We start from the raw sequence: 57,671 nt of genomic DNA on the forward strand, positions 1-57,671 counted from the left end.
AACCTATATTGTTACAGCTAAGAATAAAAAAGGAAGTTAAATGTCAGATGCTCATACAGATTCGTTAGAGTCAAATACTGCTCAACAATCATTACCAGAAAAATTCGCACCCATTACTGTAGCTGAACGTATCGATGCCATGGACATTCTTCGAGGCTTAGCCCTCGTGGGCATTCTTTTAATGAATATTGAGTGGTTCAGCCGTGCATTGACTAATTTAGGCTCTCAAGACACTAGTTTAACCGGGTTAGATCATGCAATAGGTTGGTTGATAAGATGCTTTGTCGAAGGTAAGTTTTATAAATTATTTGCTTTACTCTTTGGTATGGGCTTTGCGGTAATGCTGATCAGAGCAAAAGCCGCTGAACGACCTTTTGGTGCTTGGTTTTCTCGCCGAATGCTGGTACTCATTGCCTTAGGTATATTTCATATGGTGTTTTTATGGGGTGGTGACATTCTTCATGATTATGGCGTTGCAGGCCTATTACTTTTAGGCTGGGTTACTTTATTGCAAAAGCCACGCTTTAAAAAATATGACAACCCTAATTCATTCTTTAAACTATCCATAGTTTGGTTGTCAGTTCCCATATTGCTCACAGTAATGGGCGGTATAAGCTTTGGCTTATTCAACGATAATAATGACTTAACAACCCAGTGGCAGGAGCAAATTCAAGTAACTGAACGAGTTAATGCCATAAAATTAGAACATGAGACCTTACTACAGCAAAAGACTGAAGCACTCGCTGAGGTCACGGCAACAGAGCGACTAGTTGAATCTTCAACCATGCCTGAAACCAATATCACGAATACCATGCAAGAAAACATTGCTGTTACCGACAGTGTAAATATTAATGATGAGCTCGCGACAACTTCTGACACAAATAAAGACAATAGCACCGAGCTTACGGCGGAAGATTTAATTGACCTTCAAGCACAAACCATCGTAGATCAACAACTAGTCATGCAACAGGAAGTGGACAAAGAAATTACCGCTTTTACAACAGGTAGCTACTGGCAAGCAACAGAGTTTCGCCTAAACTTTACGTTGTTTATGTTGATGTTTACTTTGCCCTTTGCTTTTACCATGCTACTCCCCATATTTATTTTAGGTTATTGGCTAGTATCTAGTGGCATTATGCAAAACTATCATCAACATGCTAACGCATTCAAAATCATGGCTTATGTCGGTGTTGGCTTAGGGGCGATACTTGAAGTATCAGGGCTTTTAGTGGCTCAACACCCCGCCGCAATAGAAATAATGGTATTACAAGGAGTTGGAGAAGCTTTATTTTTTATTGGCCAATTTGTCATGACAGTAGGATATTTTGGTTTGGTCATGCGTTTGCTTACCCATGAGAAATGGCAGAAACGTTTAGCTGTATTTGCCCCAATGGGCAGAATGGCCTTAACCAATTACATTATGCACTCTATCGTTTTAACCAGCATTTTTTATGGTTATGCCGGCGGCTATTTTGGAGAGATATCTCGAGCACCACAAATGCTGCTAGTGCTCGCCATTATTATTTTCCAACTGTTGTTTTCACGTTGGTGGCTAAGTAGCTACGCTTTTGGGCCATTAGAGTGGTTATGGCGCTGTTTATCCTATAAAAAACTACAACCTATGCGTATTAAATAACTGTTGTAGAATAAGGCCTTTTATTTAAGGCCTTATTCCTGATGCTATTGTGCGTTTATCTTGGCTTCTAATTCAGCCACTTTCGCTTCAAGATCAGTTAACTTTGCACGGGTTTTGATTAACACCTGTGTTTGTACATCGAACTCTTCACGAGTAACCACGTCAAGTTGTGACAATTTTCGCTGTAAAACAACTTTAGTTTTATCTTCCATTTCATGAGCAAAGTCTTTTAAGCCCATAGGAATTGAGTCAGTTACCTGCTTTGCTATCTCTTCTATTTTTTTAGCGTTTATCATATGTCACTTTGTATTGGTCAACTATAGCGCTATTGTATGCGGTTTTAATAAAAATATCTTCTTTAGAGCGACAAGAAATTACCTAAGTAAATTTAAAGTTTATGTTGTCTTGCTATAAAAACAGGTAAAATCTACGCCCGATTATTTTATCCATTATTTGAGTTACAACGTAGCAATGAAATTAAACCCTGGTCAAAATGAAGCAAAAAAATATGTTGATGGTCCGTGCCTTGTATTGGCAGGGGCAGGCAGTGGAAAAACTGGGGTTATTTGTCAGAAAATTGCATACCTAATTCAAAATTGTGGCTATAAAGCAAAAAATATTGCCGCCGTAACCTTTACCAATAAAGCCGCACGTGAAATGAAAGAGCGTGTGGTAAAAATGATGGATAAATCGCAAACAAGGGGGTTAACCGTTTGTACGTTTCACTCTTTGGGCTTAGACATTATTCGCAAAGAATTGAAAACATTAGGCTACAAGCCTGGCTTTACTCTATTCGATGATCAAGACAGCTTAGCTTTACTGAAAGAGCTTACCCAAGAACAACTTGATGGCGATAAGGACTTAATCAGTAAACTCCAAATGATGATTTCAAATTGGAAAAATGATTTGCTCTTACCTGATGCGGCCATTAAGCATGCTAGTGATGCAGACTCCCTGCAATACGCAGAGTTTTATGCCATGTATCAAAAACACATGAAAGCTTATAACGCGCTTGATTTTGATGACTTGATTTTAATTCCAACACTATTAATGCGTAATTACCCTGAAGTGCGTGAACGTTGGCAGAAAAAAATTCAATACATGCTAGTAGATGAATATCAAGATACCAATGCCAGCCAATATGAATTAGTTAAGCAAATAACAGGCGAGCAAGGTTTATTAACCGTGGTAGGCGACGATGACCAGTCAATATACTCATGGCGTGGTGCTAAACCACAAAATTTAGTGTTATTAGGTGAAGATTACCCAAACCTTAAGCTGATAAAACTTGAACAAAACTACCGCTCTAGTGGTCGTATTTTAAAGTGCGCGAACACACTGATTGCCAATAATCCTCATGTTTATGATAAAGCATTATTTAGTGAACTAAATTACGGTGTTGAACTGCGGGTACTACAAACTAAAAATGAAGACCATGAAGTCGAGCGTGTTGTAGGCGAATTAATTGGACATCGATTTTTAAATAAAAGTAAATTTAAAGATTATGCCATTCTTTATCGCGGTAATCATCAGTCACGCTTACTTGAAAAAGCATTAATGACGAACAGAATACCTTATAAAATCAATGGTGGTACCTCATTTTTTTCGCGTTCTGAAATAAAAGATATGATGGCTTTTTTAAGGGTGTTAGTGAATCCCGATGACGATAATGCTTTTTTGCGTATTGTGAATGTTCCGCGCCGAGAAATTGGACCTACCACATTAGAAAAATTGGGTAGCTACGCTAATATGCGACAAATTAGCATGTTTGCTGCTAGTTTCGAGTTAGGTTTAGAGCAGCACTTAACCGGTAGAGGCTTGATCAGTGTGCAACGATTTAGCCGTTGGTTAGTGGAAACAGCGGATCATGCGGAGCGTGGTGAAACATCAGCGGTATTGCGCTCAATGGTGCGTGAAATTAATTACGAAGATTGGCTATACGATACCTCACCTAGTGCAAAAGCGGCAGAAATGCGCATGAAAAACGTCACACAATTATTTAGCTGGGTAACACTAATGCTTGAAGGTGAAGACGATGAAGAGCCAATGACCTTAGCGCAAGTTGTTACCCGCCTGACCTTGCGCGACATGATGGAACGAAATGAAGACGAAGAAGATACCGACCAAGTACAATTAATGACATTACATGCTTCTAAAGGATTAGAGTTTCCTTATGTTTTTCTCATTGGCATGGAAGAAGGTTTATTACCGCATCAAACCAGTATGGATGAAGGTAACGTTGAGGAAGAACGTCGTTTAGCTTATGTAGGCATTACCCGTGCTCAGCGCGAGTTGATATTTACTTATGCAAGAGAGCGCAGACAGTTTGGTGAAGTATCTCGCACAGAAGCCAGTCGATTTTTACATGAACTACCCCAAGATGATTTAAGCTGGGAACTAACACAAACGAAACAAAGCATAGAAAAAAAGCAAGAAACGGCTAAGATGGGTGTAGCAAATTTACGCGAGATGCTAAAACAAAAGAAATAACATAAACTATGGTCGTATTACATTATCTATTTGAATTATAAAATAGATTTTTCTATATTTAAGCATGATAGTAATTCAGATTTTTGTTAGAAAGTTTCAGCTTATTAGGAATATTTAATGACACAGCGTTCAACAGCAGAAAAAATGCTACTGATATTAAGTGCATTTGCCTTTATCACCATTTCACCATTCGTATATTTTCGGTGGATTGAAGGTGATATGGTCATGGCCGCGATTGATGCAATACTGGTAGTCGTCACGGCTATCTTTTTTGTTTTTGTTTTCAAAACACGAAAAGTTAATACCGCTAACCTGATTTTATCGAGTGTTTTTTCTATCTCTATTGTAACAATCGTTGCAATTCGAGGGCAGTCTCACCTGTTTTGGTTGTATCCATGTATGATCGCATTCTATTATATTTTACCCGCGAGACCTGCAGGTATCATTTGCTTTATCGCTATATTGCTCATTGCGGCAATAATATTCCCAATGACGACTACATTAGAGTTCTTAACTATCATTAGTACTTTGTTTCTAACCGCGTTATTTTCTTATGTCATTTTTAGTAATTACAACAAAACAAACAAAAAGTTAGCATTATTGGCCAGTATTGACCCGTTAACATCATCGGGAAATCGACGAGCCTTAGATTTAAAACTTGAAAAAATTCTTGAAGATCAAAAACGAGAATCTTCTAAGGTCTCATTATTATTATTAGACTTAGACCACTTTAAAAAAATTAATGATAATTACGGTCATGCTAACGGCGATATAGTATTAGTTGAATTAGTAGAATTGATTCAAAAACATACCCGCTCTCTTGATGACTTATATCGCTATGGCGGAGAAGAGTTTATTATTCTTCCGTTAAAGGTTGATTTACTAGAGGCAAAACAAATTGCTGAAAAACTAAGAGCCATTATTGAACAATCAACTTTTGCTGAAAAAATTTCTGCAACCGTTTCAATCGGTGTTGCCCAATATCGAGCGGGTGAAACAGCAGAAACTTGGATCAGCAGAGCAGATACTGCACTTTATGTTGCTAAAGATAGTGGACGTAATCGTGTGGTTGCTGAGACAGAAGTGACAGATGAAGCTATTGCAGCAAAGTCTGTTGAAAAAACACGTAGCTAGGGTAAATAGCCGAGCTACATGCGTTTATTCTTATTCTTTTATGACTAAAATCGCTTGTCGATTTTGTAAATGTAAGCCATTAAAAAATTTCAACAACGTATCATCATTACACGTTCTAAAGTGCTTATGTTCTGCTTTTCTAAAAAATGCACTTAGCTCATGTTTGCTTAAAGTTAATTCCCCAGCATCAAGTAAAGCGATAATATCTTCAGCCTTTAATTCGAGAGCAATTTTCACTTTATTAAAGACAATATTATTATTTATCGACTGATCCAACTGCGCTACTGTTCCTTCTTTTGCTCCACGATACTCAATAATTAAACCATCAAGAAAACTGGCTAGATTATTATCTGCGATACGAGCAAAAGCTGTTTCACCATTTTTTCGGAAAAAGTTGTCTATTTCTTCATCTGTTTTTGGACATTGTGCCTGTTGAAAAATAGCGGCTATTTTTTCATTACTTAAAGTAAATATATAACGAATATGGTGTAAAACTTCGTTGTTAGTCATAATTATTCCTGTTTAGATATTCTATTTTCTACTTAACAGCAGCGCTAAGTACTGAACTCAGCGTTGCAATAACGAATGCTTACGTTATCAAGTAAAGCTAATGGTCAAGCAAATAGCGAGTGTGGCTATAACAACCAGTTTTGTCATTTGCTTGCTGTGTTTTTGTTGCTGCGACTGAATCTGTTTAAGTGACATTAATTGCAGACGTTGTGCTTCTCGATTAGTTTTTAAGTAATCGTAGACTAGATCAGGTATTTCCGGCAGTTTCTCATTCCAAAATGGTAAGTTGTCTTTTACCTTTTTATATACGGCTTTAATGCCCATTTGCTCTTTAACCCAGTTTTCTAAAAACGGTTTAGCCGTTTGCCAAAGATCTAGCGCTGGATAGAGTTGACGACCTAAGCCTTCAATATAAAGCAGTGTTTTTTGTAATAACACTAACTGAGGTTGTACTTCCATATTAAAGCGGCGTGCGGTATTGAAGAGATTAACTAACACCTGACCAAATGAGATTTCGGATAACGGTTTATTAAATATAGGTTCGCAAACCGTGCGGATAGCAAACTCAAATTCATCGACACTGGTGTCACTAGGTACCCAGCCAGAATCAACATGTAGTTGCGCCACTTTACGATAGTCACGATTAAAAAAGGCGACAAAATTTTCGGCTAAATACCGTTTATCTTCACGATTTAACGTGCCAACAATGCCATAATCAATGGCAATCCAAGTAGGATCCGCTGGGTTTGTTGCATTAACAAAAACATTGCCAGGGTGCATGTCGGCATGAAAAAAACTGTCACGAAACACTTGTGTAAAAAAGACTTCAACACCACGCTCAGCCAGCAATTTCATATCAACATTATTTGCTTGTAAGGTGTCAACTTCGCCAACACCAATGCCGTATATTCGCTCCATAACCATGACGTTTTTCGAACAATATTCGCTATAAACTTCAGGTACGTAAAGTACTTTATCGCTGTCTCGACCTTGACTAAAATTGCGCTTTAATTGGATAGCGTTACCCGCTTCACGGTTTAAATCTAATTCTTCTAAAATTGTTTTTTCGTATTCTGCGACCACTTCAACGGGTCTTAAACGCTTGCCGTCAGGTAACCAGCGAGCAACAATCTTTGCAAAAACAGACATAACATTAATGTCAGCTAAAATTGTTTGGGCAATATTGGGTCTTAAAACTTTCAATACGACTTCTTGTTCATCGTCTGCATTTATCATGGTAGCCGTATGAACTTGAGCAATCGAAGCTGACGCGAGCGGGGTTAGATCAAAATCTTTAAAATAAGCCTCAAAAATTTCAGCTCCCATGGCAGCAATAATAATTTTTTCAGCTTCTTCGCCAGCGAAAGCGGGTACTTTGTCTTGCAGTAAAGTCAGCTCATTAGCGAAATCTTCAGGTAGTAAATCACGACGAGTAGAAAGCATTTGGCCAAACTTAACAAATACCGGCCCTAATGACTCTATCGCTAATCTAAAACGCTGAGCTTTAGGCTTATCCCGATGTTTGTTACGAAGCCAAAACAATGAGCTACGTGCTATTTTTATATACCACGGCAAATATTTTTCCGGTAAAAGCTCATCAAGGCCATACTCAAGAAATGTTTTTACTATCTTGTATAAACGTTTGCTACTCACCACAGGCCCTTATGAAGTTTTGTCTATGTGATTAATTAAGCCGTCAATACGTTGGCTTAAATTTGAAACTTGTTGCTCAACAGCATCCACATCACGACTAAAATAACTTAATTCTGCAGATGTAATCATTAAGCGCTTTTCATGAACCAGCCACTCGCTAGCATCGGCTTGAATTTGTTGAGATGCGAAACTTAACTTGTTGCGTAATTGACGTCCAAATTGACCAATTTTATAAGCTGGAATATCACCAATACGCTTGGCTAATTCACTTTGCCAATCAATATCAAGTGTTTGAGCAATATCAGCAAAACGTTGGGCAACTTTTAAATCACCCTGAATGTCGAGTTTTTCATTTCTAATTAACTGCGTAAGTTGCTGCTCTTTTTGTAACTCAATCAAGGTACTAACACTAGTAACTATGCAACAGTCATAGTGCGATTCGCTAGCGGTAACGTGAACTTTTTCATGATTTACAGTAAAGCTTAAAGGAAATGGTAATTCTGCTAGCTTCACAACCAGTGTTTTTTCAGATAACGGCTTTAATGCTCGTGTACCGTGTAAGTTGTAGTGCAAAAACTGGTTGATCAGCTTTTCCAATAACGCACTTAAGGTTTGAGCAAACATCAGTTGCTGACTAATAGTCTGAGGCATAAGGTTAAAATTTATAACCTTTGTGCAGTGCCACAACACCACCAGTTAAATTTTTAAAACTGGTTTGTTCAAATCCGGCGGAATCCATCATTGTTTTCAGTGTTTCTTGATCCGGATGCATACGAATAGATTCGGCTAAATATTGATAGCTGTCGCCGTCTTTTGCTACTAACTCACCCATTTTAGGCAAGATATTAAAAGAATAAAAATCGTAAGCTTTATTCACCAGTTCATGCTCAGGTTTAGAAAACTCTAATACCAACAATCGACCACCTGGTTTAAGTACACGGTACATAGAACGCAGCGCCATGTCTTTGTCGGTAACGTTACGTAAACCAAATGCGATAGTAATTACGTCAAAGGTATTGTCTTCAAATGGCAAATACTGGGCATTGGCTTGTACGTATTCAATATTTTGTACTAAACCGCGATCGCGTAATTTGTCGCGACCTACATTTAGCATTGAGCTATTAATATCAGCCAGTATAACTTTACCTTCACGGCCAACAAGTTGAGAAAACTTTGCGGTTAAATCACCTGTACCACCGGCGAGATCTAATACTTTATTACCTGGGCGAACGCCACTAGCGTCAATGGTAAAGCGTTTCCATAAGCGATGAATACCAAATGACATTAAGTCATTCATGACATCATATTGCTGTGCAACAGAATGAAATACGCTGGCCACTTTCGACTCTTTTTCATTTTTTTCGACGGTTTGAAAACCAAAGTGAGTGGTGTCTTCTTCACTATTGTCGTTATTAACTGGATGATTTTGATCGTGTGCAGACATCATGGTTTCGCTATAAACTAAAATTACCCTTAGTTTACCGCATTTTATTAGAATAATTAACACTTCAGATCAAGGCGGCAGATATTAATACTAAATGTATTACATTAGTCCGTTTTAACACTTGTTAACCGTGCGATATAAAAGCGAACTTATTACTATTTTTATCAGCAATTGTGAGCAAAATATCATGTCAATTTACTGTGCTAATTGATATCAAGCGTTTGAGTATTTCTCACGATTTGCTAACCAACGATTGATCAGTGCGTTAGCCTTTTCAGGGTACTGCCGCCATATGAGGTGGGCTTGTTGTTGTACTTCAGGTATTAGGTGCGCGTCACGTTGTAAATCGGCAATTCTTAGATCCGCTAAACCTGTTTGTTTAGTGCCAAGTAATTCACCAGGTCCACGAATTTCGAGATCTTTTTGCGCGATAACAAAGCCGTCGTTGCTTTCTCTCAACACATTTAAACGTTTGGTGGCTGTTTTAGTCAGTGGTGCTTTGTACATTAATACACAGTGCGATGCTACAGAGCCACGACCAACACGGCCACGTAATTGATGAAGTTGCGCCAGCCCCAATCGTTCTGGGTTTTCAATAACCATTAAGCTTGAGTTTGGCACATCAACACCCACTTCGATTACGGTGGTCGCCACTAGCACATCAAGTTCACCCAACTTAAAACGTTCCATCACCGCTTGTTTTTCGTCAGCTTTCATTCGCCCATGTACTAAACCAATTTTTAATTCTGATAACTGCGCTTGCAAATGTACCGCAGTATCTTCAGCAGCTTGGCATTGCAACACCTCAGACTCTTCAATTAGAGTACAAACCCAATAGGCTTGACGATTGTCGTTTGTACAACCTTGTCGTATTCGCTCAATAACATCATCGCGTCGACTATCTGGCAACGCTACCGTAGTTATTGGCGTTCGACCCGGAGGTAATTCATCAATGACTGAGGTGTCTAAATCGGCATAAGCTGTCATCGCTAAAGTTCGAGGAATAGGTGTTGCGGTCATAATTAACTGGTGAGGGTAGTTGCCTTGCCACGCGCCTTTTTCACGCAATGATAAGCGCTGATGCACACCAAACTTATGTTGTTCATCAATAATAATCAGCGCTAATTTATTAAATACCACTTGCTCTTGAAACAAAGCATGAGTACCAATAACCATTTGCATATTGCCATTTTCAATATGCTCTAATGCATTACGCCGCGCTTTTGCTTTGGTTTTCCCGGCTAGCCACCCCACTGAAATACTGAGCGGTTCAAACCATTGTTGAAAGTTAATCGCATGTTGCTCAGCCAGTATTTCAGTTGGTGCCATTAAAGCTACTTGGAAACCCTGACCTATGGCAGTTAATGCAGCTAGTGCAGCAACTAAAGTTTTGCCTGAGCCAACGTCACCTTGCACCAAACGCATCATGGGCAAAGGCTTGAGTAAGTCAGTACGTATTTCTGCCGTTACACGCGCCTGTGCGCCTGTTGGTGAAAAAGGTAATGACGCTAAAAAGTTTTTTTCTAGTGGTATGTCGATTGCTAAAACAACCGCAGGGTGGTGATCATTAGCAGCCCTTAGCTTTAACATACTCAAGTTATGCGCTAATAACTCTTCTTTAATTAACCTAAGCTGTGCTGGATGTTTGCCTTCTTCCATTAACACCACGGGAGTATCTGGTGGTGGACGGTGAATTAAAGCTAAGGCTTGTTCTAAAGTGTATTGCTGATGGCTAATTTCTGCTGGCAATAACTCTTCAACATGACCACGTTTTAAGCGGATTAAGGCTTGCTCGGTTAAGTTTCGTAACGATATTTGCCGTAAGCCATCAGTGGTTGAATAAACAGGTGTTAGAGTTTCTTCTGCGGGAGTTAAGGGTTGATCTTGATCTAGAGCTTTATATTCTGGATGCACCATTTCAAAGCCACGCATGCCGCGATTTACTTCACCATAACAGCGAATATTAAGTCCAATAGCGAGGCTATTTTTTTGACTGGCAGAGAAGTGAAAAAAACGCAGATTAATACTACCTGTACCATCGTTTATGGTAACTAGCATCATTCTACGTTTGCCTTGCACGATTTCGTTCTGTGTTACCTCACCAATAATATTGGTAAATAAACCCGGAATGAGATCACGCACAGCAGTTACACGTGTGCGATCTTCGTAGCGAAGTGGTAAGTGAAATAGTAAGTCTTGTAACGACACTAACCCGACTTTTTCTAGTTTAGCCGCCATGCCTGGACCAACACCTTTTAAACTGGTGACTGGAATTTGGGCTAAGTTAGATAATGCTTCGATTTGGCGAGACACCGCAGACTCCCTTGCTGTAAGTTATTCGTCGTCGATTTTTTTCCAAGCATCTTGGGTCATTTGCATTTGCTGCCACCATTGCTCTGAAGCAACAATTTGTCCATCTTGGTCGATTTCTGGATACGCTAAGCCTTTGCGCTGACAGGCGGTTGCAAAAATAGGATGGCCACCTTCAAATAAAATTCGCTGACGGCGCTCATGGCTTATTCTTGGTTTTTGATACAAACCTGCCGCTTGACGCTGGCGTTGAGCTTCATACAAGACAACAGAACAAGCAACCGAGACATTTAACGACTGAACCATACCCACCATAGGAATAACGATATCTTGGTCAGCCATTTCAAGCGCTTTTGCAGATGCGCCGAATTTTTCTTGTCCCAAGATAATAGCGGTTGGTTTGGTGTAGTCAATTTCACGAAAGTCGACAGCCGTATCTGATAAATTTGTTACCAATACCTGCATACCTTGCTTTTTTAGTTCGATGATTGCATCTTCAGTATTACTGTAATCATGCACGTCGATCCAATTTTGACTACCTGCAGCACTACCGCCCGAAAGGCGCATGGTTTCATTTTTCCATACTGCGTGCACATCACTAATGCCTATAGCATCTGCTGTACGTACGACAGCAGCTAAGTTATGAGTTTTGTGAACCCCTTCCATACAAACCGTTAAGTCTGGCTGGCGTTGGTCTAACATGCTGTTAATTCTTTGTAGTCTATCCGGTGTCATATACTTGTTCTAAAGTTGTGTTATATCTTGGCAAGCGCTTTGTCTAACTTGCCGCAAGTGTGCAATAGTCAGTATTAGCTGAAATTAGGTAATTCCATAATACCGTCAATTTCGATCGCAACATCTTTTGGCAATCTAGCAACTTGTACCGCTGCTCTTGCAGGATAAGGTTGTTGAAAGTACTGGCTCATAATTTCATTTACTGTCGCGAAATTAGCAAGGTCTTGTAAAAATATATTCACTTTTACCATGTCATTAATATTGCCACCTGCTGCTTCACACACCGCAACAATATTCTTAAAAACTTGTTGTGTCTGCTCGGCAAAATCTTCAGATACAATTTCCATTGTTTCTGGAACTAATGGTATTTGGCCTGAAAGATAGACAGTGTTATTAACTTTTACCGCTTGGCTATATGTGCCAATTGCGCTTGGTGCTTGGTCTGTATTAATAATTGTTTTCATAATTTTCCTAAGCTATTTATTACGTACAACGCGTTGAACGTCGCCCATAACTTTAATTTTTCTGATGATGTCGGCAAGGTGAACCCTATTTCGACAAGTAATTTCCATATCAATGAGATACAAGCCAGACTCTTTCTCGCCAGAATTTAGCGAGTGTACATTTGAGCCACAACGAGCAACCACATTGGTCAAAGCTGCTAATGCACCTTTATGATTAAGAATTTCAATACGTAGTTTGGCGATAAAGTCTCGGTCAATATCGGTATCCCATCTAACAGGGAATAAACTGCCTTGCTCATGACCTTTATTATTTCTACAACCATGTTGATGTACCATTAAACCTTTTCCAGGGCTTAAGTAGGCTAATATTGAATCGCCAGGAATAGGACGACAACATTTACCGTAGCTAACCATCATACCTTCAGTGCCTTTAATCGGCATTTTATTTTTAGTTACGGTAGGTTTGAGTAGGTCTGACTCTTCTGTAAATTCGTCTTTCAAGCGTTTAGCTATACCTATGCTGAGTGCATTACCCAAACCAATATTAATCAGTAACTCTTCAATATTGGTATTACCGGTATCTTTAACCACTTGGGTCAATTTCTCTACAGCGATATCTTCTAGTTTTGTAGCACCTAACGCGTGGCTAAGTAAACGGCGGCCTAAAGCAAGTGATTCAGTTTTTTCTTGTGAGCGTAAGTAGGTGCGTATTTGCAAACGTGCTTTTGAGGTAACAACAAAGTTAAGCCAAGTTGCGTTAGGTCTAGCAGCAGTAGACGTAACCACTTCAATCGTTTGGCCAGAATCTAACGGCTTGCTGAGTGGGAAAGGTTTACGTTCAACCTTAACGCCTACGCAAGAATTACCTACATCGGTATGTACAGCATAAGCAAAATCGACTGCGGTTGCGCCCATTGGTAATTCAACAATGCGACCATCAGGGGTGAAAACATAAATTTCTTCTGGAAATAAATCCGACTTTACATTTTCAATAAATTCAAACGAGCTGCCCGCACTTTGCTGTAGCTCTAATAAGCTTTGCATCCAACGGCGTGCTTTCATCTGCGCCGTGGTGCCGGTATCTTCACCGTCTTGTTTATATAACCAGTGAGCGGCAACACCTTTGTCTGCCATTTGGTCCATATCATTGGTACGGATTTGTATTTCAACGGGAATACCATGCGGACCAATTAAAGAGGTATGCAATGACTGATAACCGTTGGTTTTTGGAATGGCAATATAATCTTTAAATCGTGATTCAATAGGCTTGAATAAGTTGTGAGCAGCACCTAACGCGCGGTAACAGTCATCTATTTTGTCGCCAACAATAATTCTAAAGGCATAGATATCCATGACTTCATTAAACATTAACTCTTTATTGCGCATTTTTCGATAGATTGAATACAGGTGTTTTTCACGGCCAATAACTTGCGCTTTAATACCGTTTTCAGCTAAACGGCTAGTCACTTCTTGTTGAATATTGTTGATAATTTCTTTGCGGTTGCCACGTGCTTGCTTAATCGCCGATTTTAAGGCCCTTGCTCGCATAGGGTAAAGCGCTTCAAAACCTAATACTTCTAGCTCATTTTTAACATCGTGAATACCAAGACGATTAGCAATAGGTGCATAAATATCTAATGTTTCGCGGGCAATTCGACGACGTTTATCTGGTCGTAAAGAGCCTAATGTACGCATATTGTGCGTGCGATCTGCCAATTTAATGAGAATAACGCGTATATCTTGCACCATGGCTAAGATCATTTTGCGAAAGTTTTCCGCCTGCATCTCTTCTTTATTATCAAACTTTAGCTTGTCTAGCTTACTAACACCTTCAACTAACTCAGCTACGGTATGACCAAAGAGCTCAGATAACTGATCTTTAGTTACAGGAGTATCTTCAATCACGTCATGCAGTAATGCTGCCATTAAGGTTTCGTGATCTAAATGCATTTTTGCAAGATTAAGCGCCACAGCTACCGGATGGGTAATGTATGGCTCACCACTAGAACGCATTTGACCATCATGGGCCTCACGCGCAACAATATAGGCCTGTTTTAAAAGGTCTATTTGTACTTTTGATAAGTAACTTGATACATGTTCTTTTAGTGGTTCAAAAAGGTACACCCAATAATTCCCTGATGATTGCTTACGCTTTGATAAGTTAGAATACGATTATTTTATCGCTATGCCAATATTTATACCAATTTGATTCATTAAGTGATCTACTTTTTCATCAGTAAAAATGGCGAATACAAGGCATAAAATTTAGTACGTAGTTATTCTACATATAAATTTTGTAACGCCGTAGTTATTCATTTTAACCATTCAAAATGAGCAGCTAATTAATCAACTTGGTATTAAGCACGCTTACTTGAGTTTTTCTCATGAATCATGAGCAGATAATAAAAAACGCGTAAATCACAGTGATGTAATTTACGCGTTTTGAATGTTGCGACTAACGTTAAACGTTAGCAATAATTATTGGTTACCACCAACAATTGCTGCAACAGCATCTAATTCAGCAGCGTCTTGTTGTACTTGCTCATGTTTATCTGAACGGTCCATTACTTCAGTAGTAATTAGGCCAGCTTCGATTTCACGTAAAGCAATTACTGTTGGTTTGTCATTTTCAACGTCAACCAATGGATCTTTACCGCCCGTAGCAATTTGACGAGCACGACGAGATGCAATTAACACCAAGTCAAAACGATTACCGACTTTTTCTACGGCATCTTCAACAGTTACGCGAGCCATTTGGTCACTCCAACAATTAAATTCATAAAATAGTCGCGTAGTTTACTTGATCTACAGGCATGTAAGCAAGCACTCTAAGCTAATAATTCACTAAATAAAGCTTGATGCTCGCAGGCTTGTTGGCTGCGTTTTAAACGTTGGTTGTTAACAACCGTAGTTAAATCGACCAAGGCCTGTTCGAAATCATCATTAATAATAATATAATCAAATTCTTGATAGTGTGAACATTGTGCTTGCGCTTCAGCCATTCTCGATTGAATAACGTCTTCACTGTCTTGGCCTCTACCGCGTAAACGGTTTTCTAATTCTTGCTTTGAAGGCGGACTTATAAAGATAGTCGTTACGTCTGGCTTTTTCATTCTTACCTGTTGAGCACCTTGCCAATCAATATCAAGAAATACGTCAATACCTTGTGCTAGCTGCTGATCTATAGCTATTTCACTGGTACCGTAAAAATTACCAAAGACTTCTGCGTACTCATAAAATTGCTTTTCAGTAATCGATTTCTTGAATTGGTCTTTACTGACAAAGTGATAGTGTTGGCCATCAACTTCACCGGGACGCGCATTACGTGTCGTGTGAGAAACAGATACTTGCATAGGCCGAGTTGAAGTTTGTTTGAGTAAGGCGGAAATTAAACTCGACTTCCCTGCGCCACTGGGTGCAGATAAAATGAAGAGATTGCCTTTAGTTGTCACAATAGTTGTCACAATTTATCCTTTGTAGCTGAGTTAATCACAGCTGATAGTAATACCAATAACTATAGTGAATTGAACACAATATAAATTGGTATAGTCAGTATTAATGCCGCGCACTATACCTAAAGTTAAGTATATTTCCCATTATTTTGTCCGCTCAATAACAGCTGGCTTTTAGCTAAACTAGAAATTTTTTATCGCTATTTACTGATTTTTTTGCAAAAACTATAGTAATTAAAAGGCATTTTAAACGTTTTTTATTAGCGAATAATTAACCATAGATGTGACGTGTATATCAGGTAAATCGCGCCGATAATATTTAATTATTTATTGTTAAGTAATGTATCGAACAAGCATGAGGATGTCTAAAAGAAGAAGTACTTTGGATATAAAAATTGCCGATAAGTCAGACGTTTTACATTAACGTTAGCAAGTTTACTCAAATATTTTGAACATATTAAAGCCCAAGAAGGTCATTTTATCGTGTGAAACATATCAACTCAGCAGAGCAAAACTCAAATGATTAGTTAAGCTCTAGTGATTTTTCAACTTCTAAAAGCATCCATTGTTTTGCCTCAGTAAGGCTGTAAAACACTTCAATATTACTCTTAAAAATACCTTTAACTATATGTTCTTGTATATTGTTACTTAAAACAACGGCTTCTAAAATACAGCCATGGTTTTTACACCATTCATATAATTCTTTACCTATCACCAAGGTGTCAGGTGAAGCAATTGATTCATCATCCCAAACTTCAATTCTTCGCCATTGTTTGAAGCCTTTTGAAATGACAGATTTTTTTATCTCAGAAGAGTGGTAAGCCAAGCCAAGCTCGTTAAAAGGGCCTTCAACTGTAGAGATAAAAAGATCATTCTCCCAGATAAAAGTAACTTTGCCGTGTCTATTCATATGAACCTCTCAGATAATAATAACCTCATAAAAATATTTCGTATTTTACATTTATTCAGTAGTTATCTACGATATTTTCAAACGATAAAACCATTATTTAAAGTAATTCGCATGACTTAAATTTAAATTTTCTGCCCTGCGTTACCCACTTTAATAAATTTTTATCATTATTAATTATTAGCACAAAGATTTATATTATTTCAAGTTTAGAAGAAAATCAAACCTGCATTGGCCAAGTTTAATTCCGCTTTTTAGTGATTTAAATTGTGGCTCGCAATTCGATATTATTACCGGCTATATCTTTTAAATAAAGTGAACGCCCCATTCCTTGTGCACCATATCTTTCTTCAAAGTCGCCAACCGCAACCCCTTTACTTTGAAGGTATTCTTTCAATGCAGACTCATCAAAGGCTGCTATTTGCAGACAAAAGTGGTCAACGTTATTGCCGGTAGGTTTAGGCGCATCGCCGCCAGCTTTACCTAACGCTGAATTAACATCAACGATATCGATTAGCGAAGCGCCTGCTCGCAGCTGAGTTAAACCAATATCATCGGGTAATTTACGTTCTACTGCACAACCTAAAACATCGCAGTAAAAATTAATCAGTTCTTGATAAAGTACTGTACGTAAAACGATATGATCGATTGCAATGGGCTTAATCATAAAAACTCCCGAGTTAACATGTATGTTTGAAGTAGATAACGTGTCAGACAATTTTAAAGTATAGAATACACAAAGATAACATCAACATGACATACGTTAACTATTAAGCGTAAGCGAAAATAATACCGGTTGTTATACAAGCACTTCTAAATATAAGCTCAGTGTGACCTTAGTATAATCATTCTATTGGTATAAATTTTAAGACATGTGTTGATTTACATTAGGAAGGGAGTATCTCCATGCACTAAGAACAATGCATGGAGATAGAGTAAAGCGTTATAACACTTTAGCAATTGATTGCGCTAAGTAATCAACATTACTATTAGCAATACCTGCAATACTCATTCGGCTTGAACCTACCATATAAATACTGTATTCATCTTGCAATTGCTGCACTTGCTCAGGTGTTATACCTAAGAAAGAGAACATGCCTTTTTGACGAGGGATAAAGCTAAAATCTCGTGTTACGCCACTCTCAATAAGCTTATCAACTAATAGCTGACGGTTGCCGTTGATGCGATTGCGCATTTCTGCAAGTTCACTATGCCATTGGGCACGTAATTCATCTGAATGCAGGATGGTTTCTACTAGGGCCGCACCATGTGCTGGTGGCATTGAATAAATACAACGAACAACACTGAGTAAAACAGAGTTTGCAATGTCAGCACTGTGTGAAGTTTCGCCAATGATAGAACAAGCGCCAATACGCTCACGATACAAGCCAAAGTTTTTAGAACATGAACTACAAACGATCATTTCTTTTACGCTATCAGCCATTAATCTAAGACCGTAAGCATCTTCGTCTAAACCTTCACCAAAACCTTGATAAGCCATATCAATTAACGGTAAAAAGCCAATGTCTTTTGCAACTTCAGCAATTTGTTGCCATTGTTCGTTGTTTAAATCCATACCACTTGGATTATGACAACAAGCATGAAGCAAGACAGTATCGTCAGCTTTAACTTCTTTTAAAGCAGCCAACATACCATCAAAATCAAGGGTTTTGTTTTCATAGTCATAATAAGGATAAGTTTTAACGTTTAAGCCTGCCGCTTGAAACACACCAGTATGGTTTGCCCAAGTTGGGTTACTCACCCAAATAGTTGCACCCGCTTTACATGAGTTAATAAACTCAGCCGCCACGCGTAATGCACCAGTGCCGCCAGGAGTAGAAACCGTGCGGGCACGATTTTCAATCAACACTTTATGATGACCAAAGACTAATTTAGCCATTTCTTCGTTAAAAAGTGATGAACCTGTTGGGCCAATATAAACTTTGGTATCTTCGGTATCGAGTCGATGCTTTTCAGCGGCTTTTACACATTGTAAAACAGCAGTATGACCTGCTTCATTTTTGTAGACACCTACACCTAAGTCGATTTTTTTAGGGTTTGAATCTTCACGATATTTAGCCAACAAGCCTAAAATAGGATCGGCAGGCAACGCCGTTAAGCTACCAAACATTTTTGGGTTTACCTTTTACGAAGAGAGGGTGTTGAGCGATTATACTCCGGGCTTGGAGCCGCTAAATTAAACCCTGTGATTAAAGGCCAAGCATAACGGCTATCCGGCTAAAATTAAAGCATAAAAATTAAAAAATCTCATGCTAAATAGCCTAAAAAGAACTAGCTGATAACGCATAGTTATAGCAAACGAATTAACGCTAGAATATTGAATCTGTAGTAATTACTGGCAAACGACAAGTATTGAATACAGTCTATATCGGTAAGCTGTTGATGAGGTTAAATTTCACATCCTGAAAATTCTTTACAATCGTGGCTGATAATTAAAGTAAATGAACCAGATTGAATTAAAAATAAATATCACTCATTGTGCATTTAATGCTGTAGGGCAAGCCAGTTAATCGATGGCATGGCTAACTGGAGATCATCAAATAAATACACAAAAGTTAAAGCTGAGTCGTAAGCGCCGCGATAAGGCCGATTATACCGCCAAAAACACCACCCCAAACCACCAACCAACCTAAGTGTTCGCGGATCATTCTTTGCACTATTTCTTTAACCAGTTGTGGGGTTAATTCATTAAGTCGCTTTTCAATTATATCGCTTACTTTTTCGCGCATACCCGCCATTATGTTCGGTTGCTCTAACTCTTCACGCAAAATGGCATTAAATTCATCACTTTGGCTTATTTCGATAACCGAGGCACGCATTTTTTCAATAAAAGGTTCTCGCATAGGTTGTAAGGCTTCTGTGCCTCCGACCATCGCTAACATGCCGCCAAAGGAAGATTGTTCAACTACACTCACTAAGTTATCAAAAGCAGGCGATAAATCGACTTTATTTATAACGGGAGCAAGATCAATTGTCATAGCAGGGTTATCGCCGCCAGCTAAAAAACGGTCGATGTTTTCTTCGGTAAAAAACTGCTCCATCATTAACGCTCGAATCGCTACTTTAAAATCTTCAAAACGCGCAGGAATAACACCAGAACCATATAAAAAAGGCACTCGCTCAAATAACATGTGTATGGCAAGCCAATTGGTTATTGCACCAGATAAAGCAAATAAACCGACAGTAAAAATAATATTATTTGCGACTGCATAGCCAATAATAATGGCTATAAGGGCTAGAAAGTTGGTGATAAAACTCTTATTCACAAAAGCTCCGTTACTTTGAGGGTGGTGATTCTGGTTATGGTATCAATTGCTTGCGGTTGCGCCAATAATTCATTTATCAGTTGCCAACATTAGCAGTATTACAACATGCTAATTTGCTATTTTAGTTGCAATATTAAGCAATCATTGAAATAGTAAAATAAAATAATAAAAAGGGATTTTATGAATATTCGCACAACCTTCCCAACGTTAGTCACAATATGTAGTACTTTATGCTTGTTATTAAGCGCCAACATCTATGCTGAACAAAACATTAAAAAGCCAATAGCCAAAATTATTACCGCCCAAGATACAAACAGCAATCAAAGTGAATGGCGAACCGTTAAGATTGAAAACATGGTGTTGCTAACACTCCCTCATGGCAAAGTTGTTATCGAGTTAGCTCCACAGTTTTCCCCAAAACATGTTGAACAATTCACCCAGCTTACAAAAGCAGGGCATTACAATGACAACAAATTTTATCGCGTTATTGACGGTTTTGTTGCACAAGCCGGCCCGGTTGAAGGCAGTAAGGCCGACAATTCTGTTGCTTTATTATCGCTTGAAGGTGATTGGCCAACAGATGACACTTTTTCGTTTACATTGGTGCAAAATAAAGACTTATTTGCCGAACAAACCGGTTTTAAAGATGGCTTCGCACTTGCCCATAACCCCAGTGAGAATAGAGCTTGGTTAGCACATTGCCCAGGTATTATTGCCATGGCGCGAGGTAACGAAGCAGACTCAGGTTCAAGCCATTTTTATATCACTAATGGTCAAGCACCCAGGTATTTAGATCGCATAATGAGTATCTTTGGTCGAGTTATTTATGGCATGAACCATGTGCAGTCAATAACGCGCACGGCTGTTATCGAGGGTGATACTGAAGTATCCGCTGCTGCTCATACGCCAATTCTTTCAATGCAAATGATGGCTGATGTGCCCAAAACTGAGCAAATACACCTTCAAGTAACTAATACCGAAAGTCATTTGTTTGCGACTAAGCTTGCTGATCGTGTTAAGCGTGAAAACGCTTTCTTCTTTAAGAAACCACCACCTGTACTTGATGTCTGCCAAACCCCTGTATTGTCTCGCTTAATAAACAATAAAAACATCTAGTATTAATGACTAATATCCCCATAGGCGAGTTATCTCAAGTTCCCAGAAACCTTAAGCATAATTAGTAGTATTTTCAATTAATTAGGCTTAAGGTTTCTGGGAATGTTATAGTCAAAACAATCGCTACACATAACAAATAAATTATAATATCTGCGCGTTAGGCAACCCAGTGTATTTCAACAATATCGATTGATGTTACTTGAATTTAATTCAGTTTTGCTTTTATAGTAGCCATTCGAATAGCTGATTGTTTAACTTTTACAATAATTTGTCGCTAAATGTTAGTGCTTTAAATTCTAAAATTTAACCAACATCAACCATTGAGTCATTGGAACTAATCATGAGTAGTAATTCAACAAATACCCGCCGAGCTTTTTTAGAAAAAGCATTCAACACCGGTGTATGGGCAACCGTAGCAACCAGTGGTTTGCTTAGTTCACTAGTAAAAGCGATGGCAGATGTCCCCACAGAATTACCGCTGGGTCAGTCAATTTATAACTTTGCTGGCGATGTAAAAGTAGATGGTAAAATAATTACAAAAGATAATATGGCAAAAACGGTTATCAGAGCCAATTCATTGGTTGTTACTGGTGAAGATGGCTGGATAATATTTGCTGTTGGAAAAGATGCACACCACCTTAGAGAAAACTCTCGTCTGGCCTTAGAAAGTTCAGGGGTCTTTGAGGAGGCTATGCGCTTACTTGCTGGATCTGTTTTATCAGTATTTGCCACGCGTAAGCCAAACGAAAAACAATACAAAATGCACACATCGACTGCCACAGTAGGTATTCGTGGTACAGCTGTTTACGCAGAATCTGATACGGCGCTCAACCGCAGCTATATTTGTACTTGTTATGGTAACGTGAAAATAAGTGCTCGCGCTAACCCGAGTATTTCTGAAAACATTCAAAGCGCTCATCATGACAGTCCACGCTATATTTATGCTGATGCAAGCCAAGGTGATATTATTCAGCCAGCGCCGATGAAAAACCATAATGATGCAGAATTACAGTTAATTGAGGCTATTGTTGGCCGTACCACACCATTTTCGTCGGTTTAAAAACCGAATCAAAATGCACTAAAACCAAGAAAAAGCTTTTAATTATTGCAGCAACTCATGGTTGGTAAACATTAAAATGATATTTCAGCGCTCAAAAAAAAACATCCTAAATTTTTGTATTATTTTATATATTTTTATTAGTACAACACCATTAATAGAAGTACCTATTTTAAACACTGTAGAGATGTTCATTTCTGACGTGCGCTTAAAAATGACGATGCCCGAAGGAGTAGATAATAGAGTTGTTATTGCCGATATCGATGAAGCCAGTATTCGAGAATTAGGACGTTGGCCTTGGAATAGAGCCATTTTAGCTGAATTTGTTGACACTATGTTCGACCATTATCAAATTAAAGTACTTGGCTTTGATGTTGTGTTTTCTGAACCTGATGATGTCAGTGGTTTTATGGTTTTAGAACAGCTTGATTCGCTTCAGATTGACGATGAACAATATCTTGCTACAAGCGAAAAATTAAAACAACAACTGGCGTATGACAAAATATTTTCAGCGTCTATAAAGGGTCGTAACATAGTATTAGGTATGGTTTTTGACCAAGCCAATCCTGATGAAGTTAATGATTTAAAACAACCAATCACCACAATCGAAGCCACACTTGCAGAAAAAACTTTTGTTGCAAAACCTATTGGCTACACGGGTAACATCGACATTTTACATCAAGCAACCGACAGTGTTGGTTTTTTTGACAACCCTAATATTTCTGAAGACGGTTTATATCGTAAAGTGCCACTCTTTCAGCTTTATCAAAATGGCTTTCATCCTTCTTTAGCGTTAGCGATTACACGAAAAGCTATTGGTGACCAAGATTACTACTTTAACATTCAAAAAACTGGTCAGTATGTTGCAATCGAGCAAGTGCAACTGGGTAGTTTAATTATTCCAGTAGATAAAACTGGCTCGGTTATTGTGCCTTATCGGGGTGGTGAAGGGAGTTTTCCTTACATTTCTGTCAAAGATATTATGAACAAACGTGTCGCTAAAGATGCACTTAAAGATCGTATTGTTATTTTAGGCACTTCAGCGCCAGGACTACAAGATATAAGGGCAACGCCGGTAGATAGTGCGCTGCCTGGTGTTGAAGTTCATGCCAATATTATTACCGGCATACTGGATCAGCGTATTCCTTATCAACCGAGTTATGCTCTGGGTGTTGAGCTCACTATTATTATAATTTTGGGCTTACTGATGATGGTGGTATGCAATTACTTATCGCCCATCATGACCATGCTTTTTACCTCAACACTTATCACTGTTTATCTTATTTTAAACTTGTTTTTATGGCAACAAGGCATAGTTATTTTCCTCGCCTCACCATTATTATTGATACTCATGATCTTTGTTGTGCATATGTCATGGGGCTTTGTTGCTGAAAATAATACTAAAAATACAGTCAAAAAATTGTTTGGCCAGTATGTTCCCCCTGGGTTAGTTGATGAAATGGTTAATAAGCCAGAATGGATCACTCAAGAAGGCCAATCACGTGAGTTAACCGTATTATTTGCAGATATACGAGGCTTTACATCAATTTCTGAACGCCTATCCCCCCAAGAGCTCAGTGAGTTATTAAACTTATTTTTAACCCCATTAACCAAAGTGATATACGACGAACGAGGCACTATTGATAAATATATAGGCGATTGCATCATGTCTTTTTGGGGAGCCCCTTTACCCGATAGTAGGCACGCAGAACAAGGCGTTGCAGCCGCGTTAAAAATGCTAGAAAAAGTAAAACATCTGCAATCAAGTTTTTCTGCTCGTGGTTGGCCAGAAGTTAATATTGGTATTGGTTTAAATACTGGCATGATGAGCGTTGGCAATATGGGTTCTGAATACCGTATGGCTTACACCGTTTTAGGCGATGCCGTCAACTTAGGTGCTCGTGTAGAAGGATTAACCAAGCAATATGGCGTTGCTTTGATCGTGACTGAATATACTAAGCAGGCCGCACCAAATTTCATTTACCGAAAATTAGATCGCGTAAAAGTAAAAGGCAAAGTTGAAGCCGTTAACATATATGAAGTGGTTAATTTTATTGACTTAGTGACTGATGAATTAAAACAAGAAATCGATCAGTTTCATTTAGCTTATGAATTATATTGTCAACAAAAGTGGGATGAAGCAGCTGTAATTCTTAATAACTTAATGAGCCAACCTAACGATAAAAGCAACATTGTTTTATATCAAATATATTTGCAACGCATTGATGACTATAAGGCATCTCCCCCTGTTAAAAACTGGGATGGTGTATATAGTCATCAAACTAAATAAGCGTCTTTATGAAGACTTAGTATTATGTTGTTTATATTGCTCTTTCATTTTTCGACCTTTGCGATAAAGTGCAGGGCGTAAAGCTCGACGCAGTTTTGGAAATAAATATGATACGGTTGTTAGCCAGCCACTGACTATGGGTAACGATATTTCAGTTTTTTCACCACGTGCCACACTAACTATAGCATCGGCAACTTGTTGAGCACTGCTCATAGGCTGTGAAAAGACAATGTCTTCTACTTGATCAATTTCTGACATGATAAAGCCGGTATCAATAGGCCCAGGCGAAACCAACCCAACATAAATACCCGTATTTTGTAGTTCATCAGCCAAAGAGTAAGTAAATGCACGTAAACCTGCTTTTGTTGCCGCGTAAGTTGCTGCACCTTGTAAAGGAGTTCTACCCGCGAGCGAGCCAACATTGACTATTGCGCCGCCTCCGGCTTTTTGTAAATACGGTAACATTAAACACGACAGTTGGATCGGCGCGCGTAAGTTAATATCTACCATTTTGGTAAGGTCATTTGCTTGGTTTAATGCCACCTCACCACGCTGATGAAAGCCAGCATTATTGATTAACACATCAACAGTCCCAAATGCCTGCTCAGCTTTAATCAATAAAGACTCATTCGCTGATGCATCATTAATATCCATAGCAATATTGATGACCGATGTGATTGACGCGAGCTCTTCAGTGATTTTATCTAACGCTACTTGTCCACGTGCCACTAAAACTAAATTAGCTCCTAAATTAGCAAAAGTTCGTGCGGTTGCTGCACCAACGCCAGCTGAGGCGCCAGTAATAATGACCGTTTTGTTATTAAAATCAGAATTCATCGTAGTGTTCTCTTTTATTTATGCAGATAATTCGTTTGTTATAACGGATAACGTATGTATTTTGTTACAGTATATTGTGTAAATAAGTTGTTAAAGTGGTGAAAAAACACCAACAATTTCATAAGATAGCAGCATAACAACAAAGGGCTCGATAATGAAAACAAAATATTTAGCGGCAGTCATTGTCGCCAGCTTTACTCTCTCTGCTTGTATAGCAACACAAACTAACCAAAACTCAACAGCGCAAAGTGCCGCTGTTGAAAGTAATAACCATAAAGTATTCAGTCAAAACTATGTTTTTAAAGAGCTAGATAATGGCTTACGTGTCTTAATTGTTAAAACTGATTACCCAGATTTAGTTTCTGTACAAATTCCTGTATCAGTAGGCGCTCGTGACGAAGACGAAGTAGGACGAACAGGATTTGCTCACTTTTTTGAACACATGATGTTCAAAGGTTCAGAGAAATATCCCCAAACAGTGTATGCAGATTTATTCAAAAATGCGGGTGTAGATAATGGTGCCTATACCACTAACGATTACACTAACTATCATTTAGATTTTTCTAAAGATCATCTTGATAAAGTACTAGAAATTCAAGCCGATCATTTTAAAAACCTCAGCTACACTGAAGCACAATTTAAAACAGAAGCGTTAACCGTTAAGGGCGAATATTTAAAGAACAATGCCAGCCCTACCCGAAAATTGCTTGCTGCAGTGCGAAAAGAAGCCTTCGATACTCATACTTATAAACACACCACTATGGGATTTTTTGAAGATGTAGAAGCAATGCCTGAACAATCTGCTTATGGTGAAAAATTCTTCAAACAGTTTTATAAGCCCGAATATGTTTCATTGGTTATTGTCGGTGATGTCGACCCAAATGCAACCATGGCAATGGTTGAAAAGCATTGGGGCAACTGGCAAAAGGGAGACTTTGTAAATAATATTACGCCAGAGCCTAAGCAACTAGCACCTAAATACGTGCATGAAAAATTTGACGGTTTACCTGGTCACTGGTTATTAGTATCTTATAAAGGTGCTGACTGGCAACCGAAGCAAAAAGATCGCGCAGCATTAGATTTAATATCAGAATTGTATTTTTCAAATAACTCAGCGCTGTATCAAGAGTTAGTGGTAGACAAACAATTAGCCAGCCAGATGTTTAACTATAATCCAGAGACTAAAGATGCTGGTTTACGACACGTCTTTATAAAAGTGAACGAAGAAAAAGATTTAGCCACTGTCCGTGATGCTATTAATCAAACATACGCAAAAGCGCGCACCGAATTAGTCTCAGCTGAAAAGCTTGATAATTTAAAGTCGAACCTAAAATATAGCTTTGTGAATAGCTTAGACTCTTCAGAGTCAATTGCATCAACTTTAGCAAGCTATATGCATTTTGACCGCGATCCTGAAACTATTAATCATCTTTATAATAGCTTCGATAATATTTCTGCTGATGATATTAAACGCATTGCTAACAAATACTTTATTGATGAAAACCGCACAACGGTGACTTTATCTGCTTTAGATAAGGTGGCGGGCTTTGAAAAAGAAGTCACGTTAAACACCGCTGTTGCAAACCTTAAAATGAAAAAGTCTCAACCGACTAAAGCGCAATTTACCGTATTAGACAAAACGAATGACTCACCGTTAATCGATGTTAACTTTTTGTTTTACACTGGCGCAGCAGCAGATCCTGTTGATAAAAAAGGCACAGCGGCATTAATGGCACGTATGTTAACTCAAGGGGGTTCACAAACGCGTAGTTACAAAGAAATTCAACAAAATTTATATCCTATCGCTGGACAGTTTACCTCGCAACTTGATAAAGAAATGATGTCGTTTACTGGCCGTGTCCATAAAGACAATGCTGATTTATGGTACTCACTCATCAGTGACCAATTATTAAATCCAGGATGGCGCGAAGATGACTTTAAACGTCTGAAAAAAGAATTAATTGATGGCATTAAATCAGGACTCAAAGCCTCTAATGATGAAGAACTAGGCAAAGAGGTTTTATACAGCGAGTTATATCAAGGCCATGCTTACGCGCATTTTAACAGCGGCGACCTGTCTGATTTAGACACTATTTCACTTGACGATGTTAAAGCATTTTATAAAACGCAACTAACTCAAGCTAAATTACATCTAGGTATTACTGGTGCGCTTTCAAATACTTTAAAAACGCAAATGTTTAGTGATTTAGCACGCTTACCTGTTGGTGATGAAAAACGATTAAACATTGCAAAAGCGCCAATGCTAAAAGGTCATCATGCCACTATTGTAGAAAAGAATGCGCAATCAACGGCGGTTTCTTTTGGTTTCCCAATCAAGACTATTCGTAACGATAACGATTGGGCAGCACTATGGCTTGTTCGTTCTTATTTTGGAGAGCACAGAAGCTCGAACAGCTACCTTTATCAACAAATACGCCAAGAACGTGGCATGAACTACGGTGATTATGCTTATATTGAGTACTTCCCACGCGGTATGCATCAAACAAAACCTGATGCAAACTTGGGGCGCTCAAGTCAGATTTTCCAAGTATGGTTGCGCCCGTTACGTTCAAATAATGACGCACACTTCGCTACGCGTGCTGCTTTATATGAATTAGATAAATTAATTAAAAATGGTATGAGCGAAAAGGACTTTCAAGCTACACGTAATTATTTAACTAATTATGCCCCGCAGCTGGTAGCGAGCCAAGATCAGCAATTAGGGTATGCACTTGATAGTGAGTTTTATCAAACTGATGAGTTTGTTAAATATGTGCGCGAGCAATTTGCAAAACTCTCATTAGCAGATGTAAACCGAGTGATTAAAGCAAACTTACAAACCGATAACATTCATTATGTATTTATTTCAGGTGACGGCGAAGACATGAAAAATCGTTTATTGTCAGAGCAAACTTCACCATTAAAATACAATTCTGAAAAACCAGCAGAGTTATTAGCGACTGATAAAATTATTGAAAGCTATAAACTGGCTCTACCAAGTAAAAACGTCAAAGTATTAGCGGTTGATGCAGTATTTAAATAGTCTTTACCGAGCAGAATAACGTAACGATTAACTTGCTTCAAAACACCACGCTTGTCGTGGTGTTTTTATATCGGTTTTACGATATATCGCAGACTGACTAACGAGCACTAAGAAGTTAATTTTTTCGCATGGGACTGCGTTCTAATTTTAGGCGTTAAGGCAAAAGTACCCTGAAGATACACATTGATGATCTTTAAAGGTTAACTGCTCGTATTTAATTGCTACAATCAGGCACTCTCGTTCATTAACCATTCATTTTTCTTTGGTATAATGAAAACAAGTTATTCAAATAGTTAATTTTCTTTAAGGTCGTATTTATGCAGTGTAAAAAATCCATTATCAGTTTAATTGTTGTATCGTTGGCATTCACCGGTTGTGCGAGTACTAATAAAGAAAAAGGTGCTGCGATTGGCGCTATTACTGGCGCAGTAATTGGAAAATCGACCAGTAATCATAAAAATAAACGTGCTGTTTGGGGTGCTGCTATTGGTGCTATTGCGGGTGTTGCAATTGGTGATTACATGGATAAACAAGAGCAAGAGTTTCGTGACGAATTGTCAGGCTCAGGTATTGAAGTAGTAAGAGAAGGTGATAATTTACGCTTAATCATGCCAGCCAACATTACTTTTGCTACAGGCCAAGCTTATATTACGTCAGGGTTTTACAGTACCTTGGACGATATAGCACGTGTATTAAATAAATATGAAAAAACCTTATTAAGTATTGAAGGTCATACCGATAGCCAAGGTGGTGCAGAGTTTAATCAAAACTTATCTGAGCAACGTGCGGGTAGTGTTAAACAGTATTTAACGAACCAAGATATTATGGCTAGTCGATTACAAACAGTTGGTTACGGTGAGACACGTGCTGTTGCTGATAACACTACTGCCAATGGTCGTGCATTAAATCGTCGAGTAGAAATTCAAATTATTCCAAACCAAGCGTAACGCACTTTAAAATAGTTTACTCAGCGAAAATCAATATAAATACCACTGACATCAGTGGTATTTTTTTGGACTATTTTCAGTAAGTAAGTAATATAAAGTATAAAAATCAAACATTATTAATACTCATACAAACTAAAACTCGTTACTTAACCTGAAAGTAAAAGGTTTCTTCAACTTAAAGGACAAAAGGACTTATGGATTTATTTAGCCTCAATATTAATCTAGATGAAGTCGTGAAAAATATAATGCAGCTATTTATCGCATTAGTATTGCCAATTATGACCGCATGGGAAAGAGAAACAAGTAGTAGGTCAGCAGGCTTAAGAACCTTCCCTTTAGTATCAATGGCAGCTTGTACCTTCACTATTCTTGCCATGTCTATTTTTAACGACCAAGACGCTCAATCTAAAGTTATTGCGGGTATTGTCACCGGTATCGGTTTTATCGGTGGTGGTGCAATTTTAAAAGACTCATCGCAAGTTAGCGGAACATCAACAGCGGCGGCAATTTGGTCTACAGGAGCTATAGGGATTGCGGTGGGTTTAGAACGTATAGAAATTGCAATTGCGCTAAGTATTATGACTTTTGCAACGCTTAAAATTATAGGTAGAGTGAAAAAAGAAGTCCCTAAGGATTAATAGAAGTCTTTAAAGGGCTAAGGTTTGAGTTTTATCTTCACTGACGATGTATTTATTCACTCTAGTTAAACTCATTTAATACTGCTGCTTTTAAAATGAGTTTCTAGCCGTGTTATCGCACCATCTTTTGTTAAAAATTACACAATCTAAATATACTTACTTTAATGTTAGTTAGTTACGCTGATTTTCTACTGTAATATGTATATCGTAAAAATATCAGCGTTTAAACTAACAGCACTATTTGCCGCTATTGGATTGAAAATATTGAGTGTTTTCCTGATTGTACCAGCAATAATATTGACCAGGCTGCACATAGGGGTTTTTCGGTCTCTGTTTCAGGCTTTTTTTAAATATCTGAACAATGGCATTCCAGTAATTTTGCAAAATTCTTCCCCTTAAATAGCTCATTAACTAACTACAAACTTGGTTACGACCGTATGTTTTTGCTTTATATAAACTGACGTCTGCTTGATTCATAAACTCTTTAATCCCAATACTTGTTTCATCTTTAAAAGTGGGCGAATAGCTCGTTACCCCTGCACTGATAGTAATGTTATGGTATTTTGCATTGGCGGCATGCGGGATACTTAGCCCGTTAACCGACTTAACCAAATCGTTGGCTATTTTTGTAGCACCTACTAAGTCGGTAAATGGCAGTAAAATAACAAACTCCTCTCCACCAAATCTGGCAACAAGATCTGTAGTGCGCTTTCTAGTTGCCACTAAACACTGAGCGACTAGGGTTAAGCATTCATCGCCTTTCACATGGCCAAATTCATCGTTGTAATGTTTAAAGTGGTCAATATCGACCATAATAAGTGATATATCTCCTGCCCCTCGTATTACAGCTTGCCAGTCATGAACTAACTGGTTATCAAAACAGAACCGATTAGCAATACCGGTTAAAGCATCGGTTTTTGAAACCAGTTCCAGCTCTTTAGTGTGCTTCACTAATTTAATATGATTTTTTACACGACTGAATAGGATTTTAGGCAAAGTATCTGAGGCAATATAATCAATAGCCCCTAAATCTAGCATTTGCTCCTCTTCTATTTCACTGTAATGATCACTAATAAAAATCATTTGAATGTGCTCTGTCGACTTATGCTGTTTCACAAATTTACACACATCCGCGCTAGTCATTTGAGCTAATTGTGTTGATGAAAGTACTATGTCAATGTTGCCATTTAAAATAGCTTTTAACGCCATTAAACCATCACTTGCTGTTTGTATTTGAAAGTGAGTGCCAAATATATTGCGCCAATCTGTCAATTGATTTTCGAACTCATTAACCAGTAATAGGGTTAGCTTGGAGTTACTTTTTGGTGTTAACTTACTATTATGTAAAGTAGAAGCTATTGCGTACACATTATCTTGAGAGGTTGGTGCTGAAGCCATCTAATCCTCCAAATTAGCTTTCGAGAGAAAGCAATGTTGAAATAATATAAAATCAAAACTCAGCAACACCAAATCAGAACAACGATAGATTATGATGAACACATGTTCAAATTTTGAAAAGTGCGAAAGTTAAACGCACGCCTAGAGCGTGCGTTTAGTTGAACTATTGCGAAATACTAATGCTTAACCATTTCCAATTTATCAACCACCGATTTAACGTCGGTTGTATTTTTGGCAATAGCAACAGCTAGTTGTTTTGCTGCATCTGAGTCAACTTGACCTGATAATGTAACCACGCCTTTTATGACTTCTACTTCGATAGCGGTTCCGCTTACTTCTGATTCAAATAAAAGCTTTGTTTTTACAACTGTTTCAATTTTGGAATCTGTTAATGCGATAAGCATTTTACTGTCTTTGGTAGATTTATTATCTATTACTGTCAAACGGTTATCGACTGAATTCACACCTTCTAGGCTAGCAACTAACTCTTCAGCCAACGCTTTATCAACGTCGCTTTCAACTTTACCCGTTAGAATGACTACACCGTTTTTCACATCAGTATTGATGTCGAAAGAATTCAGATTCGTATTAAATAATAAAGTGCTTTCGGCTTTACCATCTAACCAAGCGTCTTTTGAGGTATCTTTCCATGTGTTCTCTGCATATGCTGCTGACGAGCCAACTGTTAATAATGTTAACGCAATAATTGAACGAATTGAGTTTTTCATATTATTCTCCTTTTAGTTAAGACAACAATACTAATGCCACATCTATGCCAGTAAAATAAAGCACTGATTAATAAAGATATAATTTATTTTTCCCATTTATTTTTTGTGTTATTGAATCATCATCGCGATTTATTTACCGATTGGATTGTAAAAAGTACATAGGTGGGTAAAGTGAAAGTATCACAATGTGTATTACACAAACGTGTGATATTTATAAGCTACGTCAAAGTTGATGTTCGTAACGCCATGTTGAACATTAGCTTTTAAATGAATTACGTGATTTACGCCTGAACAAATACTCTCTAGCATAACAATATATTTCATTATATTATTACCTACAGCTTAATGAGGGTTTTATTTTTCTTATTATTTGCAAAATATCACTGCTATTTCCTCCAATTATCGAACTCACAAAACAACATATGAAAACCAAATTAATTACTCGACCAGGCTATGTATTACTTCAGCAAGAGTTAAATAAACTCTGGCGAGAAGACCGTCCAGAAACAACCCGAAAAGTTTCGTGGGCGGCAAGTTTAGGGGATCGAAGTGAGAACGCTGATTACCAATATAATAAAAAGCGTTTGCGAGAGATTGATCGCCGCGTGCGTTATCTGCGAAAAATACTCGAAGAGTTAAAAGTTGTCGATTACGGCCCTCAACAAGAAGGCAAAGTATTTTTCGGTGCTTGGGTCAGTTTAGAAAATGACGACAATGAAACGCTAAAGTTTCGCATTGTTGGTCCAGAAGAAATCTATGGTCGCAACGACTACTCTTCAATTGACTCACCGATTTCACGCGCATGTTTAAAAAAAGAAGTTGATGACGAAGTAGTGGTTAAAACGCCTACGGGTGAAAAAATTTGGTACGTTAACGCCATTCAATATGAAAAATAATCAATGAAAATAATGCAATAGTCTAACAATCGATACTTTTTGAAATTTCATATTAAATTTAACACTCGATATATCTACTTACCTCGATAATTACCGACAACTAAAAGGAGTTTTGATGTCCGTACAAAATAAGATTAAACAAAAAACGCGTGAATTTATAGATTCTAGACATATGCTTAGAGGTATTACCATTGCTTCTTTTCTAGAATCTACCATAGTCCCCATTCCTTTAGAGGCCGTATTAATTCCTCTTATGCAGGCACGCCGCGAAAAACTTTGGCTTATTGCATTCATGGCAACATTAGGCTGTATAGCTGGCGCTTTACTTGGTTATACACTGGGGTATTATCTATTTGATATTGCTGGCGAGTGGGTTATCAACACATTTTCAAACCCCGAACAATTTGAAAGTGTGAAACAAAAAATGCATGACCAAGGTTTTTGGTTTGTTATCACCTTAGGCATAGTGCCAATTCCGTTTCAAATAGCCATGCTGGCAGCTGGTGCAACTAAATATTCACTCACTTTATTTATAATAGCCTCGGCTATTGCAAGATCTATTCGATATTTTGGTCTAGCGATTGTCGTGTATTACGCCGGTAATCAAGCTGAGCGTATTATAAGTAAACATAAAACAAAAACCATGATCGCTTTAACGCTTTTAATATTAACTGCTTGGGCATTAAGTCGTATGCTTTAAAGATTGATGAATAGCACGCTCTATTTATTGATAATAGAAGTAATAAACTGCATTTTACACATAAATTAGATAACCATTAGACTGTGTAGTCACTAGTGATTGTTGAAGACTTGCGTTATTAATAGCTTGCATAAAAAGGTCACTAGGATTGTCGTTTAGCTGATCAGCCACAACTAAAATTAATCAGTAAACTAACGATATTATAAAAATATTAACAACACTTAACATCTTGTTTTAAGCCTTAATAATTCATATAGTGTAAGGAGTTTAGTGGGAAATCAAAATTTATAGCCACTGTCGATTCGTACTATAAATGAATAGTGCTATTACAGGGTTAATACTTTAATGCTATGGCGTGCAGTACTCTATACTTATTAGTCAAACAAGCGACAAAAATTTCAACCTAACAGAGGTGATAATTTCATACCTTCTGCGCTAGTAAATAGGTTTTTTATTTTTAAAGTAACACTTAAAACAATCGCTAAACCTCTCATTAAAAAGTCAAAACTTGACACCATTGGCGGTTATAAATAGTATTATTTAATATACGCTGCACATTTTTATTGTATGGATAAATATATGGACAGACAATTTATCGACCACATTTTTGATCCGAATGAAGAAACTAACGTTGGCGCTAAATTATTAAACCTACTCGCACTTGTTCGCAAACATTTAGATATGGAAGTCGCTTTCATTTCAGAGTTTGTTGGTAATGACCGCGTATTCAAATTAGTCGATAAGCAAACTTCAAGCTCAACAGTCTGCGTTGGAAATTCAGACGTGATTAAAGAAACTTATTGCCAAAAAATTGCTGATAATCAACTAGACCCCATAATCACTGATACTAAAGCTAACCCAATAACGAATGTCATGCCGATAACAAAGGAATTGAACATTGGTTGTTATATTGGCGTTCCTATCGTTCTTTCTGATGGAGGGATGTACGGGACATTTTGTTGCTATAAGTCGCATCCCGATGACAGTTTAAATGGCAGAGATTTAACTTTTTTAACACTGATCTCCGAAGTTGCCGCTGAGCTTATTGAAAAAAATGTTCAATTCGAAATGTTAAACAAAGATGCCAAGCTAGCTATTGAAAATGTTATTAAAACCAAGGGTATCGATATTTATTTTCAACCAATCTTTAGCTTAAACACTAATAAAATTTCAGGTTTTGAAGCCCTTTCACGCTTTACTTCGATACCTTATAGAACACCAGATATTTGGTTTAACGAGGCGGCTCAACTAGGCCTGGGTGAACCACTGGAAATGCTTGCAATACAAAATACGCTCGATTATATAGACAAGTTTGATAAAGCGACTTATATATCAATTAATACAGCTCCTGAACATATCTTATCAGGTGCCATAGCAAGGGTTTTTGAACAAGTTGATTGTAATCAAATAGTGTTAGAATTAACTGAGCATACTCAGGTATTAGATTACCCCGCAATGCGCGAGGCTCTGAAACCACTACGTATTAAAGGCATGCGTTTAGCTATTGATGATGCCGGTGCTGGCTTTTCATCATTTCAACATATATTAGAGCTTGAAGCGGATATTATTAAACTTGATATTAGCCTAACGCAAAATATAAATAAGGAGAGGAGTAAATACCTTTTGGCTAAGGCTTTATGTGGTTTTGCTAAAGCGATTAACTGTATTATTCTTGCTGAGGGTGTTGAAACACAAGATGAACTCGATACACTGAGGGTGCTAGGTGTTGATAAAGTGCAAGGCTACCTGCTGGGTCGCCCAGCTCCATTTGAAGACGTTGTAAAGTATCAAACCACAACACTTTTAAATAAGCTTTCTGAGTAATTATCAACGTTTAAATAAATTTTGCTGCTTGCTACTGCTTATTGTACAACCCGCTTCAGCTAAATTTTTGTGGAAATATATAATAGCTCGTTTAGCCATATATATTATTCGACATTATCAATGTCTCTGTTATGTAACTAAAGGGTATTAATGTAAATACTTTAATACCCGAAAGTTTAAACTAACCAATAAGTAATGGTTTGTCGCTTAGATAAAAGCAAAAGCATCGGCATACATATGCTCTATTAATGCACCTTGCTCAACAAAATCGCCACGTACAACCGCAACCATTTCAAAGCGGCCAGCTAAATAGATATCATAATCAACTAAGTTATTAACATCATCCATTACCGCTTTATGTACCATGCCTGAACGACCTTGCCAATCAGCACTGGGCGCTTCTATCACTGGAATAAATTTACCATTAGCGAGTTTATTAATCATAGCGGCTGTTTGCTCTAACTCATAACACGCACTCGTGTCACGTAAGCCCCAATAAACAATAACCTCTCGTTGAGAGTTCTGCAAAGCTAGATGCTCAAACATAGACTTCACATAAGAAAACCCGGTTCCACCTGCAATAAGCAATAGTGGGCGCTCACTATTTTCTCGCAACTGTGCATTACCAAAAGGCATTTCTACCGTAACTTCTGTATTAGCTTTTATGTGTTCTATCACTTGCATTGGATAACTGTCCGAGCCAAAAGCACCAATTTGCAATTCTATCAGTTCAGCGCCAGGAGCACTGGCAATTGAAAAAGGACGTTTATCTTCGTCACTCATTACAAAGTTTAAATACTGTCCGGCAGAGAAATCAACAGGCATGTTAGGCTTTAGAAGCGCCTTATAAACATGCTCCGTCAATGGTGTTAACGACGCTACCTGACATGTGATCACTTTCATTTATTCTTTACCTTATTACTGCATGCTGACTATATTAGCCGCATTTTTAATGTGAATTTTTGGTCTCGTTTGAGATATTAAGTTCATCCCAAATCTCGTCAACTTGGTCTTTAATTTCTTGCGTCATCTCTATGGGTTCACCCCACTCGCGATTCGTTTCGCCAGGCCACTTATTCGTTGCGTCTAAGCCCATTTTTGAACCTAAGCCTGAAACAGGTGACGCAAAATCTAAATAATCTATCGGTGTGTTCTCAATTAACACAGTATCGCGACTTGGATCCATGCGCGTTGTCATTGCCCAAATAACATCTTGCCAGTCTCGTGCATTAATATCATCGTCACATACAATAACAAACTTGGTGTACATAAATTGACGTAAAAACGACCAAACACCCATCATCACACGCTTAGCATGACCTGCATATTGCTTTTTAATGGTCACTACCGCTAGACGATATGAACACCCTTCTGGTGGCAAGTAAAAGTCTTGGATTTCAGGAAACTGTTTTTGCAAAATAGGGACAAACACTTCATTTAGCGCTACACCTAAAATCGCCGGTTCATCAGGCGGACGACCCGTGTAAGTGCTATGATAAATAGGATCTTTTCTATGCGTAATATGCGTTACGGTAAATACCGGAAAATCGTCAACTTCATTGTAGTAGCCGGTATGATCGCCATAGGGTCCCTCGGGTGCTACTTCATCCGGGTCAATATAGCCTTCAAGTACTATTTCAGCGCTCGCAGGAACCTCTAAGTCACTACTTATGCACTTAGCAACTTCTGTTTTACTACCACGCAATAAGCCCGCGAAAGCATACTCTGACAAAGTATCTGGAACAGGCGTAACAGCTCCTAAAATGGTTGCCGGATCAGCACCAAGCGCAACAGCAACTGGATATTTTTCACCTGGAAAAGCTTTTTTAAACTCTTGAAAATCTAATGCTCCGCCGCGATGCGATAACCAACGCATAATCACTTTATTGCGACCTAACAATTGATTACGATAAATACCTAAATTTTGTCGTGATTTATGCGGCCCTTTAGTTACGGTTAATCCCCATGTGATCAAAGGAGCAACATCACCAGGCCAACATTTTTGTATTGGCAATTGAGTTAAATCAACTGCATCACCTTCAAGTACCACTTGCTGACATAGTGGTTTTTTAATCACCTTAACCGGCATGTTAAGCACTTGCTTGTATAAAGGTATTTTACTTAAAGCATCACGGAAACCTTTCGGTGGCTCTGGCTCTTTTAATGCTGCCAACAATGTGCCTACATCACGTAAGGCTTTTACATTTTCTTGCCCCATAGCCAAAGCAACACGATCAGGCGTACCAAATAAATTGGTTAATACTGGCATTTTGTGTGGCTTACCATTTTCGTCGATTGGGTTTTCAAATAACAATGCTGGACCGCCTTGTCTTAAGGTACGATCACTGATTTCTGTCATGGTTAAATCAGTAGAAATAGGCTGGCTAATCCGCTTGAGTTGACCTAATTTCTCTAGTTGAGAGATAAAATCTCTTAAATCACTGTATTTCATATTAGAATTTGATGAAAAATTTGTCGTACATTATAACGGTAATAAACCTAAAACCCCTAATCGATAGCAGCATCAAGTTAATAATTCTGCTTTTATCGTATCCCATTTCAATTTATCGCCGATTAATTTTATATTACCCATAAAAAATGCCAGCTAATTGCTGGCATTTTTTAAAAGTTAATAACTAGCTTATTGACGTTTCATCGAATCAAAAAATTCGTCATTAGTTTTCGTCATAGCCAATTTATCAATCATGAATTCCATCGCGTCAATCTCACCCATTTCATGAACGATTTTACGCAGTATCCACATTTTCTGTAGTTCATCAGGCTTAGTTAAAAGTTCTTCGCGACGCGTGCCACTGCGGTTAAAGTGGATAGCAGGGAAAACACGTTTTTCAGCAATTTTGCGTGAAAGGTGTAATTCCATATTACCTGTACCTTTAAACTCTTCGTAGATAACTTCATCCATTTTAGAGCCAGTATCAACAAGCGCTGTTGCGATGATAGTTAAGCTACCACCTTCTTCGATATTACGAGCAGCACCGAAAAATCGCTTTGGACGATGTAATGCGTTCGCATCAACACCACCGGTTAATATTTTACCTGACGATGGAATAACAGTGTTGTATGCACGTGCAAGTCGAGTGATTGAATCTAATAAAATCACAACATCTTTTTTATGCTCAACTAAGCGCTTTGCTTTTTCGATAACCATTTCGGCAACTTGAACATGACGATTGGCTGGTTCGTCAAAAGTTGAAGCAATTACTTCACCCTTAACTAAGCGCTGCATTTCAGTTACTTCTTCTGGACGCTCATCAATCAGTAATACCATTAACTCCGCATCAGGGTGGTTATGCGCAATACTTTGAGCGATGTTTTGTAACAATAAGGTCTTACCCGCTTTTGGCGGAGCAACAATCAAACCACGTTGCCCTTTACCAATTGGAGATGCTAAATCTAAAACACGTGCGGTAATATCTTCGGTAGAACCATTTCCACGTTCCATTGTTAAACGGTCAGTAGGATGAATAGGCGTTAAGTTTTCAAAAAGGATTTTATTGCGAGAGTTTTCTGGACGGTCAAAGTTTACTTCATTAACTTTTAAAAGAGCGAAGTAACGTTCGCCATCTTTTGGTGGGCGAATTTTACCGGTAATGGTATCGCCTGTTCGCATACTAAATCGACGTATCTGGCTTGGTGATACATAAATATCATCTGGGCCTGCTAAATAGGAAGAATCCGCTGAGCGTAAAAATCCAAAGCCGTCTTGTAGAATTTCTAAAACACCGCTACCAAAAATATCCTCACCACTTTTAGCGTGGGCTTTTAATATGGCAAAAATAATGTCTTGTTTGCGGTTACGAGCTAAATGCTCCAATTTCATTGATTCTGCGAGTTTAACCAGTTCGCTGATCGACTTTTCTTTAAGTTCGTTAAGATTCATATTGGGGGTTCTTAAACTATTTAGGTTGTTATGCTGTGCCGTTTGGCAATTTAGGATGTTTAAATATGGTTTTTTTTGAAATGTTCTTTCTTTAGAAAACTAAATTTAGCATTAAAAAGTAAACCAGTAAAGGATCACTTAATTGATCTTATGATAAATAATAAAAAGGTCCGATAATTCGGACCTTTTTTTATAAATTGTTATCAATAAACTCTTTTAATTGAGTTTTTGATAAAGCGCCAACTTTCGTATCGGCTACAGCACCATCTTTAAACAGTAACAAGGTAGGAATACCACGAATACCGTATTTAGGTGGGGTGTTAGAATTTTGATCAATGTTTAATTTACCGATAGTTAATTTACCAGCATATTCTTCAGCTACATCGTTTAACAATGGCGCGATCATTTTACATGGTCCACACCATTCAGCCCAAAAATCAACAAGGATTAGACCTGATGCATTGATTACATCTGTGTCAAAACTATCATCAGTTAACTGAACAATTTTATCGCTCATTTATATCTCCATTAAAGGTGGCCTATAGCCAATTGGTTAAGATTATACCTTCATCACAACTAATTACCAACTATCGTATATAACAGTTATGTGTATTAAATTTAAATCATATATAACAGTTATGTGTATTAAATTTAAATCATATATAACAGTTATGTGTATTAAATTTAAAAAATCAACTAGAGCCATCATTTTATTGTCGCTTTTATGTGAATCTAATTTTTATTAATTGCGTAACCTGTTAAGCTAGCGGTATGAAAAAAACACACTTAACAGAAATAAAGTTCTCGGAACTTAAGCTCGAGCCTACCGTTGTTAGCGGCCTCGAATCTATGGGCTTTGAATATTGCACTGCAATTCAAGCAAAGTCTTTACCTATACTGATGACAGGCAAAGATATTGCCGGTCAAGCACAAACTGGCGAAGGTAAAACAATTGCCTTTTTAGCGGCAACATTTCATCACTTATTACAGAAAAAAGATGTAACCCATAATCAACCACGTGCGTTAATTATGGCGCCTACACGTGAGCTTGCTATTCAAATTCATCGCGATGCGCTCGAAATGGCGAAAAGCACGGGTTTACGCCTCGGCTGTGTTTATGGCGGTGAAGGTTATGAAAGTCAGCGTTTAGAACTTGAACAAGGTGTAGATATTTTAATCGGCACTTGTGGTCGCTTACTTGATTACTTGAAACAAGGTATTTATAACCTTAGTAATATTGAAGTCGTTGTATTAGATGAAGCTGATCGTATGTTCGATCTAGGCTTTATTAAAGACATTCGCTATATGTTCAATAAAATGCCTGCTGCTACTGAACGTTTGAGCATGTTGTATTCTGCAACCTTATCATTTCGTGTTAAAGAGTTAGCTTTTGAACACATGAATGATCCTGAAAGTGTTGAAGTAGAACCTGATCAAAAAACTAATATTCGTATCAGTGAAGAATTATTTTACCCTTCTAATGAAGATAAAATGTGCTTACTACAAACACTGATTGAAGAAGACTGGCCTGACAAAGCTATTATTTTTGCCAACACTAAACATGTTTGTGAAAAAATTCATGCGCACCTAGAAGCAGATAAAATTCGCGTTGGCATGCTTACGGGCGATGTTATTCAAAAGAAACGTTTGAAAATTTTAGAGCAATTTACGGCCGGTGAATTAGACGTGCTAGTTGCTACCGATGTTGCAGCTCGTGGTTTACATATTCCTGCTGTTACGCATGTATTTAACTACGACTTGCCAGACGATTGCGAAGATTATGTTCATCGTATTGGAAGAACAGGCCGAGCCGGTGCTTCTGGTCATGCTATTAGTTTAGCTTGTGAGCAATATGTTTTTAATTTGCCAGCGATTGAAACTTATATCGACCATGCATTACCGGTCAGTAAATATGATCACGAAGCATTGTTAACCGACTTACCTAGACCTAAGCCACGTCCACGTCGCCATAAACCTCACAATGGTGGCCAAAACCGTAGCCGTAGTTCAAGTAATAGGCCTCAAAGGAACAGTTAGTTAATGACGACCACTTCCATGGAGACTTTATCACCTCTATATGCTGTGGTCGATTTAGGCTCTAATAGCTTCCATATGTTAATTACGCGACAACTTGCCGATAGCGTGCAAGTTGTTGACAAAGTTAAGCGTAAAGTTCGCCTTGCCGCTGGCTTGAATGAACAAAACATATTGTCTGAGCAAGCCATGGCAAAAGGCTTAGAATGTTTACGCTTTTTTGCCGAACGCTTGCAAGATATTCCTGTTCAAAACATCCGCATAGTTGCTACCGCAACGTTAAGACTAGCGAATAATCGCGCTGATTTTATTACCAAAGCCGAAGCGATATTAAACCTTCCTGTGACACTATTAAGCGGTATTGCTGAAGCGGAACATATATACCTTGGCGTAGCCCACACAAGTTCAAGTGCTAATAAACGTTTAGTGTTAGATATTGGTGGTGCCAGTACTGAGCTCATTGTTGGTCGAGGTTTTACCGTTAAAAAAGCCCATAGTCTTGATATAGGCTGCGTTACTTTTAATCAACAATACTTTCCAAATGGAACGCTTTCAGAAGAAAACTTCAAGCAAGCCATATCTGCCGCTGAACTCGCTATTTCATCTATAAAACAAGACTTTGTCGACATTGGTTGGCAATGTGTACTCGGTGGTTCAGGTACCATGCAAGCATTAGCAGAAATGCTAATTTATCAACATAAACCGAGTATTATTTCATTAGAATATCTCTATCAAGTTAAAACACAAATACTTGATTTTGATCTTATTAACAACATTAACATTGCAGGACTATCGATAGAAAGAAGTCCTGTTATTGCTAGTGGGTTAGCTATTTTAATTGCTTTGTTTCAGCAATTGTCGATCAAAGAGTTAACACTTTCTAGCGGAGCATTACGTGAAGGCTTGTTATATGAAATGCTACCTAACAGCCATAAAACCAATATTCGCCAACGCACTATCAGTTCTTTAAGCCAGCGTTTTCATATTGATCAGCTACATGCTAATAATGTAAAACGACAAATAAAAACTATATTTTCACAACTTAAATCTATTTGGTCATTACCTGACGAAAATGCATTAGCACTATTATTGGCCAGCGCTGATTTGCATGAAATAGGCTTGTTATTGGCATATAAATATCATCAGCAACATAGTGCTTATATTTTAAATCATGCTGATTTAGCTGGCTTTAGTCAATCAGATAGACAATTACTGGTTAGCTTTGTCTCGCTTTATAAAGGGGACATAAAACTCGCAATCATTGAGCAACAATCGGCGATTGACCTTGAAACGGCTAAGAAATTATTAATTATTCTGCGTTTAGCTATAAAGTTGTGTCATCGCCGTAAAGACGATGACTGGCCAAACTATCGTGTATCGCTAAACGATCATGTATTACAGTTACATTTACCGCGAGCTTGGCTGATTGAGCACACACTGATCCATGACGAATTAAAGCAAGAGAATCACCATATTGCTAAACTCGGTTATGGTTTGAATATAATGTGCGATAAGTAAGTCGTAGATTAGGCATCACGGAATGCTAAGACAAAAAACTCTTTCCAGTTAAGTTATACGCTGTTCAAGTAATAGATACTTTACGAAAACAGCAATAATTATGAAAATTTTGAGATAAAAAAGCCGTAATATTTTTATCACGGCATTTATATATCAGTTACTCATAAAGCATCAAATACTGTCGTACTTTATGTTTTTTGCTCTTCTTTTAACCAACGCGCAACTTGCTTAGCAAAGTAAGTTAAAATTCCGTCAGCACCCGCGCGTTTAAAGGCCAATAAACCTTCCATTACGCAAGGCTTTTCTGCCAACCAACCATTTTGAATAGCAGCCATATGCATGGCATATTCGCCACTGACTTGATACGCATAAGTTGGCACTTGAAAGGTGTCTTTTACTCGGCGAACCACGTCTAAATAAGGCATACCTGGCTTAATCATCACCATATCTGCGCCTTCATGAATATCTTGTGCGACTTCATGAAGTGCTTCATTACTGTTCGCTGGGTCCATTTGATAAGAAAACTTATTACCACCTTTAATATTACCCGCAGAACCCACCGCATCACGAAATGGACCATAATAACTCGACGCATATTTAGCTGAATAAGCCAGTATTTTAGTATTGACATAATGATGCGTTTCTAACATTTTTCGAATAGCGCTTATACGGCCATCCATCATATCGGAAGGAGCAACAATATCGGCACCTGCTTGTGCATGAGATAACGCTTGTTTAACTAATATATCTTTAGTTATATCGTTAAGCACATAGCCGTGCTCATCAATAATGCCATCTTGGCCATGAGTAGTGAAAGGGTCTAAGGCAACGTCTGTGATCACCCCTAAACTTGGAAATTTTTCTTTTACCGCGCGAACAGTTCGCTGAGCTAAACCGTCAGGATTATAGGCTTCTTCTGCCAACAGTGACTTTTTATCTGCGGGTGTGACAGGAAAAATAGCAATGGCGGGTACGCCTAAGTCGGTTAATTCTTGACACTCTGCCAATAGTAAATCAATACTTTTGCGCTCTACTCCCGGCATTGACTCAATAATTTCACACTGGTTTTCACCCTCTAAAACAAATACTGGATAGATTAAATCATTAACCGTAAGCTGATGCTCAGACATTAAACGTCGTGAAAAGTCATCAGAGCGCATACGGCGCATTCGACGGGCAGGATATTGACCAAAGACGTTGTTCATACTTATTTCCTATAACAATGTAAATTTTATTCATACCAACAGAATTAATGAATCGCGCAAAATATAGAACGATACGGCACACTAGATTTTTTTAAGATGCGCTAACTCGACAGGTTTATTTTTTCAATTGGCATAACTTGTACTTGATCTCGACCAGCGGCTTTTGCTTTATAGAGTGCTTTATCGACATACTCAAAAATAATTTCTGGTGTAATTTCTTTCTCTTGCTGATAAGTGGTAACACCACAGCTTACGGTTAATTTAATAACGTTTTCATTATTATAAACCTGTTGCTGTCGTACATTTTCACATATCTCTTGAGCTAGTGCTAAAGCGCCTTTATCATCGGTTTCGGGCAGAATTAAGCAAAACTCTTCGCCACCATATCGGCAGCCGACATCAGAGCTTCTCCGTAATAGTGATTTAATCATGCTAGCTACTTCTACAATGCATTTATCACCGGCTAAATGACCAAAGCTATCGTTTACATTCTTAAAGTGATCAATATCGACTAAGATAATACTTAATGGCGTTAAGTTACGGCGGCTACGTCTAAATTCAGCCACTATTTTTTGATCGTAATAACGACGATTATAAAGTCCTGATAAATCATCAAGAGTGTTCTTTTCTTTTAGCTCTTGATTAACCGCTTCTAATTCTTGTAAAGCTATATTTAACTCTAACGTTCTTTCTTGAACTCGACTCTCTAATTGCTCTTGGCTTTCATCCTGCAAAATTTGTAGCTCTTTCTGTGCTAATTCAGAGGTTTTTACGCTCGACATAACCTGTTGCTGAGCTAACTTTTCATCACGTAATTGACAGAAGTATGTATGTCCCATCAAATACGTAACCATGATGGCCATAACCCAAAAAGCGCTCATATCTACACAGTTAATAATATGGGCAGAAAAACTAAGATAATAGAGTAAATAAGCCAAAACATTAAAGCTTAATTGTACAATGAGGATTAATGAGAATATTTTCAGTAGGTCAACGTTTACTGTCTTTTCACATTTGGTGACATACAGTAATGCAAGTAAACTAATACTGGTAGAAATTTGCGTTAATAGCCAAGTATGATTAGGGCTAAACAGAAAACTTAAGGGCACTATCAGTGCGATAATAATTGATAAGCGCAGCAATAATTGATAACTATTATGCTCATCTTTTTTGAGTGCAAATAACTTAATCGTAAAAATAAAAAATATAATGTTAGATAAGTTAGCGAGTAAAATACTCTCAACATTGAAGAAATATAGGTTATTGGTCAATAATGCGAGTAATGAAATCCCCCCAGCAACTAAAATACTCAATGATTTTACAGTAAAGAATAACGCTAATGTCGCCACACTGTAACTGCGTGAAGCTTTAGCCCATGTAAAGCACATCAAGAGTAAAATTAGGCTACTACCAATAAAAATATGTTGTATATGCAATTGCAACAGCACACTCGTTTTTGCCACTAAATGAGTACCATGAGCCATTACCCCAAAACTGGTAAATAGTGTAATAAGACAAAAAATTAGGCTGTTAATTACATTACGCATTGTTAGTACTTAAACTAAAAAAGGTGTCAGAGTTAAGCTTAGTTTGTTTAATTATTTCCTGCTCACTGTAATTCATTAATTCGGCTAAAACCGTCACAATATAAGGTAAATAACTGGGTTCATTTCGGCTACTTTTAGGCTTGGGACGAATATTTCTTGGCGTTAAATAAGGTGCATCAGTTTCTATCATTAGTCTATCTAATGGAATTAAAGAAACAATATCGCGTAACTGCTGTCCTCTTCGCTCATCACAAAGCCAACCCGTAATTCCAATATACATATTAGCCGATAAACATTGTTCTAATTCTCGTTGATTACCAGTAAAACAATGAGAAACCATGGCTGGAATTCGAGAAAAATAAGGTCTTAATATTTCAAACCAAGGTTCAAAGGCATCTCTTTGATGCAAGAATAAAGGCAATTGCAGTTCTGATGCTAAGATCACTTGCTGAGTAAAAACATTTTTTTGGTTTGCTGCAGTTGAAAAGTTGCGATTAAAATCTAATCCACATTCACCAATGGCTTTAACACAGGAGTTTGCAGCTAAAACACCCAATTTGTCTTGAAAGTTTAATGCAGCGTTATCAGCATCGTGCGGGTGAATACCAACAGTACTATATAAATAATCAGGATGTTGTTGGCAAAGTTTTATAGCCTGCTGACTTTCTTCAAGATTGGTCCCCGTAATAACCATGGCACTTACATTTGCCTGTTTAGCACGCATAAGCACTTCTTCACGGTCCTTATCAAAACGCGCGTTGGTTAAGTTAACTCCAATATCAATCAAAAAACAAACTCTTTACTTAAATACATATCATCATATTCTGTGGATTTAAGCATATTGAAGGCTTCGACTATAACACCAATAATATTAATGACTGGCTTAACTAAGCAGTCAAAAAAAAACAAGATTATAAGCGAAGTTCTCTGCACTATTTTATATCCTCTGGCTCTGCTGTTTCTTTGTAATAAAGCGAAGCGATAATAATGCCTAGCTCAAATAGCAACAACATAGGTACTGCCAACATGGTTTGAGAAATAATATCAGGGGGAGTTAGCAACATACCAACAATAAAGGCACCAACAACAATATAAGGGCGTTTAGTCCGTAAGCTTTCTGGGGTTGTTACGCCTGTCCAACACAATAATATGATGGCAATTGGAATTTCAAATGCCGCGCCAAAAGCAAAAAATAGTTTTAACACGAAATCTAAGTAGCTACTGATGTCCGTGGCTATGGTAACGCCATCGGGTGCGACCGATGAAAAGAATGTAAAAGCTACTGGAAATACCACGTAGTAAGCAAATGCAATACCACCATAAAACAATAGCGTACTACCAAACATTAAAGGCGCAATTAAGCGCTTTTCGTTTTTATACAAACCAGGTGCAATAAATGACCACAACTGATACAAAATGTAAGGCATAGTAATAAATATTGATAAGACTATGGTCAGTTTAAACGGTGTAAAGAAAGGTGATGCTACGTCAGTAGCGATCATTTGTGTCCCTTCAGGCATCACAGCCAAAAGCGGCTGTGCAACATATTGATAAATATCTTGAGCGAAGTAGATTAACGAACAAAAAACAACGAGAACACCTAGCACGGCGTGTAATAGCCGTGTTCTTAGTTCTAATAGATGATCAAATAATGTGTGGTTTTGCTTAGCAGTTGAACTCATTTAGTCTGCTTTTCATCTTTATTATCATTTAGCTTATCAATATCATCTTTAGACTTTATTGACTGTTCAGCTGTTTGATAGGGATTATTTACCATTTCTGCCGCTTCTTTTAGAGACTTTACAGAAGCCTCAATTTCTGGCGACAGATCCTTCATGCCTGATTGTTCAGCTTTCTTTAAATTTGCATGCAATTCTTGAATACGCAACTCTTCAGTGAGTTCGTTTTTAACGCTTTCACTAAAACCACGAATACTCGCGATCCAACCCCTAACGGTTCGAATTGCAACGGGCAATCGCTCTGGGCCGAGAACCACAAGGCCAATAATCGCGATTAATGATAATTCCCAAAAGCCAATATCAAACATTAGACTTTATCTTTCTCTTTTTCATCCACAGCGCTCTTACTTGCTGTTTTATCACCTAAACTATCACTTGAAGTAGAATCTTCTTCTGAAGCTTGGTCTTTTTTAGCGGGTTCATCAGAAACAGCACCTTTAAAGCCTTTGATTGCTGAACCTAAATCAGTGCCTAAATTACGTAATTTTTTAGTGCCAAATAACAACACAACAATCACTGCAATAATTAATAATTGCCAAATACTTATACCGCCCATAAAAAAACTCCTATAATTTAATTGAATTCATTATAAAGTTTATAGAAATAAAATCACCAACTGATATGCTAAATGTCTAGGTAAAACAAAATTTGATAAGAATGTATTGTAAAAATCGATGTTATTGGCATTTATGCCTAGTATTTTTTTACTTTGTGTTTGCAAATTCAGCACAAGCTTTCACTTCACAAGAAGAAAAAGCGCATGTTGATCAAAAAGATGATCACTGGATGCAAGGATTGCATGAAACGGTTTCTGATTCCGTTTATCAATCTGCGCAATGGTTTGATAGCTTTTTTATCGCAAATGATAGTGAAGAACAACAAAATCCAACAACAACCGCAAAAATTCGTTTTGCCTGGTTGCCAAAAAGTCGTGACTGGAGCGAGGTAAAAACCCGCTTTCGCATACGGGTTAAGTTACCGCATTTTCAAGATAGAGTAAGTTTAGTACTCTCTGATGAAGCAGATGATCAACTCAATAACTTACCTTTAGAGTCGGCAAACACAAATTCGAGTGTTGAAGAAGAAAAATTCTCTTTAGCCTTAAACTATACCCAAGAAAAAAGAGATGATCGCTTGATGAACTATCGCTTAGGTATTTCAGGCGGTGACATATTTGTTAGAGCAAAACATAAGCGTCGTTTCGACTTGAGCCCAACACAAAGCTTCTTAGTTGAACCGTCACTCTATTACTTTCTCGACGAAGGTCTCGGCGCTAAGCTTTTACTCGAGTATGATTACCAGTTAAGTAAAAAATCTCAATTTCGCATTAACTACAGCATCCGAGGTTCGGCAGAGTTTAGTGGTATTCGTTGGAAACATGGATTTTACAAATTACATCAAATCAACGAAACCACAGCTTCAGTTATTAGCTTACAAGTAGAGGGTGAGCGTAACGGCGAACGAGGGTTTGTCGTTGATAATTATACTTTAGGTTATAGATATCGTTTTAATGCCCTAAGAGAATGGCTATTTTTTGAAATAGAGCCTTTTTTAGAGTTTCCAGAAGATAAAAACTATACCACAACCCCTGGTATTGCATTACGCATCGAAGGATATTTCCATAAAGGCTAAGAGTTTCAATGTTAGTGGGTTGCTATGCTCGATACATAGCAACAACATTATTCTCAACTTTAGCTTTTTCGATTTTTCCTGGTCGGCTAATATGATAACCCTGGCCAAATTCACAACCTACATTTTGCAGCTTTTTCAACATAACTTCAGACTCAATACCTTCAGCCACTAAACGGTAGCCAAATTTTGTACCTAATTCATGTAACGCTTTCACTAATGAAAGGTTTTTATCACTTTTGTTTATCGAACGGATAAAGCTACGGTCGAGTTTAATAAACTCAAACGGATAGTTATGTAAAAAATTAAAAGAGGATAAGCCTGCACCGTAATCATCTAAAGCTAATTTAACACCAAACTCTTTAAGTTTTCGTAAACCCTTAAGTGCTAATTCGGTATGTCGAGAAAAAGCAGACTCGTTAAATTCCAAAATAAGTCGCTCTGGCTCTATGGTATTATTGCTAATCAGTCCCATCAGCTTGGTTAATTGATTCGCTTGTATTAAATGACGTCCTGAGAGATTAATACCAATATAAGCATGTTTATATTCTTCAGATTGTTTCCACAGTTTTAGTTGCGCACAAACTTCTTCAATAACCCATGTTTCTATATCCAAAATCATACCAGTTTCTTCTGCCATAAAAAGAAACTCACTAGGTGTTAATAAGCCTTTAGTTGGATGATTCCAACGTAAAAGCACTTCAAAACCTAAAGTTTTTGTTGAGCTTAAATCTGAAATTTTTTGATAATGTAATTCAAACTCTTTGCTTTTTATTGCCTGTCTAAGCTCTTGTTCAAGCGTCATGCTAGCAATGATTTTTTCCCGCATACTATCATCAAAGAAAACGTATCGACCGCGACCTAAACTTTTTGCTTGATACATAGCCGCATCAGCATCACGTAGTATTTCATTAGCATCTTTATAGCTAACGCGACTTTGCGCGATACCTATGCTGGCGTTTGAATATAAGGTATGACCATTAAGTTCAAAGGGTTGTGCAATTGATGTGATGATACGAGTAGCAATTTCTTCAATATCATCAGGTGATTGCAACGAATCAAGTAACACGACAAACTCATCGCCACCTAATCTTGCCAAAATATCATTATCACGAACACAATCTCGTAACCTTCTTGAAATTTCAATTAAGAACTGATCACCAGCATGATGTCCCAAGGTGTCATTAATCATCTTAAATCGATCTAAATCAATAAACAAAACTGCAAACCTATGATTTGGATGACGTTTTAAGTGTCGAATAGTATAGGTTAATCGATCTGAAAACATTGCTCGATTGGGTAGCTCTGTTAAGGCATCGTGATGAGCTTCATGATATAAACGCGCTTCTGCTTTTCGTCTTTCTTCAATTTGCATACGCAAATTTAGGTTAGTTGCTTGCAGTTCCTCTGTACGTTTATTAATAATTTTCTCAAGTGCTTCATGGCTTTGTAGCGCTTGTTGTTGAACTTTTTGTCGTATAATCTCAATCGCAATATGGTGACTAACAAATCGAAGTAACTCAAGATCTTTATTCTGATAAGCATCTTTATCTTGATAATGTTGAATGGCTATAACACCAAAAACTTCACCATGGTCAGATAACGGTGCGGCCAAAAAAGCCTGAGGTAATTTATCTTCAGGATAGGGTTGAGTAAACGCAGATTGAGTAACTTCACCTTGCTCTGCTAATGTGTATATCATTCCATCACTCAGCAGTATCGGTTTGCCCGTTTTTATTGGCATTTCGGAAAGACCGTCACTAAGTTTGCGTGTTTTTGGTTGTGCTAATTTTTCATCACAATAATAGGGAAACGCTAATTGACTTTTATCATCTGACAATAGTGCAATATAAAAATTTTTGGCTGGTAAAAGTTTACTTACTTCTCTATGCAATGCTTGATAAAACTCGTCTATATCATATGATTTAGCCGTTAGCTCAGAAATATTAAGTAAGACTTGATGCGCTCTAACCGCTAACTGTCTTTCAGCAATTTCACTCTGTAATTGCTGATTCGTTTGCGTTAATTTAACTGTGCGTTGGTGAATACTTGACGTTAATAACTCTCTACTGCGAACACGATCGATTGCTGTAACTAAATGTTCAGCAATACCTTCTAATATTTGACAATCTCTTGCAGAAAAACTTAGTGCCTCATCGTAACTTTGTAAGGCGATAACACCAATAATATTTCCGTTTCTTTTAAGTGGCACACCTAACCAGTCTTTAAATTCGGAGCCATACAATACAATTTCATCAGCGTTCGCAAGGTTTAATCGCATACTTTCCGAGCAATGAACTGGCTGTTGACGCAATAACACTAACCCCGAAAGGCTTTTTCGCCAATGAGTGAGATCAACTTGTTCGCACAAACCTTTTTCTAATGGGTTATGACAATGAGTTAATTGTAATTCGTCAGATGAGTTTAAAAGGGCTATATGAAAACTGTCAGTAACCAACAAGGTTTTAATTACGGATTCAAGGGCGTGATAAAATGCATTCATATCAGTTATTGAACTGGCTAATTCAGACAGTTGTAACAACCCTGATTGCATGGTTTTAATTTGTCGATATTTATTAAGTAACCGCTTTAATCTAGGAAGTTGACGTACCGCTTGTGTAGTTTCCGTCGCAGGAAATACCATGGTGTAAATTCCGTTTTTTTATTATTAGTATTATTTTTATACGACTAGTCTAACAAAATAAAATTGATTAGCTAGACCTTAGCGTAATTTATTCAATGTCATCCATCGCATTAAGTTAATTTATTAAGAGGTTAGTGATAAAAAACACTTGAACTAATAGCTTAATCCATTAGTTCAAGTGTAAGTTATTTATACTTGTTTAGATTAATTTTGGACATAAAAAAACCGGCAGAAGCCGGTTTAAAATAAATAGATTTTCAAGCTATGTAGCCATTGCACCTTTTAATTTCGCCAGTGCATTTTTCTCTAATTGGCGAACACGTTCAGCTGATATTTCATATTTATTCGCTAACTCTTGTAAAGTTGACTTATCATCAAGTAACCAACGAGTACGAATAATATCTTGGCTGCGATCGTCAAGACCAACTAAGGCATTACTTAGCCTTTTATTAGCATGTTGCTCCCAGTTCGAATCTTCTACTTCTGTAGCAAGATCAGATTGCTTATCTTCTAGATATTGCGCTGGAGAATATGTGCTTGCACTAGCGTTATCATCATCGTCAGTTGATAACTCAAAGGCTTGGTCCTGGTTACTCATACGAGATTCCATTTCCAAAACATCTTTAGTCGTAACACCAAGTGTTTCAGCTACGTTACTAACTTCTTCATGACTAAACCAACCTAAACGCTTTTTATTTTTACGTAAGTTAAAAAATAATTTTCGTTGTGCTTTAGTTGTAGCAACTTTAACTATGCGCCAGTTTTTTAGTACAAACTCATGAATTTCAGCTTTAATCCAGTGCACAGCAAAAGATACTAGGCGAACACCAACTTCAGGATTAAAACGTTTTACCGCTTTCATCAGTCCGATATTACCTTCCTGAATTAAATCAGCTTGTGGTAAGCCGTAGCCTGCATAGCCTTTAGCAACATGAATAACAAAACGAAGATGCGACATAATTAATTCTTGTGCCGCTTTTAAATCATTTTCAGAATATAAACGAGTTGCTAACTCATGCTCTTTTTCCGCCGTCAGCATTGGAATGCTATACGAAGATTGCACGTATGCTTCAATGCTGCCACTTTTAGGAACAGTTAACGCCATTGATTGCATTGATTCACTCATTTAATAACTCCTCTATCTAAATCTAATCTACTCGTGATAATAACATATTTACGCAAACCACCTCAAGATACAGATTTAGTGGTAAATAATAGGGGTGTATGACCGATCATCACGACTTTAATAGGTCAACATTAGCTTAGAAGACAGTGGTAAACAACACTCTCTTTCAATTTTTTTGTCAACAAACTGTTAAACTTTGTCACCAATATCAAAATTAGCATTAATAACAAGGTGATATAAAGCCTGCAAAGACTTATAAAACCATAACAACTAATCTGCAGTTGGTTCAATCGCTCGTATATGTTGTCGTACAGAAATAAAGCTACCCAATAAACCTAGGCCAATAGCGGTCGACTGCAAAATAATTAATTCATTAAAAGATAAGCCTGCCAGTACAAATTGGCTTTGGTATAGGTCGGTTAGCTGACGTAATGCGCCAGAAAGATAGCTGGCTAAAATAGCCACACAAATACTGGCGACAAAGCCACCTAATACTCCATACCATACACCCGCATATAAGAAGGGTCGTTGTATAAAGCTGTCGGTCGCGCCCACTAATTTCATTACCGCTATCGCATCTTTTTGATGAAGTATTGCCAAGCGAATAGTATTGCCAATAATTAAAACCACTGACAAACATAATAATAGTGCAATACCAAGCACAACGTCTTCAATGAGCTCCGCCATAGCTTGCAAGCGCGTTAACCATTCTAAATCGAGCTTACCTTGGTCAACACCACGTTCTTGCTCTAATTTAAGTAACAATTCTCGAGCAGCTTGGGCTTGGCTAAAACGCTGTGTAGGCGTGACTAATAATGTTGCAGGTAAGGGATTATCATCTAAATATTCTAAGGCTTGACCAAAACCAGAGCTGATCTTAAATTCCGTTAATGCCTGTTCAGCCGAAATATAAACAACATTAGCTACTTCAGGGTAAAGCTGAATACGTTGTACAAGGCTTTGTGCTGCTTTATCAGGAGTCGATAGTTTTAAAAACAAAGTGATTTCGGAGGCAGAGTCCCACTGATCCGTAACCGTTTGAGTGTTTTTAACAAATAAATGTAAAGTTGCGGGTAAGGTTAAGCTAATACCTAAAACAAGCACCGTCATCACCGAGGTAAAAGGTGTGCGCCACAAGTCACCTAAGCTACCTATTGCTTGTTGTAAGTGCCTTAGTACCCTATCGGTAAAGCGTGCAGTCCAGTTTAAGTGTTGGCCTTTATGGCGCGTGTCGTTAGCTGCCATTGTGTTCACCCATTGCTTGTAGCCCATCAACAATACCATCGGTAATCATATGACCTTGCTTTAGGGTGAGTGTTCTATATTTCATTCGAGCAATAAGCCCTAGATCATGAGTAGCAATGAGTACACTAACGCCCATATCGTTGAACTCTTCAAATAACCGGATAATATCTAACGACAATTTCGGGTCTAAATTACCCGTTGGCTCATCGGCTAATAAAATGGGGGGCTTGTTAACAATAGCTCGTGCAATGCCTACACGCTGTTGCTCCCCACCTGAAAGCATATTCGGAAAACACTTTAATTTACTGGTTAAATGAACTTTATCAAGCGCGGCCTCAACACGTTTACGCGTTTCTTTTTGGCTGTAACCTTCAATAATCAGGGGGAGTGCTACGTTTTCAAATACGGTGCGATCGGCTAATAGATTATGATTTTGAAATATCATGCCAATACCCCGTCGAACATAAGGTATTTGTGAGTATTTAATAGTAGATAATTCAGTGCCGTTTATTTCAATGCTTCCAGTACTGGGCTTTTCCATCATACTCATGAGCTTCAATAAAGTACTTTTACCTGCCCCAGAGTGACCCGTTAAAAACGCCATTTCACCGGGAGCAATAGTAAAGCTCACTTTTTTAAGTGCTAAAAATCCTCCTGGATAAGTTTTGCTAACGTCATTAAATCGGATCATATTAAATCTTATCTTTCTTATGCTTCGTGAGTAAATAATGCTTCGATAAAGTCATTGCCATTAAATGGTCTTAAATCGTCGATACCTTCTCCAACACCTAGATAGCGAATTGGAATAGCATGCTTGTCTGCGACAGCAAAAACAACACCGCCCTTTGCAGTACCATCGAGCTTGGTCAAGGTTAAACCTGTTAAGCCTACGGCTTCGTTAAAAAGTTTAGTTTGGCTTAGCGCATTTTGCCCTGTACCAGCATCCAGCGTTAACATCACTTCATGCGGTGCATTAACATCGAGCTTTTTCATAACACGAACAACTTTTTTAAGTTCTTCCATTAAATGACTTTTATTTTGCAAACGCCCTGCAGTGTCGGCAATAAGCACATCAACACCACGTGCTTTTGCAGCACTAATAGCATCAAATATAACCGAGGCACTATCAGCACCCGTATGTTGAGCAACCACTGGAATGTCGTTTCGCTCGCCCCATACTTGTAATTGTTCAACAGCCGCTGCACGGAAAGTATCGCCCGCAGCTAACATTACCGATTTGCCTTCTGCTTGAAATTGTTTAGCTAGCTTACCAATGGTGGTAGTTTTACCCACACCATTAACGCCAACCATTAAAATGACAAAAGGGCCATTGGTTGAGTCAATTTCTAACGGCTGGGTCACCGGTTCAATAATTTTTTTAAGCTCAATTTTTAATAGTTCATATAATGCTTCGGCATCTTTTAAATCACGACGAGATGCTGACTCTGTTAATGAATTGATAATTTTAGTTGTTGTTTCTACCCCCACATCGGCGAGTAATAAATGCGTTTCGAGTTCTTCGAATAATTCTTCGTCTATTTTTTTACCACTAAATAAACTGACAAGTCCGCCGCCCAAGTTTTGGCGTGTTTTTGTTAAACTTTGCTTTAAGCGTGTGAAAAAGCCAGCTTTTGGCTCTGGCTCTGGCTCTGGCTCTGGCTCTGGCTCTGGCTCTGGCTCTGCAGGAAATTCTTCAACAACAGCCCCATCAATTGCAACTACTTCCGCTAATGGTGGCACGCTAAATTCAGCAAGTGGTTTTTCATCAACAGCTGCAGTGGTTGTTACTTGCGCTTCATTCTCGATAGATTGCTCAACGTCTTCAATGCCTTGTTCAACATCGCTTTCAGCTTCTGAAGTCGCTTTTTCTTGTTCTTTATTACCCAGACCTAACCAGGAAAACATACCTTTTTTCTTCGACATAAATGTATTTACAATATTAGTTGGATGTATGAGTTTACTACTAAAATCATTTGACTAGAATAGGTTCAAAGGTGAACAATTCATAAGATCAAGTTGGTATTCGTGAGTAAACAAGGATAAAATTATCGATATAGTATCACCTAACCTGCCGACAAAAAACAAAAGCTGTTTAAGTTATGAGCAAAGTCAAAAAACAATCTGATAAAAATGCCCCTAAAGGCCAAATTCGCATCATTGCAGGTCAATTTCGTGGGCGAAAATTGCCCGTATTAATGGCAGATGGTTTACGGCCAACCACTGATAGAGTGAAAGAAACCGTATTTAATTGGCTAATGCCTTATATTCAAGACGCTAATTGCTTAGATTGCTTTGCCGGGTCTGGCGGATTAGGCTTTGAAGCCATATCACGTGGTGCTAGCGCTGTAACATTAGTCGAATTAAATAAACTTGCAGCCCAGCTGTTAAAAGACAATAAAGCACTTCTCAAAGCAGATAATATTCAAGTTATTCAGCAAAATGCTTTAGATTTTTTACACAATAACCAACAGAGTTATTCGTTAGTGTTTATTGATCCGCCTTTTAGAAAGGGCTTAGCGCAACAAGCAGCTCAATTGTTAAATGAAAAAGGTTTAACGGATGATGCCTTAATATATGTTGAGATGGAAACTGATCATAATACGCAAATAATGCCAAGCCACTGGCAACTGCTAAAAGAGAAAGTTGCCGGGCAAGTTGTTTATCGACTTTATCAGAATAGTGCGGATTGAACTCAAAAGAGAGCACTGTAACTATTGCAATAATATAGCGATATAAGCCGCTATATTATTAATTTTTATAGTTAATGTGTAATAGCTTTAGGCTTTAGCATAAGATCATGAAAATCAAAGCTAAAATCTGTCGACTCAGATACCGCCTTCATAGTGACAAAGTTAATGCTGCCATCTGAATTTAGCTTAAAATTCACATAAGCATCCGCTTCTAAAGTACGGTCGTCCCAGCGAACAATAAAGGTGTTGTGCTGATAATGCACTAACTTACCAAGCAATGCCGGCGTATTAGTAAACTGCATGACCAAATCATCGTTCGTTAAACTAATGGTAATTTCACCATACCAATTATCAACATAGCTTTGAGCATAATGAGCAAGTGATAAAGGGGGAGTTGAATTCTTATCAATATTTGCGGCTACTTTTGCTAACTGTGTTTTTTTCTTAATGGTTTTTTCTCGCTGTAATTTCGCATAATGTTCAACCCAATCTTTTGCAGGCAACTCAAGATATTCGGTTAAAATTTGTTGAGATAATGCGTTAAGGGCAAATCCCGACTGCTGATTAGTTAAAATTATCATAGCTAAATTTTCTTCTGGCACCATCACCACTTTTGACACCATACCTAATATGCCTCCGGTATGTCGTACCACTTTGACCCCGTGATAATCTTTAACAAACCAACCTAAAGCATATGCATAAAAATGCGTTTTATCTTGCGCTGTTGTTTGTTGCGAAACAGGTAATAATGTACGTGCTTGCCACATCTCACGACTTTGCTGCTCACTAAAAAGTCTTAACGTTGTATCATCAACATCATATTGTCCGCGATTAAGCTGTGCTTTAAGCCATAACGACATATCATTTACACTAGATGCCACCGAACCAGCAGAAGAA

At 37.9% G+C, this 57,671-nt stretch carries 51 protein-coding genes (1 of these 51 running past the window's edge); 16 read left to right on the top strand and 35 right to left on the bottom strand.

Annotated features, from left to right (window positions below; all coding sequences use genetic code 11):
• Positions 1-40: 40 nt before the first annotated feature.
• On the top strand, positions 41-1,636 hold the full coding sequence (locus H4J50_RS19540) for a DUF418 domain-containing protein (protein ID WP_259366145.1): 1,596 nt from the start codon (positions 41-43) through the stop codon (positions 1,634-1,636).
• A gap of 44 nt (positions 1,637-1,680) precedes the next feature.
• On the opposite strand, the gene H4J50_RS03205 is transcribed toward H4J50_RS19540, so the two are convergent.
• Positions 1,681-1,932, bottom strand: a complete 252-nt coding sequence (locus tag H4J50_RS03205) for a ubiquinone biosynthesis accessory factor UbiK (RefSeq protein WP_108457564.1) — start codon at positions 1,930-1,932, stop codon at positions 1,681-1,683.
• Positions 1,933-2,107: 175 nt separating this feature from the next.
• Between H4J50_RS03205 and rep the strand changes: the two genes are divergently transcribed.
• Together rep and H4J50_RS03215 are read left to right on the top strand one after the other, a co-directional pair.
• A complete protein-coding gene (gene rep, locus H4J50_RS03210; RefSeq protein ID WP_182254419.1) occupies positions 2,108-4,126 on the top strand; it encodes a DNA helicase Rep in 2,019 nt (672 codons plus the stop codon).
• Between the two features lie 117 nt (positions 4,127-4,243).
• On the top strand, positions 4,244-5,260 hold the full coding sequence (locus H4J50_RS03215; protein ID WP_108457566.1) for a diguanylate cyclase: 1,017 nt from the start codon (positions 4,244-4,246) through the stop codon (positions 5,258-5,260).
• A gap of 30 nt (positions 5,261-5,290) precedes the next feature.
• Here the strand turns inward: H4J50_RS03215 and H4J50_RS03220 are convergent, their stop codons facing one another.
• The 14 genes from H4J50_RS03220 to H4J50_RS03285 all read right to left on the bottom strand — a co-directional run bounded on the left by H4J50_RS03220 (position 5,291) and on the right by H4J50_RS03285 (position 20,022).
• Positions 5,291-5,770, bottom strand: a complete 480-nt coding sequence (locus H4J50_RS03220; protein WP_108457567.1) for a DUF1456 family protein — start codon at positions 5,768-5,770, stop codon at positions 5,291-5,293.
• An 87-nt stretch (positions 5,771-5,857) separates the two neighbouring features.
• A complete protein-coding gene (gene ubiB, locus H4J50_RS03225; protein WP_182254420.1) occupies positions 5,858-7,423 on the bottom strand; it encodes a ubiquinone biosynthesis regulatory protein kinase UbiB in 1,566 nt (521 codons plus the stop codon).
• Positions 7,424-7,432: 9 nt separating this feature from the next.
• Positions 7,433-8,074: an SCP2 domain-containing protein gene (locus H4J50_RS03230; RefSeq protein WP_182254421.1), complete on the bottom strand. Its 642-nt coding sequence runs from the start codon at positions 8,072-8,074 to the stop codon at positions 7,433-7,435.
• Between the two features lie 4 nt (positions 8,075-8,078).
• The gene (gene ubiE, locus H4J50_RS03235) at positions 8,079-8,867 is read right to left on the bottom strand and encodes a bifunctional demethylmenaquinone methyltransferase/2-methoxy-6-polyprenyl-1,4-benzoquinol methylase UbiE (RefSeq protein WP_108457923.1); all 789 of its coding nucleotides are present in this window, start codon (positions 8,865-8,867) and stop codon (positions 8,079-8,081) included.
• Between the two features lie 213 nt (positions 8,868-9,080).
• Positions 9,081-11,180, bottom strand: a complete 2,100-nt coding sequence (recG, locus tag H4J50_RS03240) for an ATP-dependent DNA helicase RecG (RefSeq protein ID WP_310733250.1) — start codon at positions 11,178-11,180, stop codon at positions 9,081-9,083.
• A gap of 21 nt (positions 11,181-11,201) precedes the next feature.
• Positions 11,202-11,912: a tRNA (guanosine(18)-2'-O)-methyltransferase TrmH gene (trmH, locus tag H4J50_RS03245; RefSeq protein WP_182254422.1), complete on the bottom strand. Its 711-nt coding sequence runs from the start codon at positions 11,910-11,912 to the stop codon at positions 11,202-11,204.
• 74 nt (positions 11,913-11,986) lie between these two features.
• A complete protein-coding gene (locus tag H4J50_RS03250) occupies positions 11,987-12,376 on the bottom strand; it encodes a RidA family protein (protein ID WP_220466087.1) in 390 nt (129 codons plus the stop codon).
• A 12-nt stretch (positions 12,377-12,388) separates the two neighbouring features.
• Positions 12,389-14,500, bottom strand: coding sequence for a bifunctional GTP diphosphokinase/guanosine-3',5'-bis pyrophosphate 3'-pyrophosphohydrolase (spoT, locus tag H4J50_RS03255; RefSeq protein ID WP_108457572.1), 2,112 nt, complete (start codon positions 14,498-14,500; stop codon positions 12,389-12,391).
• Between the two features lie 354 nt (positions 14,501-14,854).
• A complete protein-coding gene (gene rpoZ / locus H4J50_RS03260) occupies positions 14,855-15,130 on the bottom strand; it encodes a DNA-directed RNA polymerase subunit omega (protein WP_108457573.1) in 276 nt (91 codons plus the stop codon).
• 74 nt (positions 15,131-15,204) lie between these two features.
• Positions 15,205-15,828 (bottom strand): guanylate kinase, encoded by a 624-nt coding sequence (gene gmk, locus H4J50_RS03265; RefSeq protein ID WP_108457925.1) that lies wholly within the window; start codon positions 15,826-15,828, stop codon positions 15,205-15,207.
• Positions 15,829-16,351: 523 nt separating this feature from the next.
• The gene (locus tag H4J50_RS03270; RefSeq protein ID WP_182254423.1) at positions 16,352-16,738 is read right to left on the bottom strand and encodes a hypothetical protein; all 387 of its coding nucleotides are present in this window, start codon (positions 16,736-16,738) and stop codon (positions 16,352-16,354) included.
• Between the two features lie 259 nt (positions 16,739-16,997).
• Complete coding sequence (locus H4J50_RS03275; RefSeq protein WP_182254425.1) at positions 16,998-17,402, bottom strand: VOC family protein; 405 nt, start codon at positions 17,400-17,402, stop codon at positions 16,998-17,000.
• 276 nt (positions 17,403-17,678) lie between these two features.
• Complete coding sequence (locus H4J50_RS03280) at positions 17,679-18,866, bottom strand: amino acid aminotransferase (protein WP_182254427.1); 1,188 nt, start codon at positions 18,864-18,866, stop codon at positions 17,679-17,681.
• 445 nt (positions 18,867-19,311) lie between these two features.
• Complete coding sequence (locus H4J50_RS03285) at positions 19,312-20,022, bottom strand: DUF445 domain-containing protein (protein WP_108457577.1); 711 nt, start codon at positions 20,020-20,022, stop codon at positions 19,312-19,314.
• Between the two features lie 180 nt (positions 20,023-20,202).
• Here H4J50_RS03285 and H4J50_RS03290 point away from each other — a divergent pair, with 180 nt between their 5' ends.
• The 3 genes from H4J50_RS03290 to H4J50_RS03300 all read left to right on the top strand — a co-directional run bounded on the left by H4J50_RS03290 (position 20,203) and on the right by H4J50_RS03300 (position 24,485).
• Positions 20,203-21,138: a peptidylprolyl isomerase gene (locus tag H4J50_RS03290; protein WP_182254429.1), complete on the top strand. Its 936-nt coding sequence runs from the start codon at positions 20,203-20,205 to the stop codon at positions 21,136-21,138.
• A gap of 340 nt (positions 21,139-21,478) precedes the next feature.
• Positions 21,479-22,198, top strand: a complete 720-nt coding sequence (locus H4J50_RS03295) for a FecR domain-containing protein (protein WP_182254431.1) — start codon at positions 21,479-21,481, stop codon at positions 22,196-22,198.
• A gap of 76 nt (positions 22,199-22,274) precedes the next feature.
• Positions 22,275-24,485 carry a CHASE2 domain-containing protein gene (locus H4J50_RS03300; protein WP_259366146.1) on the top strand — a complete coding sequence of 737 codons (2,211 nt, stop codon included), beginning with the start codon at positions 22,275-22,277 and terminating at the stop codon, positions 24,483-24,485.
• A 6-nt stretch (positions 24,486-24,491) separates the two neighbouring features.
• On the opposite strand, the gene H4J50_RS03305 is transcribed toward H4J50_RS03300, so the two are convergent.
• A complete protein-coding gene (locus H4J50_RS03305; RefSeq protein WP_182254435.1) occupies positions 24,492-25,322 on the bottom strand; it encodes an SDR family oxidoreductase in 831 nt (276 codons plus the stop codon).
• 154 nt (positions 25,323-25,476) lie between these two features.
• On the opposite strand from H4J50_RS03305, the gene H4J50_RS03310 reads away from it, so the two are divergent.
• The 3 genes from H4J50_RS03310 to H4J50_RS03320 all read left to right on the top strand — a co-directional run bounded on the left by H4J50_RS03310 (position 25,477) and on the right by H4J50_RS03320 (position 29,950).
• A complete protein-coding gene (locus tag H4J50_RS03310) occupies positions 25,477-28,365 on the top strand; it encodes a pitrilysin family protein (protein ID WP_182254437.1) in 2,889 nt (962 codons plus the stop codon).
• Between the two features lie 317 nt (positions 28,366-28,682).
• Entirely contained in the window at positions 28,683-29,312 is a 630-nt protein-coding gene (locus tag H4J50_RS03315; protein WP_108457583.1) for an OmpA family protein, read from the top strand.
• Positions 29,313-29,506: 194 nt separating this feature from the next.
• Complete coding sequence (locus H4J50_RS03320; protein WP_108457584.1) at positions 29,507-29,950, top strand: MgtC/SapB family protein; 444 nt, start codon at positions 29,507-29,509, stop codon at positions 29,948-29,950.
• A 411-nt stretch (positions 29,951-30,361) separates the two neighbouring features.
• Here H4J50_RS03320 and H4J50_RS03325 read toward each other — a convergent pair whose 3' ends face one another.
• The 3 genes from H4J50_RS03325 to H4J50_RS19545 form a co-directional block, all read right to left on the bottom strand.
• Positions 30,362-31,348, bottom strand: a complete 987-nt coding sequence (locus tag H4J50_RS03325; protein WP_182254439.1) for a diguanylate cyclase — start codon at positions 31,346-31,348, stop codon at positions 30,362-30,364.
• Between the two features lie 176 nt (positions 31,349-31,524).
• Positions 31,525-32,076: a BON domain-containing protein gene (locus tag H4J50_RS03330; protein ID WP_108457586.1), complete on the bottom strand. Its 552-nt coding sequence runs from the start codon at positions 32,074-32,076 to the stop codon at positions 31,525-31,527.
• 192 nt (positions 32,077-32,268) lie between these two features.
• Positions 32,269-32,400: a hypothetical protein gene (locus H4J50_RS19545; protein ID WP_259366147.1), complete on the bottom strand. Its 132-nt coding sequence runs from the start codon at positions 32,398-32,400 to the stop codon at positions 32,269-32,271.
• 98 nt (positions 32,401-32,498) lie between these two features.
• On the opposite strand from H4J50_RS19545, the gene greB reads away from it, so the two are divergent.
• The 3 genes from greB to H4J50_RS03345 all read left to right on the top strand — a co-directional run bounded on the left by greB (position 32,499) and on the right by H4J50_RS03345 (position 35,496).
• The gene (gene greB / locus H4J50_RS03335) at positions 32,499-32,972 is read left to right on the top strand and encodes a transcription elongation factor GreB (RefSeq protein WP_108457587.1); all 474 of its coding nucleotides are present in this window, start codon (positions 32,499-32,501) and stop codon (positions 32,970-32,972) included.
• Positions 32,973-33,087: 115 nt separating this feature from the next.
• Positions 33,088-33,672, top strand: a complete 585-nt coding sequence (locus H4J50_RS03340) for a YqaA family protein (protein ID WP_182254441.1) — start codon at positions 33,088-33,090, stop codon at positions 33,670-33,672.
• Positions 33,673-34,251: 579 nt separating this feature from the next.
• Positions 34,252-35,496, top strand: a complete 1,245-nt coding sequence (locus H4J50_RS03345; RefSeq protein ID WP_182254443.1) for an EAL domain-containing protein — start codon at positions 34,252-34,254, stop codon at positions 35,494-35,496.
• 207 nt (positions 35,497-35,703) lie between these two features.
• Here the strand turns inward: H4J50_RS03345 and fre are convergent, their stop codons facing one another.
• From fre to trxA, 4 genes are all read right to left on the bottom strand, one after another.
• Complete coding sequence (fre, locus tag H4J50_RS03350; RefSeq protein WP_182254445.1) at positions 35,704-36,399, bottom strand: NAD(P)H-flavin reductase; 696 nt, start codon at positions 36,397-36,399, stop codon at positions 35,704-35,706.
• A 46-nt stretch (positions 36,400-36,445) separates the two neighbouring features.
• Positions 36,446-37,948, bottom strand: coding sequence for a 4-hydroxy-3-polyprenylbenzoate decarboxylase (gene ubiD / locus H4J50_RS03355; RefSeq protein ID WP_182254447.1), 1,503 nt, complete (start codon positions 37,946-37,948; stop codon positions 36,446-36,448).
• 189 nt (positions 37,949-38,137) lie between these two features.
• A complete protein-coding gene (gene rho / locus H4J50_RS03360; RefSeq protein ID WP_108457591.1) occupies positions 38,138-39,397 on the bottom strand; it encodes a transcription termination factor Rho in 1,260 nt (419 codons plus the stop codon).
• 190 nt (positions 39,398-39,587) lie between these two features.
• Positions 39,588-39,914 (bottom strand): thioredoxin TrxA, encoded by a 327-nt coding sequence (trxA, locus tag H4J50_RS03365; protein WP_108457592.1) that lies wholly within the window; start codon positions 39,912-39,914, stop codon positions 39,588-39,590.
• 254 nt (positions 39,915-40,168) lie between these two features.
• Between trxA and rhlB the strand changes: the two genes are divergently transcribed.
• Entirely contained in the window at positions 40,169-41,434 is a 1,266-nt protein-coding gene (gene rhlB / locus H4J50_RS03370; RefSeq protein WP_108457593.1) for an ATP-dependent RNA helicase RhlB, read from the top strand.
• A 3-nt stretch (positions 41,435-41,437) separates the two neighbouring features.
• A complete protein-coding gene (locus H4J50_RS03375) occupies positions 41,438-42,949 on the top strand; it encodes a guanosine-5'-triphosphate,3'-diphosphate pyrophosphatase (protein WP_182254449.1) in 1,512 nt (503 codons plus the stop codon).
• Positions 42,950-43,137: 188 nt separating this feature from the next.
• Here the strand turns inward: H4J50_RS03375 and hemB are convergent, their stop codons facing one another.
• The 6 genes from hemB to tatA all read right to left on the bottom strand — a co-directional run bounded on the left by hemB (position 43,138) and on the right by tatA (position 47,996).
• Positions 43,138-44,154 (bottom strand): porphobilinogen synthase, encoded by a 1,017-nt coding sequence (gene hemB, locus H4J50_RS03380; RefSeq protein WP_108457595.1) that lies wholly within the window; start codon positions 44,152-44,154, stop codon positions 43,138-43,140.
• Between the two features lie 101 nt (positions 44,155-44,255).
• On the bottom strand, positions 44,256-45,701 hold the full coding sequence (locus H4J50_RS19550) for a GGDEF domain-containing protein (RefSeq protein ID WP_259366148.1): 1,446 nt from the start codon (positions 45,699-45,701) through the stop codon (positions 44,256-44,258).
• Positions 45,694-46,488: a TatD family hydrolase gene (locus tag H4J50_RS03390; protein ID WP_108457596.1), complete on the bottom strand. Its 795-nt coding sequence runs from the start codon at positions 46,486-46,488 to the stop codon at positions 45,694-45,696. Before H4J50_RS03390 ends, H4J50_RS19550 begins: the two co-directional genes overlap by 8 nt.
• 145 nt (positions 46,489-46,633) lie before the next feature.
• The gene (gene tatC, locus H4J50_RS03395; protein WP_182254451.1) at positions 46,634-47,383 is read right to left on the bottom strand and encodes a twin-arginine translocase subunit TatC; all 750 of its coding nucleotides are present in this window, start codon (positions 47,381-47,383) and stop codon (positions 46,634-46,636) included.
• Complete coding sequence (gene tatB, locus H4J50_RS03400) at positions 47,380-47,748, bottom strand: Sec-independent protein translocase protein TatB (protein ID WP_108457598.1); 369 nt, start codon at positions 47,746-47,748, stop codon at positions 47,380-47,382. Before tatB ends, tatC begins: the two co-directional genes overlap by 4 nt.
• On the bottom strand, positions 47,748-47,996 hold the full coding sequence (gene tatA / locus H4J50_RS03405) for a Sec-independent protein translocase subunit TatA (RefSeq protein WP_108457599.1): 249 nt from the start codon (positions 47,994-47,996) through the stop codon (positions 47,748-47,750). Before tatA ends, tatB begins: the two co-directional genes overlap by 1 nt.
• Before the next feature lie 155 nt (positions 47,997-48,151).
• Here tatA and H4J50_RS03410 point away from each other — a divergent pair, with 155 nt between their 5' ends.
• Entirely contained in the window at positions 48,152-49,072 is a 921-nt protein-coding gene (locus tag H4J50_RS03410; protein ID WP_182254453.1) for a hypothetical protein, read from the top strand.
• A gap of 22 nt (positions 49,073-49,094) precedes the next feature.
• Here H4J50_RS03410 and H4J50_RS03415 read toward each other — a convergent pair whose 3' ends face one another.
• From H4J50_RS03415 to ftsY, 5 genes are all read right to left on the bottom strand, one after another.
• On the bottom strand, positions 49,095-51,713 hold the full coding sequence (locus tag H4J50_RS03415) for an EAL domain-containing protein (RefSeq protein ID WP_108457601.1): 2,619 nt from the start codon (positions 51,711-51,713) through the stop codon (positions 49,095-49,097).
• Between the two features lie 262 nt (positions 51,714-51,975).
• Complete coding sequence (gene rpoH, locus H4J50_RS03420; RefSeq protein WP_108457602.1) at positions 51,976-52,839, bottom strand: RNA polymerase sigma factor RpoH; 864 nt, start codon at positions 52,837-52,839, stop codon at positions 51,976-51,978.
• Positions 52,840-53,109: 270 nt separating this feature from the next.
• Positions 53,110-54,084 (bottom strand): permease-like cell division protein FtsX, encoded by a 975-nt coding sequence (gene ftsX / locus H4J50_RS03425; protein ID WP_108457603.1) that lies wholly within the window; start codon positions 54,082-54,084, stop codon positions 53,110-53,112.
• Positions 54,074-54,775, bottom strand: a complete 702-nt coding sequence (ftsE, locus tag H4J50_RS03430; protein ID WP_108457604.1) for a cell division ATP-binding protein FtsE — start codon at positions 54,773-54,775, stop codon at positions 54,074-54,076. The genes ftsX and ftsE overlap by 11 nt, the downstream gene beginning before the upstream one ends.
• A 17-nt stretch (positions 54,776-54,792) precedes the next feature.
• Positions 54,793-56,007, bottom strand: a complete 1,215-nt coding sequence (ftsY, locus tag H4J50_RS03435; protein WP_182254455.1) for a signal recognition particle-docking protein FtsY — start codon at positions 56,005-56,007, stop codon at positions 54,793-54,795.
• Between the two features lie 176 nt (positions 56,008-56,183).
• On the opposite strand from ftsY, the gene rsmD reads away from it, so the two are divergent.
• Positions 56,184-56,774 (top strand): 16S rRNA (guanine(966)-N(2))-methyltransferase RsmD, encoded by a 591-nt coding sequence (rsmD, locus tag H4J50_RS03440; protein WP_182254457.1) that lies wholly within the window; start codon positions 56,184-56,186, stop codon positions 56,772-56,774.
• 71 nt (positions 56,775-56,845) lie between these two features.
• On the opposite strand, the gene H4J50_RS03445 is transcribed toward rsmD, so the two are convergent.
• A protein-coding gene (locus tag H4J50_RS03445; RefSeq protein WP_182254459.1) for a serine hydrolase crosses the window boundary here: on the bottom strand, positions 56,846-57,671 show its 3' portion. Its footprint extends 770 nt past the window's final position; only the last 826 of its 1,596 coding nucleotides appear in the window; the start codon falls outside the window, past its right edge; its stop codon occupies positions 56,846-56,848.

The organism is Colwellia sp. 6M3 (assembly GCF_014077595.1).
Lineage (GTDB): Bacteria > Pseudomonadota > Gammaproteobacteria > Enterobacterales > Alteromonadaceae > Cognaticolwellia.

Excerpts from the sequence above, each read along its gene's own strand:
- H4J50_RS19540 (WP_259366145.1), top strand. The coding sequence starts at position 41 with ATGTCAGATGCTCATACAGATTCGTTAGAGTCAAATACTGCTCAACAA.
- H4J50_RS03205 (WP_108457564.1), bottom strand. The coding sequence starts at position 1,932 with ATGATAAACGCTAAAAAAATAGAAGAGATAGCAAAGCAGGTAACTGAC.
- rep (WP_182254419.1), top strand. The coding sequence starts at position 2,108 with ATGAAATTAAACCCTGGTCAAAATGAAGCAAAAAAATATGTTGATGGT.
- H4J50_RS03215 (WP_108457566.1), top strand. The coding sequence starts at position 4,244 with ATGACACAGCGTTCAACAGCAGAAAAAATGCTACTGATATTAAGTGCA.
- H4J50_RS03220 (WP_108457567.1), bottom strand. The coding sequence starts at position 5,770 with ATGACTAACAACGAAGTTTTACACCATATTCGTTATATATTTACTTTA.
- H4J50_RS03230 (WP_182254421.1), bottom strand. The coding sequence starts at position 8,074 with ATGCCTCAGACTATTAGTCAGCAACTGATGTTTGCTCAAACCTTAAGT.
- ubiE (WP_108457923.1), bottom strand. The coding sequence starts at position 8,867 with ATGTCTGCACACGATCAAAATCATCCAGTTAATAACGACAATAGTGAA.
- trmH (WP_182254422.1), bottom strand. The coding sequence starts at position 11,912 with ATGACACCGGATAGACTACAAAGAATTAACAGCATGTTAGACCAACGC.
- H4J50_RS03250 (WP_220466087.1), bottom strand. The coding sequence starts at position 12,376 with ATGAAAACAATTATTAATACAGACCAAGCACCAAGCGCAATTGGCACA.
- rpoZ (WP_108457573.1), bottom strand. The coding sequence starts at position 15,130 with ATGGCTCGCGTAACTGTTGAAGATGCCGTAGAAAAAGTCGGTAATCGT.
- H4J50_RS03270 (WP_182254423.1), bottom strand. The coding sequence starts at position 16,738 with ATGAATAGACACGGCAAAGTTACTTTTATCTGGGAGAATGATCTTTTT.
- H4J50_RS03275 (WP_182254425.1), bottom strand. The coding sequence starts at position 17,402 with ATGATTAAGCCCATTGCAATCGATCATATCGTTTTACGTACAGTACTT.
- H4J50_RS03280 (WP_182254427.1), bottom strand. The coding sequence starts at position 18,866 with ATGTTTGGTAGCTTAACGGCGTTGCCTGCCGATCCTATTTTAGGCTTG.
- H4J50_RS03290 (WP_182254429.1), top strand. The coding sequence starts at position 20,203 with ATGAATATTCGCACAACCTTCCCAACGTTAGTCACAATATGTAGTACT.
- H4J50_RS03295 (WP_182254431.1), top strand. The coding sequence starts at position 21,479 with ATGAGTAGTAATTCAACAAATACCCGCCGAGCTTTTTTAGAAAAAGCA.
- H4J50_RS03300 (WP_259366146.1), top strand. The coding sequence starts at position 22,275 with ATGATATTTCAGCGCTCAAAAAAAAACATCCTAAATTTTTGTATTATT.
- H4J50_RS03305 (WP_182254435.1), bottom strand. The coding sequence starts at position 25,322 with ATGAATTCTGATTTTAATAACAAAACGGTCATTATTACTGGCGCCTCA.
- H4J50_RS03310 (WP_182254437.1), top strand. The coding sequence starts at position 25,477 with ATGAAAACAAAATATTTAGCGGCAGTCATTGTCGCCAGCTTTACTCTC.
- H4J50_RS03315 (WP_108457583.1), top strand. The coding sequence starts at position 28,683 with ATGCAGTGTAAAAAATCCATTATCAGTTTAATTGTTGTATCGTTGGCA.
- H4J50_RS03320 (WP_108457584.1), top strand. The coding sequence starts at position 29,507 with ATGGATTTATTTAGCCTCAATATTAATCTAGATGAAGTCGTGAAAAAT.
- H4J50_RS03325 (WP_182254439.1), bottom strand. The coding sequence starts at position 31,348 with ATGGCTTCAGCACCAACCTCTCAAGATAATGTGTACGCAATAGCTTCT.
- H4J50_RS03330 (WP_108457586.1), bottom strand. The coding sequence starts at position 32,076 with ATGAAAAACTCAATTCGTTCAATTATTGCGTTAACATTATTAACAGTT.
- H4J50_RS19545 (WP_259366147.1), bottom strand. The coding sequence starts at position 32,400 with ATGAAATATATTGTTATGCTAGAGAGTATTTGTTCAGGCGTAAATCAC.
- greB (WP_108457587.1), top strand. The coding sequence starts at position 32,499 with ATGAAAACCAAATTAATTACTCGACCAGGCTATGTATTACTTCAGCAA.
- H4J50_RS03340 (WP_182254441.1), top strand. The coding sequence starts at position 33,088 with ATGTCCGTACAAAATAAGATTAAACAAAAAACGCGTGAATTTATAGAT.
- H4J50_RS03345 (WP_182254443.1), top strand. The coding sequence starts at position 34,252 with ATGGACAGACAATTTATCGACCACATTTTTGATCCGAATGAAGAAACT.
- fre (WP_182254445.1), bottom strand. The coding sequence starts at position 36,399 with ATGAAAGTGATCACATGTCAGGTAGCGTCGTTAACACCATTGACGGAG.
- ubiD (WP_182254447.1), bottom strand. The coding sequence starts at position 37,948 with ATGAAATACAGTGATTTAAGAGATTTTATCTCTCAACTAGAGAAATTA.
- rho (WP_108457591.1), bottom strand. The coding sequence starts at position 39,397 with ATGAATCTTAACGAACTTAAAGAAAAGTCGATCAGCGAACTGGTTAAA.
- trxA (WP_108457592.1), bottom strand. The coding sequence starts at position 39,914 with ATGAGCGATAAAATTGTTCAGTTAACTGATGATAGTTTTGACACAGAT.
- rhlB (WP_108457593.1), top strand. The coding sequence starts at position 40,169 with ATGAAAAAAACACACTTAACAGAAATAAAGTTCTCGGAACTTAAGCTC.
- H4J50_RS03375 (WP_182254449.1), top strand. The coding sequence starts at position 41,438 with ATGACGACCACTTCCATGGAGACTTTATCACCTCTATATGCTGTGGTC.
- hemB (WP_108457595.1), bottom strand. The coding sequence starts at position 44,154 with ATGAACAACGTCTTTGGTCAATATCCTGCCCGTCGAATGCGCCGTATG.
- H4J50_RS19550 (WP_259366148.1), bottom strand. The coding sequence starts at position 45,701 with ATGCGTAATGTAATTAACAGCCTAATTTTTTGTCTTATTACACTATTT.
- tatC (WP_182254451.1), bottom strand. The coding sequence starts at position 47,383 with ATGAGTTCAACTGCTAAGCAAAACCACACATTATTTGATCATCTATTA.
- tatB (WP_108457598.1), bottom strand. The coding sequence starts at position 47,748 with ATGTTTGATATTGGCTTTTGGGAATTATCATTAATCGCGATTATTGGC.
- tatA (WP_108457599.1), bottom strand. The coding sequence starts at position 47,996 with ATGGGCGGTATAAGTATTTGGCAATTATTAATTATTGCAGTGATTGTT.
- H4J50_RS03415 (WP_108457601.1), bottom strand. The coding sequence starts at position 51,713 with ATGGTATTTCCTGCGACGGAAACTACACAAGCGGTACGTCAACTTCCT.
- rpoH (WP_108457602.1), bottom strand. The coding sequence starts at position 52,839 with ATGAGTGAATCAATGCAATCAATGGCGTTAACTGTTCCTAAAAGTGGC.
- ftsX (WP_108457603.1), bottom strand. The coding sequence starts at position 54,084 with ATGGCAGCTAACGACACGCGCCATAAAGGCCAACACTTAAACTGGACT.
- ftsE (WP_108457604.1), bottom strand. The coding sequence starts at position 54,775 with ATGATCCGATTTAATGACGTTAGCAAAACTTATCCAGGAGGATTTTTA.
- ftsY (WP_182254455.1), bottom strand. The coding sequence starts at position 56,007 with ATGTCGAAGAAAAAAGGTATGTTTTCCTGGTTAGGTCTGGGTAATAAA.
- rsmD (WP_182254457.1), top strand. The coding sequence starts at position 56,184 with ATGAGCAAAGTCAAAAAACAATCTGATAAAAATGCCCCTAAAGGCCAA.